This is a genomic window from Nocardia sp. NPDC051570 (genome assembly GCF_044454005.1).
GTDB lineage: Bacteria > Actinomycetota > Actinomycetes > Mycobacteriales > Mycobacteriaceae > Nocardia.
This window is the reverse complement of record NZ_JBITDI010000007.1, coordinates 1-48,959: the sequence shown is the minus strand read 5'-3', so window position 1 is coordinate 48,959 and position 48,959 is coordinate 1. Positions and strand designations below refer to the sequence as shown.

47 protein-coding genes, 1 pseudogene and 1 riboswitch are annotated in these 48,959 nt (G+C 67.3%); of the genes and pseudogenes, 27 read left to right on the top strand and 21 right to left on the bottom strand.

Annotation, left to right across the window (positions count from 1 at the left end):
• The first annotated feature begins 154 nt into the window (after window positions 1–154).
• The 3 genes from leuC to ACIA76_RS18925 all read left to right on the top strand — a co-directional run bounded on the left by leuC (window position 155) and on the right by ACIA76_RS18925 (window position 3,029).
• The gene (gene leuC / locus ACIA76_RS18935; RefSeq protein ID WP_397153122.1) at window positions 155–1,579 is read left to right on the top strand and encodes a 3-isopropylmalate dehydratase large subunit; all 1,425 of its coding nucleotides are present in this window, start codon (window positions 155–157) and stop codon (window positions 1,577–1,579) included.
• 58 nt (window positions 1,580–1,637) lie between these two features.
• Entirely contained in the window at window positions 1,638–2,246 is a 609-nt protein-coding gene (gene leuD, locus ACIA76_RS18930) for a 3-isopropylmalate dehydratase small subunit (protein ID WP_397153121.1), read from the top strand.
• Window positions 2,247–2,402: 156 nt separating this feature from the next.
• Window positions 2,403–3,029, top strand: a complete 627-nt coding sequence (locus tag ACIA76_RS18925; protein ID WP_397153120.1) for an HU family DNA-binding protein — start codon at window positions 2,403–2,405, stop codon at window positions 3,027–3,029.
• A 58-nt stretch (window positions 3,030–3,087) separates the two neighbouring features.
• Here ACIA76_RS18925 and ACIA76_RS18920 read toward each other — a convergent pair whose 3' ends face one another.
• The 3 genes from ACIA76_RS18920 to cofC all read right to left on the bottom strand — a co-directional run bounded on the left by ACIA76_RS18920 (window position 3,088) and on the right by cofC (window position 7,099).
• A complete protein-coding gene (locus ACIA76_RS18920) occupies window positions 3,088–4,038 on the bottom strand; it encodes an NUDIX domain-containing protein (RefSeq protein WP_397153119.1) in 951 nt (316 codons plus the stop codon).
• A complete protein-coding gene (locus ACIA76_RS18915) occupies window positions 4,035–6,242 on the bottom strand; it encodes an RNA degradosome polyphosphate kinase (RefSeq protein WP_397153118.1) in 2,208 nt (735 codons plus the stop codon). The genes ACIA76_RS18920 and ACIA76_RS18915 overlap by 4 nt, the downstream gene beginning before the upstream one ends.
• A gap of 158 nt (window positions 6,243–6,400) precedes the next feature.
• Window positions 6,401–7,099, bottom strand: coding sequence for a 2-phospho-L-lactate guanylyltransferase (gene cofC / locus ACIA76_RS18910; protein ID WP_397153117.1), 699 nt, complete (start codon window positions 7,097–7,099; stop codon window positions 6,401–6,403).
• Window positions 7,100–7,195: 96 nt separating this feature from the next.
• Here cofC and ACIA76_RS18905 point away from each other — a divergent pair, with 96 nt between their 5' ends.
• The 5 genes from ACIA76_RS18905 to ACIA76_RS18885 all read left to right on the top strand — a co-directional run bounded on the left by ACIA76_RS18905 (window position 7,196) and on the right by ACIA76_RS18885 (window position 12,815).
• Complete coding sequence (locus ACIA76_RS18905) at window positions 7,196–8,191, top strand: NAD(P)H-dependent glycerol-3-phosphate dehydrogenase (protein WP_397153116.1); 996 nt, start codon at window positions 7,196–7,198, stop codon at window positions 8,189–8,191.
• A 34-nt stretch (window positions 8,192–8,225) separates the two neighbouring features.
• Window positions 8,226–9,311, top strand: a complete 1,086-nt coding sequence (locus ACIA76_RS18900) for a D-alanine--D-alanine ligase family protein (RefSeq protein ID WP_397153115.1) — start codon at window positions 8,226–8,228, stop codon at window positions 9,309–9,311.
• Window positions 9,312–9,456: 145 nt separating this feature from the next.
• Window positions 9,457–10,755, top strand: coding sequence for a hypothetical protein (locus ACIA76_RS18895; RefSeq protein WP_397153114.1), 1,299 nt, complete (start codon window positions 9,457–9,459; stop codon window positions 10,753–10,755).
• Entirely contained in the window at window positions 10,692–11,438 is a 747-nt protein-coding gene (locus ACIA76_RS18890) for a class I SAM-dependent methyltransferase (RefSeq protein ID WP_397153113.1), read from the top strand. The genes ACIA76_RS18895 and ACIA76_RS18890 overlap by 64 nt, the downstream gene beginning before the upstream one ends.
• A gap of 18 nt (window positions 11,439–11,456) precedes the next feature.
• Entirely contained in the window at window positions 11,457–12,815 is a 1,359-nt protein-coding gene (locus tag ACIA76_RS18885; RefSeq protein WP_397153112.1) for a purine-cytosine permease family protein, read from the top strand.
• On the opposite strand, the gene ACIA76_RS18880 is transcribed toward ACIA76_RS18885, so the two are convergent.
• On the bottom strand, window positions 12,812–13,468 hold the full coding sequence (locus tag ACIA76_RS18880; protein WP_397153111.1) for a DUF3515 domain-containing protein: 657 nt from the start codon (window positions 13,466–13,468) through the stop codon (window positions 12,812–12,814). The genes ACIA76_RS18885 and ACIA76_RS18880 overlap by 4 nt on opposite strands.
• Window positions 13,469–13,621: 153 nt before the next feature.
• On the opposite strand from ACIA76_RS18880, the gene ACIA76_RS18875 reads away from it, so the two are divergent.
• The 3 genes from ACIA76_RS18875 to ACIA76_RS18865 are packed head-to-tail and all read left to right on the top strand — an operon-like array spanning window position 13,622 to window position 15,587.
• Window positions 13,622–14,569, top strand: coding sequence for a thiamine-phosphate kinase (locus ACIA76_RS18875; protein ID WP_397153110.1), 948 nt, complete (start codon window positions 13,622–13,624; stop codon window positions 14,567–14,569).
• Between the two features lie 39 nt (window positions 14,570–14,608).
• Complete coding sequence (locus ACIA76_RS18870; RefSeq protein WP_397153109.1) at window positions 14,609–15,286, top strand: uracil-DNA glycosylase; 678 nt, start codon at window positions 14,609–14,611, stop codon at window positions 15,284–15,286.
• Window positions 15,287–15,326: 40 nt separating this feature from the next.
• A complete protein-coding gene (locus tag ACIA76_RS18865) occupies window positions 15,327–15,587 on the top strand; it encodes a hypothetical protein (protein WP_397153108.1) in 261 nt (86 codons plus the stop codon).
• Here the strand turns inward: ACIA76_RS18865 and ACIA76_RS18860 are convergent.
• Together ACIA76_RS18860 and rpmB are read right to left on the bottom strand one after the other, a co-directional pair.
• The gene (locus ACIA76_RS18860) at window positions 15,571–16,083 is read right to left on the bottom strand and encodes a GNAT family N-acetyltransferase (protein WP_397153107.1); all 513 of its coding nucleotides are present in this window, start codon (window positions 16,081–16,083) and stop codon (window positions 15,571–15,573) included. The two genes, ACIA76_RS18865 and ACIA76_RS18860, sit on opposite strands and share 17 nt — an antisense overlap.
• A 72-nt stretch (window positions 16,084–16,155) precedes the next feature.
• Entirely contained in the window at window positions 16,156–16,347 is a 192-nt protein-coding gene (gene rpmB / locus ACIA76_RS18855; protein ID WP_039799620.1) for a 50S ribosomal protein L28, read from the bottom strand.
• 495 nt (window positions 16,348–16,842) lie between these two features.
• Here rpmB and ACIA76_RS18850 point away from each other — a divergent pair, with 495 nt between their 5' ends.
• The 3 genes from ACIA76_RS18850 to ACIA76_RS18840 are packed head-to-tail and all read left to right on the top strand — an operon-like array spanning window position 16,843 to window position 21,739.
• Complete coding sequence (locus ACIA76_RS18850; protein ID WP_397153106.1) at window positions 16,843–18,537, top strand: DAK2 domain-containing protein; 1,695 nt, start codon at window positions 16,843–16,845, stop codon at window positions 18,535–18,537.
• A gap of 2 nt (window positions 18,538–18,539) precedes the next feature.
• Window positions 18,540–20,810, top strand: a complete 2,271-nt coding sequence (gene recG, locus ACIA76_RS18845) for an ATP-dependent DNA helicase RecG (protein ID WP_397153105.1) — start codon at window positions 18,540–18,542, stop codon at window positions 20,808–20,810.
• A gap of 20 nt (window positions 20,811–20,830) precedes the next feature.
• Complete coding sequence (locus ACIA76_RS18840; protein ID WP_397153104.1) at window positions 20,831–21,739, top strand: EamA family transporter; 909 nt, start codon at window positions 20,831–20,833, stop codon at window positions 21,737–21,739.
• Window positions 21,740–21,744: 5 nt separating this feature from the next.
• On the opposite strand, the gene ACIA76_RS18835 is transcribed toward ACIA76_RS18840, so the two are convergent.
• The 5 genes from ACIA76_RS18835 to metE form a co-directional block, all read right to left on the bottom strand.
• On the bottom strand, window positions 21,745–22,041 hold the full coding sequence (locus tag ACIA76_RS18835) for a HigA family addiction module antitoxin (protein WP_397153103.1): 297 nt from the start codon (window positions 22,039–22,041) through the stop codon (window positions 21,745–21,747).
• Between the two features lie 15 nt (window positions 22,042–22,056).
• Window positions 22,057–22,338, bottom strand: coding sequence for a type II toxin-antitoxin system RelE/ParE family toxin (locus ACIA76_RS18830; RefSeq protein WP_397153102.1), 282 nt, complete (start codon window positions 22,336–22,338; stop codon window positions 22,057–22,059).
• 36 nt (window positions 22,339–22,374) lie between these two features.
• The gene (locus ACIA76_RS18825) at window positions 22,375–23,796 is read right to left on the bottom strand and encodes a short-chain fatty acyl-CoA regulator family protein (RefSeq protein WP_397153101.1); all 1,422 of its coding nucleotides are present in this window, start codon (window positions 23,794–23,796) and stop codon (window positions 22,375–22,377) included.
• Between the two features lie 120 nt (window positions 23,797–23,916).
• Window positions 23,917–24,090: a DUF1737 domain-containing protein gene (locus ACIA76_RS18820; RefSeq protein WP_397153100.1), complete on the bottom strand. Its 174-nt coding sequence runs from the start codon at window positions 24,088–24,090 to the stop codon at window positions 23,917–23,919.
• A gap of 97 nt (window positions 24,091–24,187) precedes the next feature.
• Complete coding sequence (gene metE / locus ACIA76_RS18815; protein WP_397153099.1) at window positions 24,188–26,458, bottom strand: 5-methyltetrahydropteroyltriglutamate--homocysteine S-methyltransferase; 2,271 nt, start codon at window positions 26,456–26,458, stop codon at window positions 24,188–24,190.
• 135 nt (window positions 26,459–26,593) lie between these two features.
• Window positions 26,594–26,828, bottom strand: a riboswitch (cobalamin riboswitch).
• Between the two features lie 200 nt (window positions 26,829–27,028).
• Between metE and ACIA76_RS18810 the strand changes: the two genes are divergently transcribed.
• From ACIA76_RS18810 to coaD, 3 genes are all read left to right on the top strand, one after another.
• The gene (locus tag ACIA76_RS18810) at window positions 27,029–30,433 is read left to right on the top strand and encodes a pyruvate carboxylase (RefSeq protein ID WP_397153098.1); all 3,405 of its coding nucleotides are present in this window, start codon (window positions 27,029–27,031) and stop codon (window positions 30,431–30,433) included.
• Entirely contained in the window at window positions 30,430–30,987 is a 558-nt protein-coding gene (rsmD, locus tag ACIA76_RS18805; protein ID WP_397153097.1) for a 16S rRNA (guanine(966)-N(2))-methyltransferase RsmD, read from the top strand. Before ACIA76_RS18810 ends, rsmD begins: the two co-directional genes overlap by 4 nt.
• A gap of 119 nt (window positions 30,988–31,106) precedes the next feature.
• Window positions 31,107–31,592 carry a pantetheine-phosphate adenylyltransferase gene (gene coaD / locus ACIA76_RS18800; protein WP_397153096.1) on the top strand — a complete coding sequence of 162 codons (486 nt, stop codon included), beginning with the start codon at window positions 31,107–31,109 and terminating at the stop codon, window positions 31,590–31,592.
• Window positions 31,593–31,951: 359 nt separating this feature from the next.
• Here coaD and ACIA76_RS18795 read toward each other — a convergent pair whose 3' ends face one another.
• Window positions 31,952–33,013 carry a hypothetical protein gene (locus ACIA76_RS18795; RefSeq protein WP_397153095.1) on the bottom strand — a complete coding sequence of 354 codons (1,062 nt, stop codon included), beginning with the start codon at window positions 33,011–33,013 and terminating at the stop codon, window positions 31,952–31,954.
• Window positions 33,014–33,347: 334 nt separating this feature from the next.
• The gene (locus tag ACIA76_RS18790) at window positions 33,348–33,869 is read right to left on the bottom strand and encodes a GtrA family protein (protein WP_397153094.1); all 522 of its coding nucleotides are present in this window, start codon (window positions 33,867–33,869) and stop codon (window positions 33,348–33,350) included.
• A 213-nt stretch (window positions 33,870–34,082) separates the two neighbouring features.
• Between ACIA76_RS18790 and ACIA76_RS18785 the strand changes: the two genes are divergently transcribed.
• From ACIA76_RS18785 to ACIA76_RS18755, 7 genes are all read left to right on the top strand, one after another.
• On the top strand, window positions 34,083–34,829 hold the full coding sequence (locus ACIA76_RS18785; protein WP_397153093.1) for a DivIVA domain-containing protein: 747 nt from the start codon (window positions 34,083–34,085) through the stop codon (window positions 34,827–34,829).
• Window positions 34,830–34,918: 89 nt separating this feature from the next.
• Window positions 34,919–35,560, top strand: coding sequence for a YceD family protein (locus ACIA76_RS18780; protein ID WP_397153489.1), 642 nt, complete (start codon window positions 34,919–34,921; stop codon window positions 35,558–35,560).
• 2 nt (window positions 35,561–35,562) lie between these two features.
• Entirely contained in the window at window positions 35,563–35,745 is a 183-nt protein-coding gene (gene rpmF / locus ACIA76_RS18775) for a 50S ribosomal protein L32 (RefSeq protein WP_062511683.1), read from the top strand.
• A 25-nt stretch (window positions 35,746–35,770) separates the two neighbouring features.
• Window positions 35,771–36,508: a ribonuclease III gene (gene rnc / locus ACIA76_RS18770; RefSeq protein ID WP_397153092.1), complete on the top strand. Its 738-nt coding sequence runs from the start codon at window positions 35,771–35,773 to the stop codon at window positions 36,506–36,508.
• 2 nt (window positions 36,509–36,510) lie between these two features.
• Entirely contained in the window at window positions 36,511–37,368 is an 858-nt protein-coding gene (mutM, locus tag ACIA76_RS18765; protein ID WP_397153091.1) for a bifunctional DNA-formamidopyrimidine glycosylase/DNA-(apurinic or apyrimidinic site) lyase, read from the top strand.
• Window positions 37,369–37,461: 93 nt separating this feature from the next.
• Window positions 37,462–38,043, top strand: coding sequence for a dihydrofolate reductase family protein (locus tag ACIA76_RS18760; RefSeq protein WP_397153090.1), 582 nt, complete (start codon window positions 37,462–37,464; stop codon window positions 38,041–38,043).
• A gap of 23 nt (window positions 38,044–38,066) precedes the next feature.
• Window positions 38,067–39,062 (top strand): PHP domain-containing protein, encoded by a 996-nt coding sequence (locus tag ACIA76_RS18755; RefSeq protein WP_397153488.1) that lies wholly within the window; start codon window positions 38,067–38,069, stop codon window positions 39,060–39,062.
• Here the strand turns inward: ACIA76_RS18755 and ACIA76_RS18750 are convergent.
• From ACIA76_RS18750 to ACIA76_RS18715, 8 genes are all read right to left on the bottom strand, one after another.
• Complete coding sequence (locus ACIA76_RS18750; RefSeq protein ID WP_397153089.1) at window positions 39,059–39,511, bottom strand: DUF350 domain-containing protein; 453 nt, start codon at window positions 39,509–39,511, stop codon at window positions 39,059–39,061. The two genes, ACIA76_RS18755 and ACIA76_RS18750, sit on opposite strands and share 4 nt — an antisense overlap.
• A gap of 39 nt (window positions 39,512–39,550) precedes the next feature.
• Entirely contained in the window at window positions 39,551–40,720 is a 1,170-nt protein-coding gene (locus ACIA76_RS18745) for a glutathionylspermidine synthase family protein (protein ID WP_397153088.1), read from the bottom strand.
• Window positions 40,720–41,574, bottom strand: coding sequence for a hypothetical protein (locus ACIA76_RS18740; RefSeq protein WP_397153087.1), 855 nt, complete (start codon window positions 41,572–41,574; stop codon window positions 40,720–40,722). Before ACIA76_RS18740 ends, ACIA76_RS18745 begins: the two co-directional genes overlap by 1 nt.
• Before the next feature lie 24 nt (window positions 41,575–41,598).
• Window positions 41,599–41,877: an acylphosphatase gene (locus tag ACIA76_RS18735; RefSeq protein WP_397153086.1), complete on the bottom strand. Its 279-nt coding sequence runs from the start codon at window positions 41,875–41,877 to the stop codon at window positions 41,599–41,601.
• A complete protein-coding gene (locus ACIA76_RS18730) occupies window positions 41,877–42,335 on the bottom strand; it encodes an OsmC family protein (RefSeq protein ID WP_397153085.1) in 459 nt (152 codons plus the stop codon). Before ACIA76_RS18730 ends, ACIA76_RS18735 begins: the two co-directional genes overlap by 1 nt.
• 215 nt (window positions 42,336–42,550) lie before the next feature.
• Complete coding sequence (locus ACIA76_RS18725) at window positions 42,551–43,282, bottom strand: response regulator (protein WP_397153084.1); 732 nt, start codon at window positions 43,280–43,282, stop codon at window positions 42,551–42,553.
• Complete coding sequence (locus tag ACIA76_RS18720) at window positions 43,279–45,783, bottom strand: ATP-binding protein (protein WP_397153083.1); 2,505 nt, start codon at window positions 45,781–45,783, stop codon at window positions 43,279–43,281. Before ACIA76_RS18720 ends, ACIA76_RS18725 begins: the two co-directional genes overlap by 4 nt.
• Window positions 45,780–45,929: a hypothetical protein gene (locus tag ACIA76_RS18715; protein WP_397153082.1), complete on the bottom strand. Its 150-nt coding sequence runs from the start codon at window positions 45,927–45,929 to the stop codon at window positions 45,780–45,782. Before ACIA76_RS18715 ends, ACIA76_RS18720 begins: the two co-directional genes overlap by 4 nt.
• Before the next feature lie 368 nt (window positions 45,930–46,297).
• Between ACIA76_RS18715 and kdpF the strand changes: the two genes are divergently transcribed.
• The 3 genes and pseudogenes from kdpF to ACIA76_RS18700 form a co-directional block, all read left to right on the top strand.
• Window positions 46,298–46,384, top strand: coding sequence for a K(+)-transporting ATPase subunit F (gene kdpF, locus ACIA76_RS18710; protein ID WP_397153487.1), 87 nt, complete (start codon window positions 46,298–46,300; stop codon window positions 46,382–46,384).
• Window positions 46,385–48,061: a potassium-transporting ATPase subunit KdpA gene (kdpA, locus tag ACIA76_RS18705; RefSeq protein WP_397153081.1), complete on the top strand. Its 1,677-nt coding sequence runs from the start codon at window positions 46,385–46,387 to the stop codon at window positions 48,059–48,061.
• Window positions 48,058–48,959 (top strand): annotated as a pseudogene (locus ACIA76_RS18700) (potassium-transporting ATPase subunit B); the annotation flags it as partial. The gene kdpA and the pseudogene ACIA76_RS18700, both read left to right, overlap by 4 nt.

Here is a 48,959-nt window from a genome sequence, read left to right as displayed (position 1 = left end):
TCCTCCCCCCTGGCGGTTGGGGGCGGTTGTTTTTTTTCGTGTGCTCGCCCGGGCCGGGGCGGCCGCGCCCGGCCCCCCCCCCCCCCCCCGAGACTCAGGGGGCCGCGAACCCGCCGAAGCGAAGCGGAGGCAATCAAACACAGGAGGATCGAAGATGACCGATCGGCCACGCACTCTGGCGGAGAAGGTCTGGGAGCAGCACGTCGTCGCGCGCGGCGCCGGTGAGGGGGACGCCCGCGAGCCCGATCTCATCTACATCGACCTGCACCTGGTCCACGAGGTGACCAGCCCGCAGGCGTTCGACGGCCTGCGTGCGGCCGGGCGGCCTGTGCGCCGACCGGATCTCACGATCGCGACCGAGGACCACAACGTGCCGACGATCGATATCGACAAGCCGATCGCCGACCCCATTTCCCGCACCCAGGTGGAAACGCTGCGGCGCAATTGCGCGGAATTCGGGGTTCGACTGCATCCGATGGGCGATATCGAGCAGGGGATCGTGCACGTGGTCGGCCCGCAGCTGGGCCTGACCCAGCCGGGAACGACCGTGGTCTGCGGCGATTCGCACACCTCGACCCACGGCGCGTTCGGCGCGCTGGCGATGGGCATCGGCACCAGCGAGGTCGAACATGTGCTGGCCACCCAGACGCTGTCGCTGCGGCCGTTCAAGACCATGGCCATCAACATCGACGGCACGCTGCCGCCCGGCGTGACGAGCAAGGACGTGATTCTGGCCGTCATCGCTCAGATCGGCACCGGCGGCGGCCAGGGCTATGTGCTCGAATACCGCGGCGAGGCCGTGCGCGCCATGTCGATGGAGGCGCGGATGACCATGTGCAACATGTCGATCGAGGCCGGCGCCCGGGCGGGCATGGTGGCTCCCGACGAGGTCACGTACGCATTCCTGAAGGGACGCCCGCACGCTCCGCGGGGCGCGGACTGGGATGCGGCCGTGGCGGCCTGGGATGCGCTGACGACCGACGAGGGTGCGAAATTCGACGCCGAGGTGCATCTCGACGCGTCCGCGCTGACCCCCTTCGTGACCTGGGGTACCAACCCGGGACAGGGTGCGCCGCTGGGCGCGGTGGTACCGAATCCGGCCGATATCGCCGACGAGACCGCGCGGGAGTCGGCCGAGAAGGCGCTGCGGTACATGGCTTTGGAACCCGGCACTCCGCTGCGTGAGGTGCCGGTCGACACCGTATTCGTGGGTTCGTGCACCAACGGCCGGATCGAGGATCTGCGGGCCGTGGCGGAGGTTTTACAGGGCCGCAAGGTGGCCGACGGCGTGCGGATGCTGATCGTGCCCGGCTCGATGCGGGTGCGTGCGCAGGCCGAATCCGAAGGTCTGGGCGAGATTTTCACCGCCGCGGGCGCGGAATGGCGCCAGGCGGGCTGTTCGATGTGCCTGGGCATGAATCCCGATCAGCTTTCGCCCGGTCAGCGCTGTGCTTCGACCTCCAACCGCAACTTCGAGGGCCGACAGGGCAAAGGTGGCCGCACGCACCTGGTTTCGCCGCTCGTCGCCGCGGCGACCGCGGTGCGCGGAACCCTGTCCTCACCTGCGGATTTGAACTGACCCGGCGAAGAAGCGTGCCGGGGCCGAGGGTTAATTTTCGTACCGACCAGGAGAACTCATGGAACCCTTCAAGGTGCACAAGGGGATCGGGGTGCCGCTGCGCCGATCCAACGTCGACACCGACCAAATCATCCCCGCGGTCTACCTGAAGCGCGTCACTCGAACCGGATTCGAGGACGGGCTGTTCGCGGCCTGGCGTTCGGATCCGACCTTCATTCTGAACACGGCGCCCTACAACCGGGGCTCAGTCCTGGTCGCCGGTCCGGATTTCGGCACGGGATCCTCACGTGAGCACGCCGTTTGGGCCCTGATGGACCACGGCTTCCGGGTGGTCATCTCGCCCCGGTTCGGCGACATCTTCCGGGGTAACGCGGGCAAAGGTGGCCTGGTGGCGGCCCAAATGTCACAACATGATGTCGAATTGCTCTGGAAGTTGCTCGAGGAACAGCCCGGTCTGGAATTGATCGTGGACCTCGCGGCCCGCACCGTGTCCGCCGGAACCATCGTGTTGCCCTTCGATATTGACGACTACACCCGGTGGCGGCTGCTCGAGGGGCTGGACGACATCGGCCTGACCCTCCGCCAGGAGGTCGCCATCGGCGAGTTCGAAAAGGCAAGGCCAGCATGGAAACCCACCACCATTCCGAACCCTATTTCGCAGTGGTAAACACTCCTGGGTGTTAGCTGAGAGCTACCAATCGAGATTGCTGCACGTGTGCCACGCCACATGAAATTTGGCGTGGCACATAGACTCTTGCCCAATGAAGGTTTACCGTGGTACCTAGTCGGTCCGACGACGGGCCATTAGTCTGCGGAGGATTCAATGAACAAGGCGGAACTGATCGACGTTCTGACCGAGAAGTTGGGCACTGACAGGCGCACGGCCACTGCGGCAGTCGAGCAGATTGTCGACACGATCGTGCGCGCGGTGAACAAGGGTCAGAGTGTCACCATCACCGGATTCGGTGTCTTCGAACAGCGCAAGCGTGCGGCGCGGGTGGCGCGTAACCCCCGTACCGGCGAAACCGTGAAGGTGAAGCCGACTTCGGTGCCCGCATTCCGCCCGGGTGCGCAGTTCAAGGCGATCATCGCGGGCAAGCAGAAGATCGCGGCGGCCGGTCCGGCCGTGAAACGCGGTGTGGCAGCGCCGGTGTCGGGTACGGCCAAGAAGACCACCCGGAAGGCGACGGCGAAGAAGACCACGGCCAAGAAGACCGCCGCCAAGAAGACGGCGACCGCGAAGAAGGCGGCGAAGAAGGCCCCCGCCAAGAAGGCGACGGCCAAGAAGACCACCGCCAAGAAGGCGGCCCCGGCCCGCAAGACCGCGGCCAAGGCCACCGCCAAGAAGACCGCGGCCAAGGCCACGGCCAAGAAGACCACTGCCAAGAAGACGGCCGCGAAGAAGACCACGGCCAAGCGGACCGCCGCCAAGCGGACCGCGCGACGCTGACGCAGCACACAAGACCCCCGGCCGAGTTACATGGCCGGGGGCTTCTTGTGTGCACCGATCAACGGTGCCGCAGTGCCCGATCCAGATGGTCCGCCGCGACCAGGCGGCCCTGCGCGATCGACAGCACCCAGACGCTGCCCTTGCGGTTGCGCGCGGAAGGCAGTGCGGCACCGTCGATTTCGGCCCACTCATCGAGCAGGGGCGGAATCACCTTGCCCTGACTACAGATAACGCGCACCGTCGCGGCCGACACCAGTGACCGCACGCGGGCCAGTGCCTCCTGAGGCGCTGCGGCATAACCCTTTTCGGATAGAAGTGGTTCGCGCGCGATGTCGGCGTCCAATGCCTCGGCCAGCGGCCGCACCGTGTCGACACAGCGCACCGGCGGCGCCGAGAAGATCTCCGCCGCCCCGAAGGCCAGCAGATTGGGCACCAGTGCGCGGGCCTGCTCGCGACCGGACTTCTCCAGCGGCCGTTGCTCGTCGGGACCGGTGAAACGCTCGCTCCGCCCGGCCTTGGCATGCCGGACCATCAGCAGCGTGGCCGTATCCGGCGGCAGCCGCAGGAAACTGCGCACGATGCGCCGATCCATCGGATAGGACAGCTGATCCATCACCTGGTCGACGCGATGCCACTGCAGCACGTCCACCTCGGGATTGACGCTGAACTCACCGGCGGTGACCGAGGCCGCCCAGTAGTCGACCCGCTTCAGCTTGCGATGGCCGGTCACCGGATAGGTGATATGGCCGAGATAGCGGCCGAGATGGCAGAGCAGGCCCGTCTCCTCGGCCACCTCGCGCACCGCGGCGACCATCGGCGTCTCGCCCGGATCCAGCTTGCCCTTGGGCAGCGACCAGTCGTTGTATTTGCGGCGGTGCACCACGGCGATCTCGACCGAACCGTCGGTGGCCCAGCGCCACACCACGGCGCCAGCCGCCAGGACGTTGGCGGTCACACGGGGGTCGGAGATAGTGAGGTCGTCGGGATCCGGGGCCACCGGTCGAGTCACTGCCGATCCGGCCGTCGCAGTCGCATGAGGAACTCCTGGTGATCGCGCACCTGATCCACGGGTCCGTCGCTGTTCGGTTCCGGCTGGGCCCGCCAGCCGCCATCGGGTTGGAGTACCCAGCAGCGGGTCGAAGGATGCAGGGCGGAGTCGAAGACCACCTCCAGCTGCTCGCACAGCTTCGGATCCTTCACCTGCGCCATGACTTCCACGCGTCGATCCAGATTGCGATGCATCATATCGGCGCTGCCGATCCACCACTGGTCCTGCGCCTGGAAGTGCAGCACACGCGAATGCTCCAGGAACCGACCGAGAATCGAGCGCACCTCGATGTTCTCGCTCATGCCCGGCACGCCCGGCTTCAGACCGCAGATGCCGCGCACCACGATCTCCACCGGTACGCCGGCCTGTGAGGCGCGATACAGCGCGTCGATGATCTGCTCGTCGACGATCGCGTTGCACTTCAACCGGATCCGGCCCGGCAGACCCTGCGCGGCGAGTTCGGTCTCGCGGCGGATCCGCTCGATGATGCCCGCACGCACACTGCTCGGCGCGACCAACAGGTTGCGGTAGTTGGCCTTTCGCGAGTATCCGGTCAGCGAGTTGAACAGGTCGGTCAGATCGGCGCCGATTTCCGGTGCGGCCGTGAGCAATCCGACATCCTCGTAGAGCCGGGCGGTCTTGGGGTTGTAGTTGCCGGTGCCGATGTGGCAGTAGCGGCGGATGGTCGAGCCCTCGCGCCGCACCACCAGACAGGTCTTGCAGTGCGTCTTGAGCCCGATCAGGCCGTAGACCACGTGCACGCCCGCCTGTTCCAGCTGCCGCGCCCATCGGATATTGGCCTGCTCGTCGAAGCGGGCCTTGATCTCCACCAGCGCCACCACCTGCTTACCGGCCTCGGCGGCGTCGATCAGGGCGTTGACGATGGGGGAGTCGCCGGAGGTGCGGTACAGGGTCTGCTTGATCGCCAGCACCTGCGGATCGGCGGCGGCCTGTTCGATGAACCGCTGCACACTGGTGGAGAACGAATCGTAGGGGTGGTGCACCAGCACATCGCCCTCGCGCAGTGCGGCGAAAACGTTTCGCGGCGTTTCTCTTTCGCCGAATGCCGACGGGGTGGCCGGGACGTAGGGCGCGTCCTTGAGCGCCGGGCGGTCCACGCCGTAGACCTGCCACAGGCAGGACAGATCCAGCAGGCCCGGCACCTGGATGACGTCATTGGGATCCACGTCGAGCTCGCGCAGCAGCAGTTCGAGCATGTGCTCGGTCATATCGTCGGAGACCTCGAGGCGCACCGGCGATCCGAAGCGCCGCCGGGCCAGCTCGCGCTCGAGGGCCTGCAGCAGATCCTCGTCGCGGTCCTCGTCGACCTCGAAGTCGGCGTTGCGGGTGATCCGGAACGAATGGTGTTCCACCACATTCATACCCGGGAACAGCTGGTCGAGATGGGCCGCGATCAGATCTTCCATCGGCAGGAAGGCATCCAGATTCACTCCGGTGCTGCCGTCGGGCTCGCGGCTGGCGGCGGTGCGCCGCTCCACCGTGCCGGCGCTGCGGGTCACCCGCACGAAGCGATTGACGTTGTCGGGCACCTTGACTCGGGCGAAATGCTCGCCGCCGGTCTCGCTGTCCTTCACCGTCACGGCCAGATTGAGGCTCAGGCCACTGATATAAGGGAAGGGGTGGGCCGGATCCACGGCCAGCGGGGTGAGCACCGGGAAGACCTGGTCCTGGAAGTATCCCGAAAGGCGCTGGCGCTCAGCGTGGTCCAGATCCGCCCAGCCGATGATCGCGATGCCCTCCGCGAGCAGGGACGGGCGCACCTGATCGAGGAAGACCTGGGCGTGCCGCACCGCGAGATCCTGGGTGCGCTTGGCGATCAGGGCCAGCTGTTCGTTGGGGGTGAGGCCGTCCGCGGAGCGGACCGCGAGCCCGGCCTCGGCGCGGCGCTTGAGTCCGGCGACGCGAACCATGTAGAACTCGTCGAGGTTCGAGGCGAAGATGGCGAGGAACTTGGCGCGTTCGAGCAGCGGTTCGGAGGTGTCCTCGGCCAGGGCGAGCACCCGGGCGTTGAAGTCCAGCCAGCTCAGCTCACGATTGAGATAGCGATCTTGCGGCAACTGTTCCGCCGAGGTGGTGCTTCGCGGCGGGGTCGCCGCGGGTGGCGCTGCCGGTAGTCGCGGGGGCTGCACATCCGTATCGCTCACGGCGCCCCCTCGCTGGCGCTCGGCGTCACCGTGCGCGATGCGCGCTGTATTTCTGGTTCACTCGCAAGCTCGCTCACCCTCACGATCATTCCTTACCGTCCGGGCGGTGCCGCGCGTGACACCGCCGATCGACAACCTGTCGCCGATCCGGCGATCATCTAGCACACATGTGACCCCGCCGCACACCTCCATGTGAGATCTGTGTGAACAGGGCGCGGCCAGCCGATGATGTCGAGCAGGGCCGCGGTGGCCGGGCCGACACCCAGCGCGACGGCGCCGCTCAGATCGGCCGCGGTATCGACGTCCAACCGCAGGCCCGGCCAGTCACCGGCGAGATCCTTTGCGCCGGAATCGATGTGGCGCCGGGCCGAATCGGGGCCGAAAAGCGGTGCCAATGGTGCGATTCCGTCGCGCACCAGCAGGGCGGCGGTGCCGTGCCCGGTGTGGTCGGCGACCACCGAGCGGCCGGTCGGCGGCGCGGTGTTCAACATGTCGTGCAGCTCGTCCGCGCGTAGGGCGGGTAGATCCGCCTGCAGTGCAAGCAGTTCCACCGCACCGCGGCGGCGGCGCACGGCGGCGGCCGCATCCGACAGCGCGGCATTGAGCCCGTCGTGGGGGGCCGCGGGATCCGGATGCGCGTGCGCGCCCAGGGTGCGCACGGCGCCGGCGACTTCGGCATCGGGGGTCACCACGGTCACCGAGCCCAATCCGGCGGCGGCCGCCGCGGCGACGGTATCGGACAACATGGCCAGCACCAACCGCGAACGGTCGGCCGGGGGCAGCCGGTCGGCGAGGCGACTCTTGGCCCGCTCGAGGTTCTTCACCGCGATCACGGCGTGGACGGAATCCGGACGCATGGGCCAATCGTCGCACGACCTGCGCAGTGGTGGACGTCATGCCGGGTCAGGGGAATACCGATAAGGGGCGAACGCGGCTGATGGCATATTGGCCTCATGACAAGGGCGGCTGTGATGGGTGCGGGGTCGTGGGGCACCGCGTTCGCGAAGGTGTTGAACGACGCGGGAACGTCGGTGACGATGTGGGCTCGGCGCGCGGAGGTGGCCAAGGCGCTGGCGTCGGAGCATCGCAACCCCACCTACCTGCCCGATGTGCTGCTGCCGGGTATCGAAGCCACCGACGATCATCGGGTGGCGCTCGACGGCGCCGATATCGTCGTGCTGGCCATCCCGTCGCAGTCACTGCGGGTCAACCTCACGGCCTGGCGCGAGCATGTACCCGCCGAGGCGACACTGCTGAGCCTGGCCAAGGGCGTCGAGACCGGGACCCTGCTGCGGATGAGTCAGGTCATCGGCGAGGTGACCGGCGCCGACCCGGGCCGCATCGCGGTGCTGTCGGGACCGAATCTGGCCCGCGAGATCGCCGCCGAACAGCCCGCCGCCTCGGTGATCGCTTGCGTCGACCCCGCGCGTGCGGAGGCCGTGCAGCGCGCGTGTGGCACCGGCTACTTCCGGCCGTACACCAATACCGATGTCGTCGGCTGCGAACTCGCCGGTGCGTCCAAGAACGTGATCGCGCTGGCCTGCGGCATCGCGGCGGGAATGGGGCTGGGCGACAATTCGATCGCGAGCCTGATCACGCGCGGGCTGGCCGAGATCATGCGGCTGGGTGTGGCGCTGGGCGCGAATCCGGTCACCATGGCCGGGCTCGCGGGCGTGGGCGATCTGGTCGCGACCTGCACCTCGCCCCTGTCGCGTAATCGGTCGTTCGGACATGTGCTCGGCGCGGGCGGCTCGATGGATGCCGCGCAGCAGGCCACCCACGGTCAGGTCGCCGAGGGCGTGAAGTCGTGCACCTCGATCCGCGCGCTGGCCGAGCGGCACGAGGTGGAGATGCCGCTGACCACGGCCGTGCATCGGGTGTGTCATGAGGGGTTGTCGGTCTCGGACGCGGTCGGACAGCTGCTCGGGCGGCGGATGAAGCCGGAATGAGTGACCGTGCGACGGTTTGGGTACGGTTCGGTCTATGAGTAATCGGATCAGGGTCGCGGTCGTCTTCGGCGGGCGGAGCAGCGAGCATGCCGTGTCGTGTGTCTCGGCCGGCTTCGTGCTACGCAGCCTCGACCCCGAACGATTCGAGCCGATCGCGGTCGGCATCACCCGCGCGGGCGAGTGGGTGCTCGCCGGATCCGATACCCGCGCGCTGGCCATCGCCGACCGGGCGCTGCCGTCGGTGGATTCCGAGGGCACCGAGCTGGTGCTCTCGCACTCCGGTGGCCTGCTCCCGCTCGACGGCTCCGCCGCGGGCCCGGGTGTGGTCGACGTCGTATTCCCGGTGCTGCACGGCGCTTTCGGCGAGGACGGCACCGTGCAGGGCCTGCTGGAGATGGCCGGACTGCCCTATGTCGGGCCGGGCGTACTGGCCAGCGCGACGGGTATGGATAAGGAGTTCATGAAGAAACTCCTTGTGGCCGAGGGCATTCCGGTCGGCGACCATATCGTGCTGCGGCCCGGCGTCGCCACCGTGAGCTCGGCCGATCGCGCGCGGCTGGGCCTGCCGGTCTTCGTCAAGCCCGCACGCGGCGGCTCGTCGATCGGCATCACCAAGGTGGACGAGTGGGAAGCCCTCGACGCGGCCATCGCCGTTGCGCGCCAGCATGATCCGAAGGTGATCGTGGAGGCGGGCATCGTGGGGCGCGAGATCGAATGCGGCGTACTGGAATTCCCGGACGGCCGGGTGGAGGCCAGTGCGCTCGCCGAGATCCGGATGCCCGAGGCCGACACCGCCGCACCCGATTTCTACGACTTCGACACCAAGTATCTCGACGACGTCTGCGAGTTCGACATTCCGGCGAAGCTGGACGACGAGGTGGCCGAACAGGTTCGGGAGCTGGCCGTGCGCGCGTTCCGCGCGCTGGACTGCCAGGGCCTGGCCCGCGTCGACTTCTTCGTCACCGATGCCGGTCCGGTGATCAACGAGATCAACACCATGCCCGGTATGACCTCGATCTCGATGTACCCGCGGATGTGGGAGAGCACGGGTATCGATAACCGCGCCCTGGTCACGACCCTGATCGAGACGGCCCTGTCCCGCGGCACCGGCCTGCGCTGAACCTTCGATTCACCGCCGCGGCCGACTGACTTCCCCTCAGAGGCAGTCGGCCGCATCCGTGTGGGCCGCCGACTCCAGGCTGTCAGGTCAAGGACACTCGACGACAGGTGAGATGCGCGGACGCACGGAACCTTGACAAACGGCCGTGGCGTCGGCCACCGTGGTAGTGCATGAAATCTTCACCCAGTACTTACTGATTGAAAACTATTGTCACAGTTGGCAATTGGCGTCTGTCTACGAGTACCTTTTGGGGCAGTGTATGTCTCGCGCCGTTCGGGGGTGCCCACGGTGTCGAGGCGAGCGCGCTCCAGGAGGAGGTATGGGGGCCGAGACGTTGGCCATGATCGCCGGACGGGCCGGAATGACGATGGCCGACGTCGCATTCCTGGCCGGGCTCGACGACAGCACGATCAGTCGGCTGTGGGTCGAACCGGACTGGCTCGATCGGGTCAAGGGGCGCACCATGCGGGCGATCATCGGCGCGGTGCCGGGTGTCGCGGAGGCAATGGCGGATTATGCCTTGGCGCGCAGGCGGTTTCGATTGATCGAGGATCTCGCGCAACACGGCGTCCGGGTCCGGGAGGATGCGTTCCGTCGCCTGGTCGTCGCGGAGCGAATACCGGAGCAATGGGTCGGCAGTGTCCTGGGCGCGGCCCTGTGCATCATGCGCGGCGACGACCGCGGGGGCGCCGCGTATCTGACTCGTTTCTGGGGACGCCAACAGGATCGCGCACTCGGATTCATGTGGAGCACCGACGCGGATCTCGGACTCCTCGTCGATACCGGCCCGCTGCTCACGAAGTCGTGGGAGATGTCCGAGCGGCTGGCGAACCACAGCAGTTCGTTTCACGCGATGCTCGCGCGCGCCACGTTCGCCCACCACATCGCCAAGGCCACGGGCTATCTGATCCCGCAGGCCGCCGAGGAAGATCTGGACAGGCAGTCGGTCATGGTCCACCGCAGCGGTGTGATGGGGCGGATCATCCAGAGCGGCGATATCGAGGAGGCGCAGCGCTACGGCGCGGCCGTCGAACGGAGCGCGCTGTTGACGATGCTCGAATCCTGGGCGTTCCCGACATATCTGCGCGATGCGCCGGTGACGACCGACTTCTCCGTCCCGCGCTCGTTGCGATTACGAAACTTCGCCGATCACATCATGCTCGAGATGGATACCTGCAACGATGCCTACCTGCATTACTTCGTCAGTGTCGCGATTCCCCTCATGATGCAACGGGATCCGACACTCGGGCTGAGATCGGCGGAGATCATGGCGACATTGAGACGGCGTGTGGAAGCCAGTGATATAGCCGCTACCAGAAAGGCCGGAATGGCGCTGGTGCGGTTGTCGGAAGTTCGAACTCAGTCTCGATCGGGGAGTATATGGAAATCGCAACAGAAATCTCTGCCGGGCAAAGCTACGATGGGAACGCGCAATTCTGGATAAGGATCATCCGGGAACGGCTCGACCGATTCCGGACCGACCTGACAGATCATGCGGTCCTGTCGGCCCTGGGGGATTGCTCCGGCCGGCGCATTCTCGACGCCGGATGCGGGGAGGGTTATCTCTCGCGAATCCTGCACTCTCGCGGCGCGCGAGTGGTCGGGATCGATGCCTCCGCCGAGCTGATCGATGCCGCCCGCCGCGAGAGCGCCGACATCGACTATCACCACGGGAGCGTGGATGCGATACCGCTGAACAGCGCGGACTTCGATGACGTCGTATGTAATCATCTGGTCAACGACCTGCCGGATCCGGCGCCCGCGTTCGGCGAATTCGCCCGAATTCTCCGGCCCGATGGCAAGCTGACCGTGCTGATGTTGCACCCCTGCTTCTATCAGACTTTCATCGACGGTGACGAAACGACGATCGCGGATCAGTATTTCGGTGATCGATCGTTCGAGCAGAGTTTTCGTGTGGCCGGGGAGATCTCGCCCACGCCGGTGACCGTCCGGATGCGGTCGCTCGAATACTATGTGTCGGCACTCGCGGCGGCCGGATTCGTTCTCGAAACGGTTCGCGAGCCGAGACCGCCGCAGACCGCGATCGACCCCTGGTGGCAGGAAAACTTCCGGCGCCCGATCTTCCTTTTACTGGTCGCTCGGCGCCGGGCCTTCGACGGGGAATGAGGGGATATGCAGAGCTCGGTGACCGCCCCTGTGGCCACCCGGTCGGCAATCGAACGCAAGGGTATCGAATGGGTAGCCGGCGACGAGCGCTCGGGAAATCCGCGCCGTCATTTCTGGCTCTGGACGGCGGCCAATCTCAATCCATTCGTCATCGCGACCGGGCTGCTCGTTCTCGAACTCGGCCTGTCGTGGTGGAAGGCGATCATCGCGATCGTGGTGGGCGTCGCGGTCGGCTATCCGCTCGTGGGACTGATGGCGCTCGCCGGCCTGCGTGGCGGTGCGCCCACCCTGACGCTCAGCCGTGCCACGTTCGGCTACGACGGCAACAAGATTCCGGCGTTGCTGGCCTATCTCGCATGCGTCGGCTGGGAAGCCATCGCACTGTTCCTCTCGGCCTCGGCGACCGAAACCCTGATCGACCGCGTCGTCCCCGGCATCGATAGGAACCTCCTGCTCGGTGCGGGTCTCGCGGTGACGGGTGTGATCACCGCGGTGATCGCTCTCTACGGCTATCACCTGATCATGCGTGCCCAGAAGTGGATCACGCTCGCCATGACCGTCGCGATCATCGGCTATGGCGTGCTCGTCGTGCGGAAACTCGGCCTGCCCGATCATCCGCCGGCGCATGGTGATGGGCCGTTGCTGGCCGGGATCTCCTTCGTGATCGCGGGCGGCGGGTTGGCCTGGGTGATGGCCGGAGCCGACTACAGTCGCTATCTGCCGTCGACGGTCAGCCCGCGCGGCGTGGTCGGGTGGACGACGCTCGGGGGCGCGACGGCGCCGATCATGTTGATGCTCTTCGGCGTATTCGCGGGTACGGCGAGTCCGGAGCTGGCGGCGCGTGCCGCCCAAGACCCGCTCGGGGCGCTCACTGTCCCCTTGCCGACCTGGTTCTGCGTGCCGTTTCTTCTGACGATGATCCTCGGACTCGTCGGCAGCGGCGTCGTCAATCTCTACTCGTCCGGACTCAATCTGCTCGCTCTGGGCGTCAAACTCCCTCGCCCGAGGACGATCCTCGTCGATGCGACGCTGGTGGTGCTGGCCAGCGGCTATCTCATCTTTCTGTCGCCGAGTTTCCTGGCCACATTCGAGACGTTCCTGGGCTTTCTCGGCGTTCCGCTCGCCGCATGGTGCGCCATCTTCCTGGCGGACTTCTATTTTCGGCACCGGGCGGGTTACGCGCCCGCTGCCCTCTATCCGGTCGATCGGCGCCGCATGGACATCGAACCCGCCGCCGCCACGGCCCTGGCGGCCGCGGCGCTGCTGGGACTGAGCCTCGACAGAATCTTCGACGCGACCAGGCCGGGGATACTCGTCGCGTTCGTGGTCGGCGGAATCCTCTACGCGGGACTGGTGTTCCGGACCAGGCGGAGCTAGTTCGGGACCGGGCCCGGATCGATCGGCTGGGCGGGCAGAGCCTTGGTGATCGCGTTCGAAATGTCCTGCAGCGGAGTCGGTCCGGCGCTGTTGGGCATGGTCACCGCGATATAGACGCCGCGGTCCACCGCGAACCAGGTGCCGGAGGTGACGCCGCTGGTCTGATCGCGGACCTCGAACCAGTTGACCCCGTTGACGATCTGCAGCGAGGACGCCTGGGTGAATTCCAGCGGTCGATCCAGGCCGCAGCGTAGGACGATCGGATCGCCGCCGTCGGGCAGCTGCCATGCCATGGTCGCGGGCGGGGCCGGTTGAGCCAGTTCGGCCCTGGTGTAATCGCCGACCTTATCCGGCAGCGCGGGCAGCAGAGCGGTACAGGGCTGACCGGTCGCGGCGGGCGCGGGCACCGAACCGAGCGCCAGCGGCTCGCGCGTCGTGTGCTGACGCGACATCACCGCGATGATCAGGACGGCCACGATCAGGGCGACCGGCAGGGCGACGGCCGTGGCGATCAGTGCGGCAGGCAGTCTCGGCGATTCGGACTCGGCCGAGCCGTAGCGATCGCCGGACGTCTCGGCCGCATTCTCGCCCGCGGTCGTCGTCTCCGCCTCGTCGGGCGTCCGCGCTTCCGGTCGTTCCGTGTCCTTGCTCATCCCGAGATTCGTCTCCGCTCATGGTCGTCGGCTGTGCGCATCCGAGCGTAGCGACGAGGGCGATTCTGTCCGGATCGGGGGCCACGGTAGCGTCGATGGGTCCATCGGCGCTCTCGGAAGGAGACGGTCATCACCGGCGACAGCCCGCGCACCGTGCGCGAACTCGGGGAATTCGGGCTGATCGCGCGCATGAACGCCGGCCGCGGCCAGGCGCCGAACGTGGTGCTGGGCCCGGGCGACGACGCGGCGGTGATCGCGGCGCCGGCCGGGCGCTATGTCGTCAGCGCCGACATGCTGATGCAGGATCGGCACTTCCGGCTGGACTGGTCGAGTCCGCACGAGATCGGCGCGAAGGCCATCGCGCAGAACGCCGCCGATATCGTCGCGATGGGCTCGGCCCCGAGCGCCTTCCTGGTCTCGCTGGGCTGTCCGGCCGAGACGACTGTGGACTTCATCGACGGACTGGTCGACGGGCTGTGGGCCGAGGCCGGGCGCGCGGGCGGATCGATCGCGGGCGGCGATGTGGTGAGCGCCCCGCTGCTGGTGATCTCGGTGACCGCCTTCGGCGATCCGGCCGATCGCCCGCCGGTGCTGCGGTCGGGTGCGCGGCCCGGCGATCTCGTCGCGATCGCGGGGCGGCTCGGCTGGTCGGCGGCCGGCCTGGCGCTGTTGTCGGCCGGGATCGATCCCGGGCGTTTCCCCGAAATCGTTGCCGCACATCGGGTTCCGCGCCCACCCTATGAATCGGTACTGGGCCTGCCCCGAGGTGCGGCCGTGACCGCGATGACCGATGTCTCCGACGGCCTACTCGCCGATATCGGGCATATCGCCGAATCCTCCGGTGTCGCCATCGATCTGGACGCCGACGCCGTGCGCGATCCGGCGCTCGATCGGGCCGCGAAGCTGATGGACGCCGATCCGCTGACCTGGGTGCTCACCGGTGGTGAGGATCATGCCTTCGCCGCGACTTTCGCTGCGGGACAACATCTTCCGGACGGCTGGACCCCGATCGGCCGGGTCGAGGCGGGCGATGGTGTGACCGTGAATCGGCGCGCCTGGTCCGGACCGGTCGGCTGGGAGTCGTTCGCGGGTGGTGGGTGAGCTACCGCCATGAAATCGTCCGCGCTATGTTTTCCGGCCATGGGCGCTAAACCATTGTCGGAGATCATCGATACGGGCTGGGCCGAGGCACTCGCGCCGGTCACCGAGCGCATCGGGGAGATGGGCGAGTTCCTGCGCGCCGAGAATGCCGCCGGGCGCGGCTATCTCCCGAAGGGTGAGAACGTGCTGCGCGCGTTCCAGCGACCCTTCGACAAGGTTCGGGTGTTGATCGTGGGCCAGGATCCCTATCCGACCCCCGGACACGCCATGGGCCTGAGTTTCTCGGTAGCGCCGGACGTTTCGCCGGTTCCGCGCAGCCTGGGCAACATCTTCTCCGAGTATTCCAAGGATCTGGGCCATCCGACGCCCACCTGCGGTGATCTGTCGCCGTGGTCGGATCAGGGTGTGCTGATGCTCAACAGGGTGCTGACCGTGCAGCCCGGCCAGCCGGCCTCACATCGCGGCAAGGGCTGGGAGGCGGTGACGGAGCAGGCTATTCGCGCACTCGTCGCCCGCGAGCAGCCGATGGTGGCGATTCTGTGGGGGCGCGATGCCTCGACATTGAAGCCGATGCTCGGCAGCGTGCCCTTCATCGAATCCGCCCATCCCTCACCGTTGTCCGCCTCGCGCGGATTCTTCGGATCGAGGCCGTTCTCCCGAACCAACGAGTTGCTCGGTACATTGGGTGCCGCCCCGGTGGATTGGCGTTTGCCGTAGCCGTGGCATGAGGTCGTTCGAGCGAATCAGGAGCAGTTGCATGCAGATCAAGTCCGTGCGCGGTGCCATAGTCACCGCCGTTGCCGGGGCGGCCATCCTGGGCGCACCCGCGATGGCGCAGGCCGGAACCATTCCGTTGGAGCAAGAGTCGTCCACTCAGCAGGCCGGTCCGGTGCTGGCGCTCTATGACCCGCAGACCGGATCGGCATCGCTGTCGTCCAATGTGAACGCGCGGGTGCTCTGCGTCTTCCAGAGCGTCAGCGCGGCGGGCGGCCTGGACTGCCTCAACGGCGCGAACTGAACTCCGCGCGGCGAATCATGCGGACCTCGACGGCCGGTGTGAACGCCTCTGTCCTATGAGTGCCGTCGAGTTCGAAGCCGTATTTCCGATAGAAGGTCTGGGCGCGCGGATTCTGCTCGAAGACCCATAGCGAGGTGTCTACCTCGGGGTCGAGTACCGCGCGCATCAGATCGTGGGCGAGGCCGGTGCCGTACCACGCGGCGCGAACATACATCGCGTTGAGCTCCCGGGCGGCCACCGGTGAATCGTCCCGGGCCGGTCCGCCGCAGGCGAATCCGATGACGAGATCGTCGGCGAGCGCGATCACGATGGCATCCGGATTGTTCGCGCGAATGCGCTCCCACGCCTCGGCGCGTCGATCGATATCGAAGGCGGCCAGGACGTGTGCGGGGACGAGGTCCCGATACGCCTCACGCCAGCAGGCGATATGACAGTCGGCCAGGGCGCGGGTGCGCTCTGTGGTGAGTGGCAGCACGCGCCAGCGATTTTCGGTCACGATCCCCCCGATCGACAAGAAACGCCCCGGATCACCCTATCGGGTGCCGGGGCGTTCCAGAGTAGTGCGGTCTCAGCCGCGGGCGACCTTACCGGCCTTCAGGCAGGAGGTGCACACGTTCATCCGACGGGTGTTGCCCGGTGCGACCTGCGCACGGACAGTCTGGATGTTCGGGTTCCAACGACGGTTGGTACGCCGGTGCGAGTGCGAAACCGACTTCCCGAAGCCGGGGCCCTTGGCGCAGACGTCGCAGACGGCAGCCATAGTCGCGAGCTCCTTCATGTCATGTGGGGACCGCTGTCTTCGCGGGACAGCCAGTCCGGAAACCTGTAGTCAATGCCTGTCGGCGAGAGCCGCCGACACCCGCAACCGATCGCCGGCCGCGTGAGGCAACCCTGCAAGACTAGCCGCCACAATTCATCGATGTCCAATCGGGCTGTGTTTGTTGGCGCCGCCTCCGGCGGCGCGGGGTTTGCGGCCCTAAGGCTCGTGGGTGGGGGGGGGGGGGGGGGGGGGGGGGGGGGGGCGCCCCGCCCCCCCCCCCCCCCCCCCCCCCCCCCCCCCCCCCCCCCCCCCCCGGCCGCAAACCCGTTGGGGTCGGGTTTTGCGGTAGAGCCCGCTGGGTCGGATTCGCGGTAGGGCTCGTGTTTCGGCGCGGGCTCGTGGGTTGGTGTGATGATCACCACCGGGGGAAGGCTGTCGGTGGAGCCGACTAGGCTCATTGCCGGGTGTAGAGATCGCGGTAGCGGTGGAAGGACGGTGACGGTGCCCGGGGTCCGGGAGGCGCTCGATGGTGCGGAAGTGGCGCACTGGGGACAGCTCTGCCTGCACGGACTCGAGCGCCATCGCGATGAGATCAACGCTCTGAACGTCTTTCCCGTCGCCGATTCCGATACCGGCACCAATCTGCTGGCCACCATGCGGGCGGCCGTCGGGGCTGTGGACGGGCGGGTCGATTCCGCGCGATCGGTGCTGGCTGTCATGGCTCGGGCGGGAGTCGTTGGGGCGCGGGGTAATTCGGGCATCATCGCGTCCCAGGTGCTGCGCGGGCTGGCCGAGGCGGTCCCCGGCGCGACACTGACCGGGCCGATGCTGCCGGTGGCGCTGCGGCGCGCGGCCGTGCTGGTCCGGGAGGCCCTGAGCGATCCCGTCGACGGCACCATGTTGACCGTGTTGGAGGCCGCGGCCGACCGCATCGCCGACGCCGCCGGGGAATCTCTGGCCGAGCTCGCCCGGGCCGCGGCCGACGGGGCCGCCAAGGCGCTCGTCGACACCCCTTCTCAATTGGGCGTCCTGCGCGCGGCCGGGGTGGTGGATGCGGGGGCCCGGGGACTGCTGGTGATGTTCGACGCGTTGGTCGAGGTGATCACGGGCCACGCACCGACCCGTCCGTCCTATCGGAAGGCCGACGAGTACCGGGACGTGCGCCCCACGACCTCGGACCATATTCGCCCTGCCGACCGCACACACCGGCCCCTCGATTCGTCCGGTTCCGCCCATCCTCTTGTTCCTGGTTCCGCCCATCCTCTTGTTCCCGCCGTAGGCGGGACCCTCGATGTTCCGCAGTACGAGGTCATGTACCTGCTCTCCGAATCCGACGAGACGCGCATCGACGCACTGCGGGAAGGCCTTGCGGGGCTGGGGGATTCGGTGGTGGTGGTCGGTGACGGCGGTGGTGGATTCTCCGCCCACGTGCACTGCGCCGATGCCGGTGCGGCCGTCGAGGCGGGCCTGGCGGCGGGGATGCTGAGCGGAATCCGGATCGAGGGTCTGGCCGTGAATCCGCTCGCGGTGCGGGGTCCGGCCGATCGCGGCATTCTCGCCGTCGCCACCGGTTCCGGCGCCGCGCGGCTGTTCGAGGATGCCGGTGCGGTGGTGCTCGACGGACCCGTGACCGCCGAGGTGCTGCTGGAGGCGATTCGGCGCATGCCGCATCGCGAGGTCCTGGTGCTGCCCAACGGCGCCCTGCCCGCGCACGAACTGGTCGCGGTGAGCGTGGCCGCCCGAGACGGTCACCGCGAGGTGCTGATGCTGCCGAGCGGATCGATGGTGCAGGGTCTGGCGGCGCTCGCGCTGCACGACGACGGCCGCATCGCGGTCGACGACGCCTTCACCATGTCCGAGGCCGCCGGCGGGACTCGCTGGGGTGCGCTGCGCATCGCGGCCGAACGAGCGCTGACCATCGTCGGCACCTGCGAAAAGGACGACGGGCTCGGCCTGGTCGGTCACGATGTCGTGGTCATCGATCCCGATCCGGGCCGCGCGGCGCGCACCCTGCTGGATCGTATGCTGGGCCTGGGCGGTGAACTGGTCACGCTGCTGCTCGGCGCCGACGCCCCACCCGGCCTGGACGACGAACTGGCCGAACATATTTCCGCGACGTTCCCGGGCGTGGAGGTCGTCTCCTACGACGGTGGTCAGCCGGGGGACCTGGTGCAGATCGGGGTGGAATAGCGATGGCGACTTTGGGCGATCGGCTCGACCATGTGCTGGGCGTGAAGGCGGCCGAACCGCTGGCCGACGCGTTCGATATGCACACCGTCGAGGATCTGCTGCGACACTACCCGCTGCGTTACGCCACCCAGGGCCAGCCGCTGACCGAGGAGGTCCCCGAGGAGGGCGCGCATATCACCGTGGTCGGCCTGGTCACCAAGACCGAGCTGCGGCCCATGCGGCAGCGCCGGGGCAAACTGCTCAAGGTCGAGCTCGACACCGGTTCGGCGCGCCCGGTGGAGATCACCTTCTTCAACGGTGACAAGGTGAATTACCTTGTCAAACAGGGTGTTCGGGCGATGATGTCGGGCACCGTGCACTGGTGGCGCCCGGACCGCTGGAATCTGTCGCATCCGTCGTATCTGATCCTGCCCGAGGCGGGGGAGTCGGTGGAGAATCTCACCGCGGTGCGTGGCAGCGGCAGCCTGCGCGGACTGGCGGAGAGCGCGAAAGGCGCGGAGGGCGTGGACGTCTCGTTCTTCGAGCGCGAATACATCCCGGTTTACGCGGCGACGGCCAAGGTGCAGAGCTGGGATGTGCTGGCCTGTGTGCGGCAGGTCCTGGACCAACTCGATCCCATCGACGATCCACTCTCGACCGATATTCGCGAAGATCGTGGCCTGATGGCGATCTCGGACGCGCTGCGGCTGATCCATCTGCCCGAACACAAGTCCGATATCGAACAGGCCAGGGAGCGTTTGCGTTTCGACGAGGCGCTGGCACTGCAGCTGGTCCTGGCCGAACGCCGCCACGATGTGGCCGGTCGCATCGCACCGTCGTGCCCGCCCCGAACCGACGGTATCGCGGCGGCCTTCGAGAAGCGGCTGCCGTTCGAGCTGACCGCCGGACAGCGGAAGGTGATCGCCGAGATCTCCGACGACCTGTCGCGTACCCATCCCATGCACCGGCTGCTGCAGGGCGAGGTCGGTTCGGGTAAGACGATCGTCGCCCTGCACGCCATGTTGCAGGTGGTCGACGCCGGACTGCAGTGCGCACTGCTGGCGCCGACGGAAGTGCTTGCCTCCCAGCACTATCGGTCGCTGCGGAACATGCTCGGCGATCTGGGCACGGCCGGGGAGCTGGGCGCGGACGAGCGCGCCACCAAGCTGGTGCTGGTGACCGGCTCGATGTCCACCGCGGCGAAGAAGAAGGCGCTGCTGGACGCGATGACCGGCGAGGCGGGCATCGTCATCGGCACCCACGCGCTGATCCAGGACGCGGTGGAATTCCACGATCTGGGCATGGTGATCGTGGACGAACAGCATCGCTTCGGCGTCGAACAGCGAGATGCGTTGCGCGCCAAGGCCAAGGGCGATACCAGCCCGCATCTGCTGGTGATGACGGCCACGCCGATCCCGCGCACCATCGCCATGACCACGCTCGGCGATCTGGAGACCTCGACGCTGACCGAACTGCCGCGCGGCCGCTCGCCGATCACCACCCGCGTGGTGCCCGCGCGCATGAAACCGGCCTGGGTGGAACGGGCCTGGGAGCGCATCCGCGAGGAGGTCGGCGCGGGACGACAGGCCTATGTCGTGTGCTCGCGCATCGGCGAGGAGGACGAGGACGCGAAGGGTAAGGGCAAGAAGAAGGCCAAGGCCGAGCAGGAGAAGGAGGGGCCGACCACCCACGCCGCGATCGACGTCTACGAGACCCTGCGCACCGGACCGCTGGCGGAGCTGCGCGTCGGCCTGCTGCACGGGCGGCTGCCCAACGACGAGAAGGACCGCGTGATGCGGGCCTTCAACGACGGCGATATCGATGTGCTGGTGTGCACTACGGTCGTCGAGGTCGGTGTGGACGTGCCGAATGCGACGGTCATGGTGATCGTGGACGCCGACCGATTCGGGGTGAGCCAGCTGCATCAGCTGCGCGGGCGGGTCGGCCGTGGCAAACATGCCGGGCTGTGCCTGCTGATCACCGAAACCTCGCCGATGGGAACGGCCATGGCGCGGCTGGAGGCGGTCGCGGGCACGCTCGACGGCTTCGAATTGTCGGTGCTGGATCTGCGTCAGCGCCGCGAGGGCGATGTGCTCGGCTCCGCGCAATCGGGAACAGCGCGCAGCCTGCGGTTGTTGTCGCTGCTGGACGATCTCGAGGTCATCACGGCCGCACAGCAATTGGCGCGCGAGGTGGTCGAGGCCGATCCGGGGCTGGCGAAACATCCGAGGCTGGCATCGATGATGCATGCCGCCGTCGATTCCGAGCGGATCGAATACCTGGCCAAATCATGACCGCATCGAGGGGAGAGTCCGTGGTCGCGATCGAAATCGGCGAGGGACGGAAAGTTGCGCTGCCGCAACTGTTCTCGCGTATCTCACTGCGCCAGGGCGTGGGAGGCGTGCCGCCGACCGCGCTGGTGCTGGCGGGGATCGTCAGCGTGCAGTTGGGTGCGGCACTGGCCACCAGGCTGTTCGCGGCCACCGGTCCGGCCGGTGCGGTGAGTCTGCGACTGTTCTTCGCGGGTGCGGTGCTGCTGGTGTTCTGGCGCTCGGCGCTGCGGATCCCGCGCCGGGCGGTGCCGGTGGTGCTCGCCTACGGTGCGGTGCTCGCGGTGATGAACGTCGCCTTCTACGAGGCGATCGACCGCATCCCCTTGGGCATGGCCGTCACCATCGAATTCCTCGGACCGCTGGCTGTGGCGCTGGCCGGATCGCGCCGCTGGATCGACCCGGCATGGGCGGTGCTCGCCGGAGGCGGCGTGCTGCTGCTCACCCAGACCGACGGCGACGTCGCCTGGACCGGCGTCGTCCTCGCGCTCGTTGCCGCGGCCCTGTGGGCGAGCTATATCCTGCTCAGCGCGAAACTGGGCGAAACCACCAGCGGCGGTGGGGGATTGGCACTGGCGATGGCGTTCGGCGGGCTGCTCATGGCGCCCGTGGGCATCATCAGCGCCGGAACCGCACTACTGCAACCCTCGGTACTGGCCGCCGGATTCGGCGTGGCCCTGCTGTCCTCGGTGCTCCCGTACTCGGTCGAACTCGAGGCCCTGCGCCGCATCCCACCCCGAGTCTTCGGCGTCCTCATGAGCCTGGAACCGGCGGTCGGCGCGCTGGCGGGCCTGGCGGTCCTGAGCCAGGCGATGAACCTGCCGCAATGGGCCGGAATCGCCTGCGTGGTGGCCGCTTCCATCGGCGCCACTCGAACGAGTAGGGCGCGGTAGGCCGATCAGGCCGATTTCAGCGGCTTGATCGCCGCGAGTTCCGTTGCCAGCCTGGTCCGTTCGGTCTCGATGTCGTAGCGGTCCTGCAGGTTGAGCCAGAACCGCTCGCTGGTCCCGAAGTATCGCGCGAGGCGCAATGCGGTATCCGGGGTGACCCGCCGCTTGCCGTGGACGATCTCGTTGATTCTCCGTGGCGGCACATGAAGGGCCGTTGCCAGCCCGTTCTGCGTGATCGCCAGGGGCTTCAGGTACTCCTCGTCGAGGATCTCGCCGGGATGAATCGGTTCCATGAAGGTGGCCATGGCGAGGTTCTCCTTTCAGTGATAGTCGACCAGTTCGACATCGGACGGGCCCGCTTCGGTCCATCTGAAGCAGATCCGCCACTGCTGATTGACCCGGATGCTGTGCTGCCCATCGCGATCACCGGTCAACTTCTCGAGTCGGTTGCCGGGCGGCACCCTCAAATCGTTGATGTGGTCGGCAGCGTCGAGGATCAGCAGCTTCCGGTATGCAGATCGCTGTAGCTCAGGACTGAGCCGTCGGCAATGCCGTCGGTTCCATACGTCTTCGGCGTCCTTGCCTGTGAACGTTTGGATCACCGCTCTACTATAACGCGCCGCGTCATGGTAGAGCGATCAGCGCGCGGCGCGGGGGTAGGGCAGGTCGATCGAGGTGTTCTCGGTGATGGCCAGGGGGCGGCCGATCTGGGGGAAGGCGCGTTGGGGGCAGGCCGAGCGTTCGCAGACCTTGCAGCCCGCGCCGATCGGGACCGTGGCGGAGGGGTCGTCGAGGTGGAGCCCCTTGGAATAGACCAGGCGGTCGGCGTATTCGATATCGCAGCCCAGGCCGATCGCGAATTCCTTACTGGCCGTGCCGAATCCGTGCGCGCCGGGACTGGTGGTGCGGGCGATCCAGAGGTAGCGGCGGCCGTCGGGCATCGAGGCGACCTGGGTGAGGATTCGGCCCGGGTGCGCAAAGGCGTCGTGGACCACCCAGAGCGGGCAGCTGCCGCCGACGCGGGAGAAGTGGAAGGCGGTCGCGGATTGGCGCTTGGAGATGTTGCCCGCGCGGTCGGTGCGCACGAAGAAGAACGGCACCCCGCGCTGACCCTGCCGCTGCAGGGTGCTGAGCCGATGGCAGACCGTCTCGAAGCCCACCTCGAAGCGCAGCCCCAAAAGGTCGATGTCATAACGCAATTCCTCGGCCGAGCGCAGGAACTTCCCATACGGCAGGATCAGCGCGCCGGCGAAGTAGTTGGCCAGGCCGACCCGGGCCAGTGCCCGCGATTCGCCGGTCAGCGACGGGGTATCGCCGAGCACCTCGTCCAGCAGCGGGCCGTACAGCAGGAAGGCCAGCGTGGTCGCGATCTGGAAGGCGCGCTGGCCGGGGCGCAGCCGCCGGGCCAGGGTCAGGGTGCGCGACTCCGCCTCGTAGTACCGCTTCGGGATGTTCGGATCCGCGCCGTCGCCGCGCACCAGCACCGTGACCCCCGCCTTCTCCTCGGCGACACGAGCCAGCTGACGATCCAGCGAGCCGATGGACAGCCCGCACTCCTCGAACAACCGCTCGGCCGCGAGATCGAGCTGGGCGATGTGGTTGTGATGGTCGTAGAAGAAATCGCGCACATCCTCGTACGGCATCGGCACGCCGGGCGCGCCGGTCGGGGTCGCGACCTTGGAGGACAACAGATCCAGCTGATCGGTCGCCGCACGCAGGCGCCGATGCATGGCGACGATGGTCTTGGCGACCTCGGGCAGCCGAGTGGCCAGATCCTCGACCTCGGCGGCGGGCGGCGCGGTGCCGCCGGCGGCCTCGATCAGCACCTCGTGCAGATCCGAGACCAGCCGGGCGTCGGAGTCGGCGGCGAAGAACTGCACGTCCAGGTCGAACGTCGAATTCAGCTTCAGCAGCACCGGAATGGTGAGCGGCCGCTGATCGCGTTCGAGCTGGTTGAGGTAGCTGGGAGACAGATCCAGAGACTTCGCCAGGGCGGCCTGGGTCATCCGTCGTTCCTCGCGCAACCGGCGTAGTCGGGCCCCCGCATACATCTTGCGCACGTGCCGATGCTACCCAGAAATCTTCGCAATCATTGCAATATTGACGCTACTTGCCGACAAAAAACATCGATTGCGAGGCCTTTTGCCCCCGGCACCTGCTGCGTAGCGTGCGAAGTACGGCTAACTCGGGTCCCAGACAACCGCTTGCGCGGCGACCACGTGTTCACCGTTGAATGTCACCGCCGGCGACCCGTACAGCTTGTACCTCTCGTCGAGGATGTCACTGATCCGCTCGCAGAAAGCGGCGTCGTCGCGTCCGGTGATCAGTCTGTAGCGCCGCGGCGTATCGGTCATGGCGTCAGCCTAAGTGGCGTACCCGCCTGTGACCGAGGGGTTTTCCCGGCCCCGTCCGGTGCCTGGGGCACCGGACGGGGTTGTCGCACTATCGGATTCAGCGCACCGCGTGCGCGGCCTGAACCATATTGCCCAGGGCGGCTTCCACCTCTGCCGCACCGCGGGTCTTCAGGCCGCAGTCCGGATTCACCCAGAGTCGTTCCGCCGGAACGGCCTTCAGCGCCGCCTTCAGCGAGGCGGTGATCTCCTCGACCGAGGGCACCCGCGGGGAGTGGATATCGTAGACGCCCGGGCCGACACCGAGCTGGAATCCGGTGGCGTCGAGGTTGTCGAGGACCTCCATGCTCGAGCGGGCGGCCTCGATGGAGGTGACATCGGCGTCGAGCGCCTCGATGGCGCTGATGACCGAGCCGAACTCCGCGTAGCACATATGGGTGTGGATCTGGGTGGCATCGGTCACCCCGCTGGTCGCCAATCGGAAGGCGCGCACCGACCACTCGAGGTAGTCCGGCCTGGCCTCCGCGCGCAGCGGCAGCAGCTCGCGCAGGGCCGGCTCATCCACCTGGATGACCCGGATTCCGGCGCTCTGCAGATCGACGGTCTCGTCCCGGATGGCCAGCGCCACCTGTCGGCCCGAATCGGCCAGCGGCTGATCGTCGCGCACGAACGACCACGCGAGGATCGTCACCGGACCGGTCAGCATGCCCTTGACCGGCTTCTCGGTCAGCGACTGCGCGTAGGCGATCCACTCCACCGTCATCGGCGCGTTCCGCACCACGTCACCGAACAGGATCGGCGGCCGCACGCAGCGGGTGCCGTAGGACTGCACCCAGCCGTTGTGCGTGGCGGCGAAGCCGTCCAGCTGCTCGGCGAAGTACTGCACCATGTCGTTGCGCTCGGGCTCGCCGTGCACGAGCACGTCGATGCCCAGCCGCTCCTGCAGGGCGATGACCTCGTCGATCTCGGCGCGCATCCGCCGCTTGTACTCGGCGGCATCGATCTCGCCGGAGCGCAACGCCGCTCGCGCCTTGCGGATCGCCGAGGTCTGCGGATACGAGCCGATCGTGGTGGTCGGCAGCGCGGGCAGCTTCAGCCGATCGCGTTGCAGCACACGGCGTTCCTCGGCGGGCGCGCGCCGGTCCGCGTCGGGGCCGAGGGTGCTCAGGCGCGTCCGCACGGTCTCGTTGTGCAGCCGGGCGTCCTCGCGGCGAGCCGCCAGGGCCGCACGGGCGGTGGACAATTCGTCCGCCACGGCCTCGGTGCCGTCGCGCAGCGCGGTGGCCAGAGTGCGAACCTCGGCCACCTTCTCCTCGCCGAACGCCAGCCACGACCGCAGCGCCGGGTCAAGATCCGGCTCCGCGGTGAGCGAATACGGCACGTGCAGAAGGGAACTCGACGTCGACACCGCCAGCTTCCCGGCGCTGCCCAGCAGCGTGCCCAGGATGGCCAGGGAGCCGTCGAGATCGTTGCGCCACACATTGCGGCCGTTCACGACGCCCGCGACGACCAGCTTGTTCGCCAGTGCGGGCACGGCCGCGACGTCGGCGACACCGGTGCCGCGGGTGAAATCGAGTGCCACGCCCTCGATCTCGGTCGCCGCGAGCTCCGCCAACGCGGGCCCCGGGCGGCCGAAGTAGGTCGCGACCAGGATCGCGGGCCGCTCCGGCGTCTGCGCCAGCGTGGTGTAAGTGCTACGAACCAGGGCGATTTCGTCGTCGGTGAGATCGGTGACCAGCACCGGCTCGTCCAGCTGCACCCATTCGGCGCCCGCGGCGGCCAACTGCCGCAACAGCTCCTGATAGAGCGGGATCAGCTCGTCGAGCTTGCTCAGCGGCACGGTGCCGTCGAGGCCCTTGGCCAGCTTCAGGAAGGTCAGCGGGCCGACCACGACCGGGCGGGCGGGCACGCCGAGCGCCAGCGCCTCGCGCAGCTCCGCGAGCGGCTTGTCCGGATGCAGCGCGAAGGTCGTGCCGGGCCCGATCTCGGGGACGAGGTAGTGATAGTTGGTGTCGAACCACTTGGTCATCTCGAGCGGTTCGATGGACTCGGCCCCGCGCGCGGCGGCGAAGTACCGGTCCAGCGGGTCGGAGATCCCGGCGACCCGCGGAGGCAGCGCGCCGAACAGGACCGCGGTGTCGAGCACCTGGTCGTAATAGGAGAAGGTGCCGACCGGTACCGAATCCAGGCCCGCCGCCTGCAGGGCGGTCAGATGGTCGGTCCGCAGGGATTTCGCGACGCTCTCCAGTTCGGCGGCGCCGATGCGACCGGCCCAATAGCTCTCGATCGCGCGCTTGAGTTCGCGCCGCGGCCCGATACGCGGAATGCCGAGAACGGTTGCGGTGAAAGGTGTATGTGCTGTGACAGTCACGGTATGTCTCCAGTGCTGGAAGCCACGGGTCACCGCCACAAGCAGACGGAGCGCCCGAGTTTCGCCATACCCAACGACACGGTATGAACACTGGTGTCCGCCCGCCCGATCCACGAGGCGGTGGCCGCCGGATACGGCGTATCCGGCACAGTCGGCAGGTCTTCGGACTCGCAGGCTTCCCGTATGGACCCGGCCTACGCCACCCCATATGGGCCCGGCATGTACTTCGCCGGATTCCTACTGGCCGTCGCTTCCCGGAGGCTTCCAGTGCTGATGACGGCGGTCGTTCCTGCATACCGCTGCGGGACAGTCCCGGATTCTCACCGGGTTCCCTCTCGCCGGTCCAGGGACCGGCTCGACGCTGCGTATCCGACGCTCGGGGCTCCAACTCGTCGGCGCAACGAACCAGCTGCACTGTTGAGCATAAGCGACGCGGGACGCGGGGATATTCCGGAGGCGATCGGCGCAGCGGTAACACAACTTCGCAGATCGCGGGATCGGTTTGTGAGGATGGTTGCGAAGCCCGGATCACGGGTTCGGCGCCGCTCACCGGGCAGGTACCTTAGGCGGATGTTCTCCAAAGTGCTGGTCGCCAACCGCGGTGAAATCGCCATCCGGGCCTTCCGCGCTGCCTACGAACTCGGCATCGGAACCGTCGCGGTGTTCCCCCACGAGGACCGCAATTCGGTGCATCGGCTCAAGGCCGACGAGTCCTACCAGATCGGTACGCCGGGTCATCCGGTGCGGGCGTATCTGTCCATCGAGGAGATCATCAAGGCCGCGAAGACCGCGGGCGCGGATGCCGTCTATCCGGGTTACGGCTTCCTGTCGGAGAATCCGGATCTGGCCGCCGCCTGCGCGCGCGAGGGCATCACCTTCATCGGGCCGTCCTCGGCTGTGCTCGAACTCACAGGCAACAAGGCCCGCGCCATCGCCGCCGCCAAGGCTGCCGGGCTGCCGGTGCTCGATTCCAGCGCGCCCTCCTCGGATGTGGACGAGTTGTCGGTCGCCGCGGAGTCGATGCAATTCCCGATCTTCGTCAAGGCCGTCGCCGGTGGTGGCGGGCGCGGTATGCGCCGGGTGGCCGAGCCGGGTCAGCTGCGCGATTCGATCGAGGCCGCGATGCGCGAGGCCGAATCGGCCTTCGGCGACGCGACGGTGTTCCTGGAGCAGGCGGTGATCAATCCCCGCCATATCGAGGTGCAGATCCTGGCCGATGAGCACGGCAATGTGATGCATCTGTTCGAGCGGGACTGCTCGCTGCAGCGGCGGCATCAGAAGGTGATCGAGCTGGCGCCCGCGCCGAATCTGGATCCCGCTCTGCGCGAACGGATCTGCGCCGACGCGGTGGCCTTCGCGCGGCAGATCGGATACAGCTGCGCGGGCACGGTCGAATTCCTGCTCGACGAGCGCGGTAACCACGTCTTCATCGAGATGAATCCGCGAATCCAGGTGGAGCATACGGTGACCGAGGAGATCACCGATGTCGACCTGGTGGCCGCGCAGCTGCGCATCGCGACGGGGGAGACCCTGGAAGATCTCGGCCTGAGCCAGGATTCGGTCGCCATCCGCGGCGCGGCCTTGCAGTGCCGGATCACCACCGAGGATCCGGCCAACGGCTTCCGCCCCGATACCGGCCGCATCACCGCGTACCGCAGCCCGGGCGGCGGCGGCATCCGGCTCGACGGCGGTGCGAATCTGGGCGCCGAGGTCGGGGCGTACTTCGACTCGATGCTGGTGAAGCTCACCTGCCGCGGCCGCACCTTCGAGCAGGCCGTGGGCCGGGCGCGACGCGCGGTGGCGGAGTTCCGGATTCGCGGCGTCGCCACGAATATCCCGTTCCTGCAGGCGGTTCTGGACGATCCGGACTTCCGCGCGGGGCGGGTGACGACCTCGTTCATCGACGAGCGCCCGCATCTGCTGACCCAGCGCGGTTCGGCCGACCGCGGCACCCGGATCCTGCGCTATCTGGCCGACATCACGGTCAACAAGCCGCACGGCGAACGACCGACCACGGTGTACCCGCGGGACAAGCTGCCCTCGATCGATCTGGCCACACCGCCGCCGGACGGCTCGCGGCAGCGGCTGCTGCGGCTCGGGCCGGATGGATTCGCCCGGGCGCTGCGCGATCAGAAGGGTGTCGGGGTCACCGACACCACCTTCCGCGATGCGCATCAGTCGCTGCTGGCGACGCGGGTGCGGACCGCCAGCCTGTTGCAGGTGGCCGGGCATGTGTCCCGGATGACGCCGGAGTTGCTGTCCATCGAGTGCTGGGGCGGCGCGACATACGATGTGGCGCTGCGGTTCCTGTACGAGGATCCGTGGGAGCGGCTGGCGGCGCTGCGTGAGGCGGTGCCCAACATCTGCCTGCAGATGCTGCTGCGCGGCCGGAATACGGTGGGCTACACGCCCTATCCGGAAGAGGTCACGCGCGCGTTCGTCTCCGAGGCCACCGCGACCGGTATCGATATCTTCCGCATCTTCGACGCGCTCAACAACGTCGACCAGATGCGCCCGGCCATCGACGCGGTGCGCGAAACCGGCACGGCCGTCGCGGAAGTCGCGATGAGCTACACCGGCGATCTGTCGAATCCGGACGAGGATCTCTACACCCTCGACTACTACTTGAAGCTGGCGGAGCAGATCGTCGCGGCCGGTGCGCACATCATCGGCATCAAGGATATGGCCGGACTGCTGCGCGCCCCCGCGGCCCATACGCTGGTGTCGGCGCTGCGCAGTAACTTCGATCTGCCGGTGCACGTGCACACCCACGACACTCCCGGCGGGCAGTTGGCCACCTATCTGGCCGCCTGGCAGGCCGGGGCGAACGCGGTGGACGGTGCGTCGGCGCCGATGGCCGGGACCACGAGCCAGCCGGGGCTCTCGGCAATCGTCGCGGCGGCGGCGAATTCGGAATACGACACCGGGCTGAGCCTGCGCAACATCTGCGATCTCGAGCCGTACTGGGAGGCGCTGCGAAAGGGCTACGCGCCCTTCGAATCCGGGCTGCCGGGGCCGACCGGACGCGTCTACACCCACGAGATCCCGGGTGGGCAGCTGTCGAATCTGCGGCAGCAGGCCATCGCACTCGGGCTGGGCGACCGGTTCGAGGAGGTCGAGGCGAAATACGCTGCGGCGGACCGGTTGCTGGGACGTCTGGTGAAGGTCACGCCGTCGTCGAAGGTGGTCGGCGATCTCGCGCTGTCGCTGGTCGGCTCCGGAGTGGACGTGGCGGATTTCGCGGCCGATCCGGGCCGATACGACATCCCGGATTCGGTGATCGGTTTCCTGCGTGGTGAATTGGGCACGCCCGCGGGAGGCTGGCCCGAACCGTTCCGCAGCCGCGCGCTGGCCGGTCGCGGACCCGCCAAGCCCGAGACGGCGCTGACGCCCGCCGATGAGGCCGCCCTGGACGGGACATCCGAGCAGCGGCGAGAGACGTTGAACCGCTTGCTGTTTCCCGGACCGACCAGTGAATTCCTCGCCCACCGTGAGAAGTTCGGCGATACCTCCGGGCTGTCGGCCAATCAGTTCTTCTACGGTCTGCGCCACGGTGAGGAGCATCGCGTGCAGTTGGAGAAGGGCGTCACGCTGCTCATCGGACTCGAGGCCATCTCCGAGCCCGACGATCGCGGAATGCGCACGGTGATGTGCATTCTCAATGGTCAGCTTCGCCCGGTCACCGTGCGGGATCGCTCCATCGCCAGCGAGATTCCCGCCGCCGAGAAGGCCGACAAGGCCAATCCGGGCCAGATCGCCGCCCCGTTTGCGGGCGTGGTCACGCTGGTGGTCTCCGAGGGCGACGCGATCGCCGCCGGCGACACCGTCGGCACGATCGAGGCCATGAAGATGGAGGCCGCCATCACCGCGCCGCGCGCCGGTGTCGTCCGGCGCATCGCCATCGCCAAGGTGCAACAGGTCGAGGGCGGGGATCTGCTCGTCGACGTGCGGCCCAACGAGACCGCGGCCGAATGACCCGCATCGTTGCCGGGGTCGCGGGCGGGCGGCGGCTGCGCGTGCCGCCCGCCGGGACCCGGCCGACCTCGGATCGGGTGCGCGAGGCGCTGTTCAATCTGCTGGCGGCGCGCATGGATTTCGACGGCGTGCGGGTGCTGGATCTGTACGCCGGATCCGGCGCGCTGGGCCTGGAGGCGTTGTCCCGCGGCGCATCTCACGCGTTGCTGATCGAATCCGACCGCAAGGCAGCGGGAATCGTGCGCACCAACATCGCCGAGCTCGCCCTGCCCGGCGCCGAATTACGCCAGGCCACGGTCGTTTCCGCGCTGGCCGCCGCGCCGGCCGCCCCCTACGATCTGGTGTTCTCCGATCCCCCATACGCGGTGGACACCGCCGAGATAGCCGCCGACCTGTCGGCGCTGTCGACCAACGGCTGGCTACACCCCGACGCCCTGATCGTCGTCGAACGCTCCGCCCGGACCCCCGAAACCCCCTGGCCCCCAGCCTTCTCCCCCCTCAACCCCCGCACCTACGGCGAAACCCGCCTCGACCTCGCCGAGTACCTCCCCTAACCCCCACAACCTCGCACCCTCTCCCGCCCTTCGCACCGGTTGCGGACGCCCGCAGCCGGTGCGAAGACACGGAACGGGTGCGAGGATTCGGGCGCGGGTTGTGCTGCTAGCGTTTGGGTATGGCTGGAGCGGTGTGTCCGGGGTCGTTCGATCCGGTGACCAATGGGCATCTCGATGTGATCAGGCGGGCGGCTACACAGTTCGACGAACTTGTGGTGACCGTGATGATCAACAAGAGCAAACAGGGCATGTTCAGTGTCGACGAGCGCATCGAGATGTTGCGTGAGGCCACTGCCGATCTGCCCAATGTGCGGGTCGAATCCTGGTACGGGCTGCTGGTCGACTTCGCTCGCGAGCAGGGCATCACCGCGATCGTCAAGGGCCTGCGTGACACCACCGACTTCGCCTACGAACTCCAGATGGCCCAGATGAACCGAAAGCTCTCCGGCGTCGACACCTACTTCCTGGCCTCCAACCCCGCCGACAGCTTCCTGTCCAGCTCCCTGGTCAAGGAGGTCGCCACCTTCGGCGGCGACGTCACCGACATGGTCCCCCCCGCCGTCCACAAACGCCTGCTCACCCGCCTCGCCGAACGCCAAGGCTGACCCGACCCTCAACCGAACCGCTCGGCCCCCGGCCTGAACCGCACCCTTTCTCGCGCTTCGCACCCGTTGCGGGCAGCCACAGCGGGTGCGAAGCGCGGGAACTGGTGCGAAGGCCCACTCGGCTTGAGCCGCACCTCGGGTTGAGCCGCACCCTTTCTCGCGCTTCGCACCCCTTGCGGGCAGCCACAGCCGGTGCGAAGCGCCAGAAGTGGTGCGAAGGGCCGCTCGGGTTGAGTCGCACCTCAAGTTGAGCCCGCCTCGGATTGAGCCGTGCCTCAGGTTGGGCCGCACCCTTTCTGGCGCTTCGCACCCCTTGTGGGCAGCCGCAGGGGGTGCGAAGCGCTGGAAGGGGTGCGGGGTTAGATCGGGCGGATGTCCAGGGGGCGGGGGTCTCGGAGCGGGGCCGGGTGGATGTAGCCGGTTGGGGTGGTTTGGGTGCCGCGGGTGATGGCGGCCTGGATGCGGGGGGCCGCGGTGTTGTCCGACAGGTCGTTCCAGGTCCAGCGGATTACCTGGAAACCCGAGGCGCGTAGGGCGTCTTCGCGGAGCTTCTCCGCGTAGACGGCGTCCGCGGGGGTTTGGTCGGGGCGTAGCAGGCGGCCGTATTTCGCTCGACCGTCGAATTCGCACAGGACGCCGGACTTCTCGTAGTAGAAGTCCACTCGTCCGATGAGGGTGCCGGTGGCGTCGAACACATTGCCCTGCGACATCGGATCGGGGAATCCGAGGCGTTCGAGCATGACGCGGCTGCGGGATTCGCCGACGCTCTCGCTGCGCCCGTCCAGCCGGGCCACCACCCGTTTCGCATGGGCGATGCCGTGCCGGAACTTGGCTCGCTCCAATTCGATCGCGAGGTCGGTCCACTCGATGCCGAACATGCCCACCAGGGCGTCGCCGACGGCCAGTGCAGGCTCCAGCGACAGCGTCCGGGCCAGATCGACGAGGGTGCGCGCGGGGGTGGTCAGCCGATATCCGTCCACCATCGACACCTCGTCCACCGGTGCGCAGTGCATCTTCATATCCGGTTTGATCCGGCCGCCGTGGCGGCGGTTGCGGGTCACACAGACCCGGCCGAGCGGGACCTGCCACAGCGCGCAGCCGTAGATCAACGCGGCGGACTGGTGACTGAGCACCGTCTGATCGGCCATCTCGGGCAGGACCGCGTCGATCAGGAGTCGATGCTGTTCGATGGCATCGAGATCGACGAAGGCCGCATCGTTCACATAGGCGCCCCGCCGCAGGCGCCGCCACCGCTGCCCGCGATGGTAGCGGCGGATCTCGTTGTCGCTCAGGCCGCATCGCAAGGCCTCGCCGCGCCGATGGATCGCGGTAGGCGGGGCCTGTGGCGCCGGCTCGGATGGTCCGCATCGGCCGCGCAGGTCCGTCTGCGGTGCGAGCTTCGGCGGCCGCCCGGCACTCACTGAGCCTCGGGATCGGTCCGGGGCCGTCGAATTCGCCGCGCGGGGAACCCTTCACACGGTTCGCCGCGATGGACGACCGGACGTACCCGTGTGCTGGATACGCGCATCGCCCGCAGCCACGCGACCCGACATCCCTGGCAATCGTTCACAGCAACACCTCCGAATCGAGTACCCGAAGAACATGTTTGCTCCGTTATGACGCGGGGTACTCACCTGCGGTTCCTTGCTCAGGTGACCAGCTTCTCTCCGCACCCTTTCCCGCGCTTCGCACCGGCTGTGGATGGCTGGAAGGGGTGCGAGGTGCGGGAAAGGGTGCGGCGTTGGGGGAGTGGGGTCAGAAGACCCAGAGGCGGAGGGTGAGGAAGCGGAGGGCGCCTACCGCGGCGGTGATGGCGACTACCGCCAGGGCCTCGGCTATGTCGTTGAGGGTGGGGGCCGCCACGTCGAGGATGGCCAGGCCCGCGGAGGTGATGGCCAGGCCGGCCAGGGCGAGGCCGCCGCCCTCGAGTTGGGCGGTGAGCCAGTTGACCCGGTCGGCGGCGTGGAAGGTGAGGCGGCGGTGGAGTTCGTTGGCCAGGGCCGTGCTCACGATCGAGCCGGTGAGGTTGGCCAATTGCGGGCCGCCGCCGTAGCAGGCCAGGAACAACAGGAAGTAGCCCACATTGCTCAGTCCGCCGACCAGGGCGAAGCGGATCAGCTGCGGGAACCAGTGGTCGCCGCGCAGATACGCGCCTACGCGGGCCAAGGAGTTCGGCGCCGTCGCGCGATCCTCGGCCGTCTCGGGATGCGCGGACATATCCGGGCCGGATTGCGGGTCTACCCACATGCCCGGAGGTACCGGATACAGGACAGCCATTGTCTTTCCGATCCACCGTCGCCGGATCCGGGGTGGCCGGATACCGACTGATCTACCGCTTGGTAACCAAGTTAACACCAAGTGGAGAGATTTCCTCCACTTGATTTTGTGGCGTTGGAAACACCTCACGACACACCGGGGGTGAACTGGGCGGATGATCGTGACGAGAGGCACACTGGGCCGAGAGAGAGTTCGGCAGGAGAGTGGGGTCAGATGTATCGCGTATTCGAAGCACTCGACGAGCTGGTCGCGATCGTGGAAGAGGCGCGGGGTATCCCGCCCACCCGCAACTGCATAATCCCGCGTGGCGATGCACTCGAATTGCTCGACGACGTGCGCGAGGCCCTGCCGGGCGAACTCGACGACGCCCAGGACGTGCTCGACCATCGCGACAAGATCGTCAACGACGCCCGCACGGCCGCGGAGAATACGGTCTCCGGTGCCAACGAACAGGCCCATCTGACCGTGACGGGCGCCCGTGAGGAGGCCGATCGCATCCTGGCCGACGCCAAGGCGCATGCCGACCGCATGGTCGCCGAGGCCCGCGCGCACGCCGATCACATGGTCAGCACCGCGCAGTCGGAGGCCGATCGCGTCGTCGCCGACGGTAAGGCCGAATACGAGGCGGTCACCGACCGGGCGCGCACCGAATCCGATCGCATGATCGCGGCGGGCCAGGCGTCCTACGACCGCTCGGTCGCCGAGGGCCAGGCCGAGCAGGACCGGCTGGTCTCCCAGACCGAGGTCGTGCGGGCCGCGCATTCGGAATCGGCGCGATTGATCGATGGCTCGCACGCCGAGGCCGATCGCCTCCGCGAGGAATGCGATCAATACGTGGATTCCAAGCTCGCCGATTTCGAGGAGTCCCTGCACAACACCCTGCGCACGGTCGGGCGCGGGCGTCAGCAATTGCGCAGTGGCGTCGGCATCGCCGACTATGCCTCGGAGTTCCGCCGCTGAGGTGAGCGGGCGCGGTTTGGGCCGGCCGGTGGGCGTCGCGTATTGTTGAGTGGTTGCCCAACCAATCCCCAAACTTGAGTGAGTTCGTGATGCCCGCCGAATCCGGTTCCCATCCGCGTCGTCGTCAGACGGACGGTGGCTTCGTGCTGGATATGCGCAGCCTCGGCCGTGCGCCTGGGTCGATGCGTGAGTTGCATCGCATGGTGACCGTGCCGGAGAAGATCGGCCTGGATCTGGTCGGCATTCCGGCCGGCGCCGAGCTCGAGTTGGATCTGGTTTTCCAGTCCGTCTCGGAGGGCGTGCTGGTTACCGGGACGGTCGCCGGGACGCTCGAGGGCGAGTGCTCGCGCTGCCTCGAATCGTTCAGTGACGAGATCGAGCTGCAGCTCACCGAGCTGTTCGCCTATCCGAACAGCGCGACCGAGCAGACCACCGAGGAAGACGAGATCCACCGCCTGGTCGACGATATGGTCGATCTGGAACCGGTGGTCGTCGACGCCGTCGGCCTGGAGCTTCCGCTGCAGCCGCTGTGTGAACCGGACTGCCCGGGACTGTGCCCGGAATGCGGTGTGCGGATGGCGATTGCGGGTTCTGATCACAAGCATGAGATACTGGACCCTCGCTGGGCGGGGCTCGCGAATTTCGCGGCCGACACCGCAGCAGAATCAGACGTAGACCGTTCTCTTGCGGGCCGTAGCGGCTCGACAAGTTCGACGACAGAGGAGAGTTAGTCGTGGCCGTTCCGAAGCGCCGGATGTCTCGTGCCAACACCCACGCGCGCCGCAGCCAGTGGAAGGCCACCGCGCCGACCCTGATCACCTGCCCGAACCGGGCCTGCGGCCAGAAGACCCTGCCGCATATCGCCTGCCCGAACTGCGGCACCTACAAGGGCCGTCAGGTCACTTCCGCGATCTGATCGCGCGGATCCGGTAGCCGAGATCGTGACCGCCAGCAAGGATTCAGCGGACGCACCCGCCGTGGGCGAAGCCGCTGACCATACCTCTCTGCTCCAGGCGCTCGGCGTCGAGGTGCGCCCGGATCTGCTCCGGCTCGCGCTGACCCATCGCTCCTACGCCTACGAGAACGGCGGTCTGCCGACCAACGAGCGCCTGGAATTCCTGGGTGACTCGGTGCTCGGTCTGAGCATCACCGAACGGCTGTATCTCGAGCATCCGGCCAAATCCGAGGGCGAGTTGGCCAAGCTGCGTGCCAGCGTGGTGAACATGCACGCCCTGGCCGAGGTCGCACGTGCTCTCGGCGAGGGTGGCCTGGGTCGCCATCTGCTGCTCGGCAAGGGCGAGGAGCTGACCGGCGGTCGCGACAAGCCGAGCATTCTCGCCGACGGCATGGAGTCGCTGCTCGGTGCGGTGCATCTGCAGCACGGCATCGAGATCGCCCGCAGCGTCGTGCTGCGGCTGTTCGCGGACCTGCTCGAGCGCGGTCCGCGCATGGGTGCCGGGCTGGATTGGAAGACCAGCCTGCAGGAGCTGACCGCCGAGCGCGGTATCGGCGTGCCCAGCTACGAGATCACCTCCACCGGGCCCGACCACGACAAGGAATTCACCGCCACCGCGGTGATCGCCGGTCAGGCCTATGGCAAGGGCATCGGTCGCTCCAAGAAGGAAGCCGAGCAGAAGGCGGCGGGGGCCGCCTGGCAGGCCCTGAATTCCGAAGGCTGAGAATGCCGGAACTTCCCGAGGTCGAGGTCGTGCGACGCGGTCTGGCCGAACATGTGGTCGGCCGCGTCGTCGAATCCGTCGCCGTCAAACATCCCCGTTCGGTCCGTCGGCACCTCATGGGTGGCGACGATCTCGCCGCGCGGCTGGCCGGGCTGCGGGTCGAATCCGCCCGGCGCCGCGGCAAGTTCCTGTGGCTGACCTTCGACGATCCCGACACCGCACTCGTGGTGCATCTGGGGATGAGCGGGCAGATGCTGGTGCAGTCCGCCGATGCGCCGCTGGAGAAGCATGCGCATATCGTCGCCGCACTCGACAGCGGCGCCCAGCTGCGTTTCATCGATCAGCGCACGTTCGGCGGCTGGGCACTCAACGACATCGTCGAGGTCGACGGCACGCTCGTACCCGATTCGGTCGCCCATATCGGCCGCGATCCGATCGATTCCCGTTTCGATGCCGAGGCCGTGGTCGCGAAGATGCGGGCCAAACAGTCCGAGATCAAGCGGGTGCTGCTCGATCAGACGGTGGTCTCGGGTATCGGCAACATCTATGCCGACGAGGCGCTGTGGCGCGCGGGAATCCACGGCGAGCGCATCGCCGCGAAACTCGGCCGCCCCGCCCTGCACGGGTTGATCACCGATGTGCAAGCGGTGATGGGGGAGGCCCTGCTCGCCGGCGGCACCTCCTTCGATGCGTTGTATGTCAACGTCAACGGTCAGTCCGGCTACTTCGAACGGTCCCTGGCCGCCTACGGCCGCGAGGATGAACCGTGCCGCCGCTGCGGCGCCGCGATCCGCCGCGAGAAGTTCATGAATCGTTCGTCGTTCTCCTGCCCTCGGTGTCAGACGAAGCCCCGAGGCTGACGCCCGGGACTGGAAGGTCTGCGAGGGGTCCGATTGAAGCGCTACCGTTTTCATTGCGGGCCTATCGAGTAGGGACCGTGAAACGGAGGACGGATGCGCAAACTGACCTATTACGTCGCATCGACCATCGATGGCTTCATCGCCACCGAGGACGGTTCGGTCGACTTCTTCCCGGTCGGGGGTGATCACGGTCCGGCGATCACCGCGCAGTATCCGGAGACCCTGCCGACGAAGGTGCGCGAATCCCTCGGCGTGGACAAGGCCGGCAGCACCTTCGACACCGTGCTGATGGGCCGCAAGACCCACGACTTCGGTGTGCGCACCGGAACCTCGAGTCCGTATGCGCATCTGCGGCAGTTCGTGGTGTCCACGACGCTGCCCGAGAGCCCGGATCCGGGCCTCGAGCTGATCGCGTCCGATCCGCTGGCCCGGGTGCGAGAACTCAAGCGGGAGAAGGGACTCGGGATCTGGTTGTGCGGCGGCGGTGAACTTGCGCAGGTGTTGTTGCCGGAGATCGATCAGGTATTCCTGAAGCTGTATCCGATCGTGCTGGGTAAGGGCCGCCCGCTGTTCGGCGTCGGCGCCCGGCTGCCGGAGCCGACCCGGTTCCGGGTATCGACCAGTCGTATCTTCGAGGATGGAGTCGCATTCATGAAGTACAGCCGGATCAGGTAGTGTCCCAACGGATTTCGGTGCAGATGCTGCGGGAGATCGCGTTCTGGATGGAGCGCTCCCGCAGCGAGACGCATCGGGTCAGGGCTTACCGGCGGGCGGCCGATGCGGTGGCCGCCCTGTCGGAGGCCGAGTTCGATCGGTACCGCGAAGACGGTAGCTGGCGCGACATTTCGGGTATCGGGCCCAAGACCGCGGCGGCGATCGCGCAGGCCGCCGCGGGCGCCGTCCCGGATCGGCTGAACGAATTGCGCATGGCCGCAAGATCTCTCGCACCCGAGGGCGCTCAACTGCGCACCCTGCTGCGCGGCGATCTGCACACCCACTCCGACTGGTCCGACGGCGGCAGCCCGATCGAGGAGATGATGCGCACGGCCATCGCCCTCGGCCACGAGTACTGTGCGCTGACCGATCATTCGCCCCGGCTGACGATCGCCAACGGGCTGTCCGCGGCCCGGCTGCGCCGCCAGCTCGATGTGGTCGCGCAGCTCAACGAGGAGCTCGCCCCGTTCCGCATCCTCACCGGAATCGAGGTCGACATCCTCGACGACGGTTCGCTCGATCAGGACGCGGAGCTGCTCGAGCGCCTGGATATCGTGGTGGCCAGCGTACATTCGCATCTGCGCGACGACAGCGAGACGATGACCAAGCGCATGGTGTACGCGGTGGCGAATCCGAATGTCGACGTGCTGGGCCACTGCACGGGCCGTTTGGTGACCGGCGACCGCGGCACCCGCCCGGAATCCGAATTCGACGCCGAGGTGGTGTTCGAGGCCTGCCGCCGCTACGGCACCGCCGTCGAGATCAACAGCCGTCCCGAACGCCGCGATCCGCCGAGCCGCCTGATCCGGTTGGCGGTCGAGATGGACTGCTACTTCTCCATCGATACCGACGCGCATGCCCCCGGCCAATTGGATTGGCAGGGTTACGGATGCGAGCGTGCGCTCGCCAATGGCGTTGCGGCGGAACGGGTTGTCAATACCTGGCCGCTGGAACAGCTGCTGGCATTCGCCGCGGCTTAGATGATCGCGAAGGCGACCACCAGGCCGATGCCCAGATGCGCGGCGGCGACCAGCAGCGACTGCACCGCATAGGTCGGTGACTTCAGCAGCCCGCCGATGTCCAGGCCGATCGCCCGTTCGAGGATGCGCACCGAGATCACCTGTGCCGCAATGCCGACCAGACCGTAGATCGCCGTGGCGATCAGTCCCTCCGACAGCTTCCCGGCCGAGGCGTAGATGGCGAGCACCACGATGAACGCCATACTCACCATGGCCGCCGCGGCGACCACGACCGCGTTCGGATTACCGGCGCAGACCATCTTGCGCAGCGGGCCCGGGGTCGTGATGTCGACGGCCCAGAAGCCGATGAGCATCAGCAGCAGGCCGACGACGGCGTACAGGATGATCGCGCCGACGCCGTGACCGATCGTGCTCCAATACCCCGATTCGAGCGCGAGGGTGGTAGCCAAGGGGATCCTCCGTGGTGATGGTTTCGGGTCGCGTGGATGCTACTTGGTCGGAATGCGGTGCGGGACGAAGGTCGAGCTGTCGTCCGTGATCAGGCCGGGGGTCTCCCGGATTCCCATTCCGGCCGCAGTATCGCCGACGATCCAGGCGCCCACCACCGGTCGCATGCCGTCGAAGTCGGGCAGCGGGTCGAGCAACTGATAGACGAAGCCCTCCTCGCCGTACACCCCGCCGGTCGCGGCCTCGAGCCCCGCGCCCACGATCGTCATATTCGCGCCCTCGCGGCCGAGTTTCGGCTTGCGGATGTACTCGGTGAGCTCGTGCGGATCATCGAGATAGGTGGGCAGCAGATTCGGATGGCCCGGATACATCTCCCACAGCACCGCCAGCAGCGCCTTGTTCGACAACATGGTCTTCCACAGCGGCTCGATCCAGATGTGCTGGGGCACCGAATCGACCACGCGTTTGCCGAAATCGTCGTCGAGCACCCATTCCCACGGATACAGCTTGAAGATCGACTGGATCGGCGCATTCGCCAGATCCACGAACCGGTCCAGTTCGGTGTCCCAGCCGATCTCCTCGATGGGCAGCGCGACGGTGTCGAAACCGGCCTCGGCGGCGGTCTCCTGCATATAGGCGGTGGTGACGTTGTCCTCACCGCTGGTGTCGGCCGAGGACCAGGTGAAATGCAGTTCGGCCGTGGGTAGATGGTTCTCGCGCAGTTCGGTCCAGCGCTCGACGAGCTTCTCGTGCAACGAATTCCACTGATCGTCGCCGGCGTACTTGTCGGTCAGCCAGTGCCACTGCACGATTGCCGCCTCCAGCAGGGAGGTCGGCGTATCGGCGTTGTACTCCAACAGCTTTGCCGGACCGCGGCCGTCGTAGCGCATATCGAAGCGGCCGTAGACATAGGGATCCGAACGCTGCCAGGATTCCTTGATCGGGCCCCAACTCCATTCCGGCAGACCGAATTCGGCGAATCGCTCGGTGAGCACGATCTGCTCACAGGCCTGCAGGCACATCGAATGCAGCACCTCGACCTGGGCCTCCATGCCGAGGATCTCGTCGAGATCGAATTCGTAATGCACCGATTCGTCCCAGTACGGTCGCGGATGTCCGTTCTGATCGATGCCCGGGGAGCCGTACACCAGCCCCTGATCGGCAATGATCCGCTGCCAGCTCGCCCGGGGCTGGCTGCGTACGCGTCGCACTAGGAACCTCCACTCTTGGAGCCCCCACCGGAGCTCGATCCGCTCTTACTGCCCAGCCCGCCACGAACGACGGTGCCGCTCTTGGTGCTCGTGGTGGCATGGCTGGGCGCGATGGTGCTGCCGCCGCTGGGCGGGCGACCGACCGTGTTGTTGCCGCCGTAGTAGTAGCGGTACTGATGGCCATTCAAGAGGAAGAGGGCCGGGATGAGCGCGCCGCTGTGGTAGCCGGGGCTCGAGGTGTACGCCGCCTGCGCGGCCTCACAGTCCTGATCCGGCACCACGACATTGCTATCGACCTGCGTGCAGTAGGCGGTCACCTCGTCGGGGGCCGTGACCGCCTCGTAGGCAAGGTAACCCGCGCCGACCACCGCGGCCACGCCGACGATCGCCGCGCCGCCGATGAGCATCTTCTTGCGGCGCTTGCGTTTGGCCTCGAGCGCCTCCTCGGCGGCCCGCTGCGCCTCCTCGGCCCGCTTGCGGGCCTTATCCCGGGCGCGGGATTCGGCCAGCGTCGGCGGGCGCGGGCGGGTGACGCCGGGCTCCTGCCGCGCGATGCTGCCGCGCATCCGGCGCGTGGGCTCGTCGTCGACGGGCTCGTCGGAGGGCCCAGAAGATATATCGGGCAACGGATCCGGCGTCTCGGGTAGGGGAGTGGTCGGCGAGGGCTCCGCCAGCGGCATCCGCACGGTCTCGTCGCCGTCCGGTGCCGATGACTCCACGGCGGGCGTCGTCTCCGCCGCATGCGATTGCGGTAGCGAGATGCCCGGACTCGCATGCTCCGTTGATTCCGGCCCGGATGCGGGCTCGTTCGATTCGGGGTTGCCGGAGAGGTTGCCGGACTTGTCAGTTGCCAACGATCGACTCCCTGTTCCCCGCCGCTATCGTTCCTCGAAGCCGGTGAAACCGCCTTGCGCGGCGCCCCAGTCTTCCACAACCAGATCTACGCGGCCAGGCGTGTTGCCGGACCGCAACAGAGTCAGCAGCCGCTCGCATATCGCCCGCGACCCTTCGGCGATCACATGCACTCGTCCGTCGCTGGTGTTGCGGGCGTATCCGACCAGGCGCAGTTCCAGGGCCCGCGAACGGGTCCACCAGCGGAACCCGACGCCCTGCACCTGCCCGTGCACCCACGCGCTCAGCCGAACCGGATCGGCCATCACGCATCGATCTGGAACGACAGATTCACCTTCGTGCCGGTCTTCAACGTGCGACCCACGGTGCAGACCTTATCGATGGCCCGCTGCACGGTCACCAGCACCCGCTCGCGCCCGGCCTCGTCGAGTTCGCTCAGATCGAGTTCGACCACCTCGTCGAGCTGCGGATATACCTCGTTCTCACGATCGGCCGCACCCGACACCCGGATGGTCACGTCATAGCTGTCGCCGAGCCGATTCGACAGCGGGGAGTCGGTGCTCATCCCGGTACAAGCCGCCAGCGCGATCTTGAGCAGCTCGCCGGGGGTGAACACACCCTCGACACCGTCGGACCCGACGAGCACCTCGGCGCCGCGCGAGCTGCGGCCGGTATAGCGCCGCGTCCCGGTGCGCTCGACCCACAGCGTGGTCGACGCGGGGGCGGTCGAGGTGGAACCAGGAGCAACGGTCTGTTCGGACATACCGCGAGTCTATTGGCTGTGTCTGATGGCCTCGCTTCGCTCGACGGGTTTGCGACGCCTGAGGCTCGGGGGGGGGGGGGGGGGGGGGGGGGGGGGGGGGGGGGCCGCCCGCCCCCCCCCCCCCCCCCCCCCCCCCACCCCCCCCGCCGCGTCGCAAACCTGCAGGTATGCCCTTCGCAGGACGGCGCTGCCGATTCACTTGGCGCGCTTGGGTCTCACGACTGGAAGCGGTAGCCCATTCCCGCTTCGGTCAGCAGGTGCTTGGGATGTGACGGGTCATCCTCGAGTTTGCGGCGTAGCTGGGCGAGGTAGACGCGCAGGTAGTGGGTTTCGGTCGCGTATGACGGACCCCACACCTCACGCAACAGTTCTCGGCGACCCACCAGCTTGCCCTGGTTGCGGACCAGCATTTCCAGTACGCCCCATTCGGTGGGGGTGAGATGTACGTCCTGGCCGTGCTTGGTCACCTTCTTGGCCGCGAGATCGACCGTGAACGAGGAGGTTTCGACGACCGGATCGGCGCTGTCGCCGACCGTGGCCGAGCGGCGCACGGCCGCGCGCAGCCGGGCCAGCAACTCGTCCATACCGAACGGTTTGGTCACATAGTCGTCGGCGCCCGCGTCGAGGGCCTCGACCTTATCGCTGGAGTCGGTGCGCGCCGAGAGCACGATCACCGGCGCCTGGCTCCAGCCGCGCAGGCCGGCGAGCACATCGATGCCGTCCATATCGGGCAGGCCCAGGTCGAGCACCACCACGTCCGGATGTTTCTCCGCCGCGGCGCGCAGGGCCGCGGCGCCGGTCGAGGCGGTGATGACCTCGTAGCCACGCACCGACAGATTGATGCGCAGTGCCCGCAGGATCTGCGGCTCGTCGTCGACCACGAGCACCTTCGTCGATGCGGCCTGGGATTGGTCGCGCTCGCGAGGCCCTATCGCCGGTGTCGTCACCCGTTCTCCTGTTCTTGTTGATCGGCCGGCAGGTCTATCACCATCGTCAGCCCTCCACCGGGTGTCGGTTCGGCGTGGACCGTGCCGCCCATGGCCTCGACGAATCCCCGCACCACCGACAGGCCCAGCCCGACGCCGGTGGTGTTGTCGCGATCGCCGAGGCGCTGAAACGGTTCGAACAGCTGGTCCTCCAGGCCGGTCGGCATCCCGGGACCGTAATCGACGACGGTAATCGACACGCGATCGCGGACGCGTTCGGCGGTCACGCGAATCGGCGTGTCGCCCGGCGAGTAGCGCAGCGCGTTATCGATGAGGTTGGCCAGCACTCGCTCGAGCAGGCCGCTGTCGGCGCGCACGGCGACGCTGTCGACCTCGACCTTGATCCGGTCGATCGCGGCCCGCCGCAGCCCGCGCGTGCCCATGGTGACACCCACGATCGCGCGATTGACCACCTCTTCCAGGTACACGCGCTTGAGCTGAGGCTTGACCACGCCCGCGGCCAGCCGCGAGGAGTCGAGCAGATTGCCTACCAGCCCGGTGAGCTGATCGACGGATTCCTCGATGGTTTCCAGCAATTCGGCGGTGTCCTCGGGGGAGAACTCCACATCGTCGCTGCGCAGGCTCGACACCGCGGCCTTGGCCCCGGCCAGTGGCGTGCGCAGATCGTGGCTGACCGCCGAGAGCAGAGCGCGGCGCAGCCGGTCGGTCTCGAGTACCCCGGCCGCGGCCTGCGCCTCGTCGGACAGCTGCCGCTGGCGTTCCAGCCCAGCGGCCTGACTGGCGACCGCGCCGAGTACGAGCCGATCGGTCGGGGTGAGCGAGCGGCCGCTCAGCAGCAGCCAATGCTCGTCGTCACCGGCCTCGATGGCGGTATCGGCATCGGCGACCCGGCGCGGCGGCTCCTCGCCCACGCACGCCAGCACCTCGTCGTCGGTGGCGAAGCTGGCCGCCCGCTGACCGTAGGTCTCGCGCGCGCGTTCGAGCAGATCGTGCAGGTCGGCGCCGTGCAGGACCGCGCCGGCGAACAGGGTCAGCAGCTCGGCCTGTCGCGAGGCCTGCCGCGCCTCGCGGGTGCGCTTGGCGGAGATGTCCACCAGCGCCGCCACCGCGACCGCGACCATGGCCATCACCACGATCGTGAGGAAGTTGTTCAGCTCGGCGATGGTGAGGCTGTGGCGCGGGGAGACGAAGAACCAATTGAGCAGGACGCCACCGAGAATCGCCGACAGCGCGGCGGGCGCGACACCGCCGAGCAGCGATACCGCGATCACGCCGATGAAGTACAGCGCGCTCTCGCCATCGAGATCGAGATGGTTGTCGAGCCAGAAGTAGCACATCGCGGTGATCGCCGACGGCACCAGCAGGGCGGGCAGCCACGAGGACACCTTGCGCTCCGGAGCCAGCAACGACCAGCGGAAGCCGCGCTTGACCTCGTCGTGGGTGACCATGTGCACGTCGATCTTCCCCGAGAGCTGCACCACGGTCGAGCCGATGCCCTCGTCGATGATCCGCGCCCAGCGCGAGCGCCGCGAGGTGCCCAGCACCAATTGGGTCGCGTTGACCTGCCGGGCGAAATCCAGCAGTGCGGTCGGCACGTCCTCGCTGGTGACGGTGTGCAGACTCGCGCCGAGGCTGTTGGCCAGATCCCGTAATCGGGTGAGCCGCTGGGTCGATACGCCCACCAGCCCATCGCCGCGAACCACATGCACCACGATCAGATCGGCACTGGATTTGGTGGCGATGCGGCTGGCGCGGCGCACGATCGTCTCCGATTCCGGCCCACCGGTGACCGCGACGACGACTCGCTCGCGGGCCTCCCACAGCGCGGTGATCTTGTGATCCTCGCGGTACTTCGCCAGCGCCGCGTCGACCTGATCGGCCAGCCACAGCAGCGCCAATTCCCGCAGCGCCGTGAGGTTTCCGGGACGGAAGTAGTTGCGCAATGCCGCGTCCACCTTGTCGGCGGCATAGACGTTTCCGTGGGACATTCTGCGCCGCAACGCCTCCGGCGTGATATCGACCAGCTCGACCTGATCGGCGCCGCGAACCACCCAGTCCGGCACGGTTTCTCGCTGCACAACCCCGGTGATCTGTTCGACGACGTCGTTCAGGCTCTCCAGATGCTGCACATTGACCGTGGAGATGACATCTATTCCGGCGTCGAGGATTTCGTGCACATCCTGCCAGCGCTTCTCGTGTTTGGAGCCGGGCACGTTGGTGTGGGCGAGCTCATCGATCAGCACGACGGTGGGCCTGCGCCGCAAGACCGCTTCGATATCGAGTTCGGGCATGGTCGTGCCGCGGTAGGTCATCGACTTGAGCGGAATCCGCTCGATGCCCTCGAGTAACTCCGCGGTCTTCTTACGTCCGTGCGTCTCTACGACCGCGGCCACCACATCACGGCCGCGTTCCACCCGCCGATGCGCTTCGGACAGCATCGCGAAGGTTTTGCCCACGCCGGGGGCAGCGCCGAGGTAGATGCGTAATTGGCCGCGTTTCACTCGTCCATCATCGCGCGTGTCGAAGATCCTGAGTCTCGCGGCACGCGCACCTTGGTCCGATCGTCCGCGGTCGTGAGCACGCGCAGGAACAGTGCGCAGGCCAAGAAGCCGAGTATCACACTCAGCGTGACCGCGAAGTCCGGCACTTCATCTCCTCTGAAATCGGTTGCCGGCCACCCGAGATGCGGCGGCCAAACGTCATACTGTGCACCCCGATTTCCTGCCGATCGGCAGCGTTGACGCTTTCTTGACGGGTTCGCCACCCCTATTGACGCCCCTGCCACGACACACCAGGAATCCCCGTAAGTGAGCCGTCAAGGCGGGCTCACGAGACGATAAGAAGGCGTTAACGGGCCTGCTTTCGGCAAATATTGACGCTGTACTCACTGCGGCGCATCAGGGTGCGCCGTAATCGAAGAGAGGTTTCGACACACATGTCTGTCGTGGTGTTCACGCTGCTGACCGTGGGGATCTTCGCCCTGCTCGGCCTGATCCAGCGGGGAGTGGAACGGCTGTGACACAAAATGTCATCGGTCTGGTGCTAGCCGTCGGCGTCGCTGTCTATCTGGTCGCGGCGCTGCTGTTCCCGGAGAGGTTCTAGGTGAACACGATTACTGCGGGGATCGTCTTTGCGGCGGCCCTGGTCATCGCGCTTGCCGTCGTCCATGTCCCGCTGGGCGACTACATGTATCGGGTCTACTCGAGTGCGAAGCACAATCGCGCCGAGCGAGTCATCTACAAGGCCATCGGCGTGGAACCCGGTGTCGAACAGACCTGGGCCGTCTATGCCCGCAGCGTGCTGGCCTTCTCGGCGATCAGCGTGCTGTTCCTGTTCTTCCTGCAATTGGTGCAGGGGCACCTGCCCTTCCATCTGACCGATCCGGGCACCGAGATGAAGCCCGATCTGGCGTGGAACACCGCCATCAGCTTCGTCACCAATACCAACTGGCAGAACTACGCCGGTGAGTCGACCCTCGGCTACGTCGTGCAGATGTGTGGCCTGGCGGTGCAGAACTTCGTCTCCGCCGCGGTCGGCATGGCCGTGGCGATCGCGCTGGTGCGCGGGTTCGCTCGCAACCACACCAGCGACCTCGGCAACTTCTGGGTGGATCTGGTGCGGGGAACCATCCGCATCCTGCTGCCGATCGCGTTCGTCTTCGCGATCGTGTTGGTGGCGGGCGGCGTGATCCAGAACTTCCACGTATTCGACCAGGTCGCGCAGACCGTGGGCAATACCGGTACGCAGAATCTGCCGGGCGGCCCGGTCGCCAGCCAGGAGGTCATCAAGGAGCTCGGTACCAACGGTGGCGGCTTCTTCAACGTGAACTCCGCGCACCCGTTCGAGAACCCCACGACCTGGACGAACTGGCTGGAGATCTTCCTGCTGCTGGTGATCAGCTTCTCGCTGCCGCGCACCTTCGGCCGGATGGTCGGCAGTACCAAGCAGGGCTATGCGATCGTGTCCGTAATGGGCACCCTGGCGATCGTCAGCCTGCTCCTGACCAACTTCTTCCAGCTGCGCCACCACGGCACCGTCCCCACGGCGATCGGCGCGGCCATGGAAGGTGTCGAAACCCGTTTCGGCGTCTCGGATTCCGCGACCTTCGCCACCGCGACCACCCTCACCTCGACCGGTGCGGTGGATTCGGCGCACGACTCCTACACCAGCCTGGGCGGGCTCTGGCCGCTGTTCAATATGCAGCTCGGTGAGGTCGCGCCCGGTGGTACCGGTTCGGGTCTGTATGGCATGCTGATCCTGGCCGTCATCACGGTGTTCGTCGCGGGCCTGATGGTCGGGCGCACACCGGAATACCTCGGCAAGAAGATCACCCCGCGCGAAATCAAGCTCGCCGCTTCGTATTTCCTGGTGAGCCCGCTGATCGTGTTGGTGGGCACCGCGATTGCGATGGCCCTGCCGGGTGAGCGCGCGGGTATGGCCAATACCGGTCCACACGGATTGACCGAGGTGCTGTACGCCTTCACCTCCGCGGCCAACAACAATGGGTCGGCCTTCGCGGGCCTGAGCGGTAACACCACCTGGTGGAACACCGCACTCGGCCTGGCCATGGTGTTCGGCCGGTTCATTCCGATCGTGCTCGCTCTCGCACTCGCCGGTTCGCTGGCGGCGCAGGGTCACACCCCGGAGTCGATCGGCACACTGCCCACGCACCGGCCGCAGTTCGTCGGAATGGTCGTCGGCGTGACGATCATCCTGGTCGCCCTCACCTTCCTGCCCGCGCTGGCGCTCGGGCCGCTCGCCGAAGGAATTCACCAATGACCACCCCCACCCTCGAGAAACCTCGGGATGAGGCTGCCGCCCCGTCGAAGGGGCGGGTATCCAGCGGCCTGTTCGACCCGAAGATGTTGATGAAGGCCCTGCCGGACGCGTGTATGAAGCTGGATCCGCGCACGTTGTGGCGTAATCCGGTGATGTTGATCGTGGAGATCGGCGCGGTCTGGTCCACGGTGCTCGCGTTGACCAAGCCGACGTTCTTCGCCTGGGCGATTGTCGTATGGCTTTGGCTGACAGTGATTTTCGCGAATCTGGCTGAGGCGGTCGCGGAGGGGCGTGGTAAGGCGCAGGCCGACGCGCTGCGTAAGGCCAAGACCGATACCGTCGCTCGGCGACTCGTGGACTGGCATCCGGGCCAGGAACGGGTCACCGAGGAGCAGGTCGCGGCGCCGGATCTGGCGCGCGGGGACTACGTCGTGGTCGAGGCCGGGCAGGTCGTCCCCGGTGACGGTGACGTGGTGGAGGGTATTGCGTCGGTGGACGAATCGGCCATCACCGGTGAGTCCGCGCCGGTGATCCGTGAGTCCGGTGGTGATCGCTCGGCGGTGACCGGTGGCACGACCGTGTTGTCGGACCGGATCGTCGTCAAGATCACTCAGGAGCCGGGTGGGTCGTTCATCGATAAGATGATCGCGCTGGTGGAGGGTGCGTCGCGGCAGAAGACGCCGAACGAGATCGCGTTGAACATTCTGTTGGCGGCGTTGACGATCATCTTCGTGTTCGCGGTGGCGACGTTGCAGCCGTTGGCGATCTTCGCCAAGGCCCTCAACCCGGGCGTGCCCGACAGTCAAGCCCTCGACGTCAACGGTGTCACCGGCATCGTCATGGTGTCACTGCTGGTATGTCTGATCCCGACCACGATCGGTGCGCTGCTGTCGGCCAT

What these genes read in the sequence shown, in the direction of transcription:
- leuC (WP_397153122.1), top strand. Translation starts at nt 155, where the DNA reads ATGACCGATCGGCCACGCACTCTGGCGGAGAAGGTCTGGGAGCAGCAC.
- leuD (WP_397153121.1), top strand. Translation starts at nt 1,638, where the DNA reads ATGGAACCCTTCAAGGTGCACAAGGGGATCGGGGTGCCGCTGCGCCGA.
- ACIA76_RS18925 (WP_397153120.1), top strand. Translation starts at nt 2,403, where the DNA reads ATGAACAAGGCGGAACTGATCGACGTTCTGACCGAGAAGTTGGGCACT.
- cofC (WP_397153117.1), bottom strand. Translation starts at nt 7,099, where the DNA reads ATGCGTCCGGATTCCGTCCACGCCGTGATCGCGGTGAAGAACCTCGAG.
- ACIA76_RS18905 (WP_397153116.1), top strand. Translation starts at nt 7,196, where the DNA reads ATGACAAGGGCGGCTGTGATGGGTGCGGGGTCGTGGGGCACCGCGTTC.
- ACIA76_RS18900 (WP_397153115.1), top strand. Translation starts at nt 8,226, where the DNA reads ATGAGTAATCGGATCAGGGTCGCGGTCGTCTTCGGCGGGCGGAGCAGC.
- ACIA76_RS18890 (WP_397153113.1), top strand. Translation starts at nt 10,692, where the DNA reads ATGGAAATCGCAACAGAAATCTCTGCCGGGCAAAGCTACGATGGGAAC.
- ACIA76_RS18880 (WP_397153111.1), bottom strand. Translation starts at nt 13,468, where the DNA reads ATGAGCAAGGACACGGAACGACCGGAAGCGCGGACGCCCGACGAGGCG.
- ACIA76_RS18870 (WP_397153109.1), top strand. Translation starts at nt 14,609, where the DNA reads ATGGGCGCTAAACCATTGTCGGAGATCATCGATACGGGCTGGGCCGAG.
- ACIA76_RS18865 (WP_397153108.1), top strand. Translation starts at nt 15,327, where the DNA reads ATGCAGATCAAGTCCGTGCGCGGTGCCATAGTCACCGCCGTTGCCGGG.
- rpmB (WP_039799620.1), bottom strand. Translation starts at nt 16,347, where the DNA reads ATGGCTGCCGTCTGCGACGTCTGCGCCAAGGGCCCCGGCTTCGGGAAG.
- recG (WP_397153105.1), top strand. Translation starts at nt 18,540, where the DNA reads ATGGCGACTTTGGGCGATCGGCTCGACCATGTGCTGGGCGTGAAGGCG.
- ACIA76_RS18835 (WP_397153103.1), bottom strand. Translation starts at nt 22,041, where the DNA reads ATGGCCACCTTCATGGAACCGATTCATCCCGGCGAGATCCTCGACGAG.
- ACIA76_RS18820 (WP_397153100.1), bottom strand. Translation starts at nt 24,090, where the DNA reads ATGACCGATACGCCGCGGCGCTACAGACTGATCACCGGACGCGACGAC.
- ACIA76_RS18810 (WP_397153098.1), top strand. Translation starts at nt 27,029, where the DNA reads ATGTTCTCCAAAGTGCTGGTCGCCAACCGCGGTGAAATCGCCATCCGG.
- rsmD (WP_397153097.1), top strand. Translation starts at nt 30,430, where the DNA reads ATGACCCGCATCGTTGCCGGGGTCGCGGGCGGGCGGCGGCTGCGCGTG.
- coaD (WP_397153096.1), top strand. Translation starts at nt 31,107, where the DNA reads ATGGCTGGAGCGGTGTGTCCGGGGTCGTTCGATCCGGTGACCAATGGG.
- ACIA76_RS18790 (WP_397153094.1), bottom strand. Translation starts at nt 33,869, where the DNA reads ATGGCTGTCCTGTATCCGGTACCTCCGGGCATGTGGGTAGACCCGCAA.
- ACIA76_RS18785 (WP_397153093.1), top strand. Translation starts at nt 34,083, where the DNA reads ATGTATCGCGTATTCGAAGCACTCGACGAGCTGGTCGCGATCGTGGAA.
- ACIA76_RS18780 (WP_397153489.1), top strand. Translation starts at nt 34,919, where the DNA reads ATGCCCGCCGAATCCGGTTCCCATCCGCGTCGTCGTCAGACGGACGGT.
- mutM (WP_397153091.1), top strand. Translation starts at nt 36,511, where the DNA reads ATGCCGGAACTTCCCGAGGTCGAGGTCGTGCGACGCGGTCTGGCCGAA.
- ACIA76_RS18760 (WP_397153090.1), top strand. Translation starts at nt 37,462, where the DNA reads ATGCGCAAACTGACCTATTACGTCGCATCGACCATCGATGGCTTCATC.
- ACIA76_RS18755 (WP_397153488.1), top strand. Translation starts at nt 38,067, where the DNA reads ATGCTGCGGGAGATCGCGTTCTGGATGGAGCGCTCCCGCAGCGAGACG.
- ACIA76_RS18735 (WP_397153086.1), bottom strand. Translation starts at nt 41,877, where the DNA reads ATGGCCGATCCGGTTCGGCTGAGCGCGTGGGTGCACGGGCAGGTGCAG.
- ACIA76_RS18730 (WP_397153085.1), bottom strand. Translation starts at nt 42,335, where the DNA reads ATGTCCGAACAGACCGTTGCTCCTGGTTCCACCTCGACCGCCCCCGCG.